A 56,046-nucleotide genomic window follows, 5' to 3' on the forward strand; every position below is an offset into this window, starting at 1 on the left:
GCGCACCCGGGCGTGTTCCCGTCGTCACCCTCATTCCTGGAGTCCCGCGATGGCCACTCCCCTGTCCGACACCCCTCTGTCCCCGCTGCGGACCATAGCCGTCGTCGGCCTCGGCACGATGGGCACCGGCATCGCCGAAGTGCTCGCCAGGGCCGGCCGCGACGTCGTCGGCATCGACGTCAGTGAGGCGCAGGCCGCGACGGCCGTCGCCGCGCTGGAGTCCTCCACCGCCCGTGCCGTCGAGCGCGGACGCCTCACCGCCCAGGAACGCGCCGACGCCCTGGCCCGCGTCCGCACCTCCACCGACCTGGGCGCGGCGGCCGACGCCGACCTGGTGATCGAGGTGGCCCCGGAGTCGTACGAGATCAAGCAGCAGATCTTCCGGGAGCTGGACGGGATCGTGCGCCCCGAGACCATCCTGGCGACCGGCACCAACGCGCTGTCCGTGACCCGGCTGGCCGCCGACTCGGCCCGCCCGGAGCGGGTCCTCGGCCTGCATTTCTTCAACCCGGCGCCGGCGATGAGGCTCGTGGAGGTCGTCTCCTCGGTGCTGACCGCGCCGGGCGCCGTCACCGCGGTCACCAATCTCGCCCTCGACCTCGGCAAGGAGCCCGTCGCGGTCGGTGACCGGCCCGGGTTCGTCGCCGACGGGCTGCTGTTCGGGTACCTCAACCAGGCGGCGGCCATGTACGAGGCGAACTACGCCTCCCGCGAGGACATCGACGCCGCGATGCGGCTCGGCTGCGGGCTGCCGATGGGCCCGCTGGCGCTGCTGGACCTGATCGGCGTGGACACCGCGCGCACCGTCCTGGAGGCCATGTACGCCGCCTCGCACGACCGGCTGCACGCGCCCGCACCGATCCTGCGGCAGCTCAGCGAGGCGGGCCTGACGGGCCGCAAGGCGGGGCGCGGCTTCTACACGTACGAGGCGCCGGGCAGCGCGGTCGTGGTGCCGGACGCCCTGACGCCGGGCACGGGCGGCACGGAGGTCCCCGGCCGTCCGGTGCGCGCCGTGGGCGTCGCCGGGTCGGGCACCATGGCGTCCGGCATCGCCGAGGTGTTCGCCAAGGTCGGCTACGAGGTGGTTCTCGCCGCCCGCAGCGCGGAGAAGGCGCAGACGGCCAAGGCCCGCATCGGGAAGTCCCTGGCCCGCAGCGTGGACAAGGGCCGGCTGACGGCCGAGGTCGCCGCGCGGACGCTGGAGCGGATCACGCCGACGGGCAGCTACGACGACTTCGCGGACGTGGACCTGGCCGTGGAGGCGGTCGCCGAGGACCTGGAGGTCAAGCGGCAGCTGTTCGCGACGCTGGACAAGGTCTGCAAGCCCGGCGCGGTGCTGGCCACCACCACCTCCTCGCTGCCCGTCGTCGCCTGCGCCCGCGCCACCTCGCGCCCGCAGGACGTGATCGGCATGCACTTCTTCAACCCGGCCCCGGCCATGAAGCTGGTCGAGGTGGTCCGCACGGTGCTGACGGCGGACGATGTCCACGCCACCGTCCGGGAGGTCTGCGTCAAGATCCGCAAGCACGCCGTGGACTGCGGCGACCGGGCCGGGTTCATCGTGAACGCGCTGCTGTTCCCGTACCTCAACAACGCCGTGAAGATGGTCCAGGAGCACTACGCGACGCTCGACGACATCGACGCGGCCATGAAGCTCGGCGGCGGCTATCCGATGGGCCCCTTCGAGCTGCTCGACGTGGTCGGTCTCGACGTCTCGCTCGCCATCGAGAAGGTGCTGCACCGCGAGTTCCGCGACCCGGGACTGGCCCCGGCGCCGCTGCTGGAGCACCTGGTGGCCGCGGGCTGCCTCGGCCGCAAGACGGGCCGCGGCTTCCGCGAGTATGCCCGCCGCTGAGCAAGTGGGCGACTGGTTCCGTACCGAGGAGGACTGGGGCGGGCTGCTCGATCCGGCCGGGTTCCCGCCACCCACGGCCGGGTCCGCCCCGCCCTCCCCTGCCGGGTCTCCCCCGCCCCCCGAGGGCGGGGGAATCCCCGGTCACGCGCATGATTGCGGGCGCATGCAGTACGTTCATGGCATGTCCCAGCCCGCCAAGTCCTCACGTACACCAGCCACGCCCGACGCGCCGGAGAGCGCGGCCGGCAGCCGAGCCGCCGCCCAGCGGCTCAAAATGCGCCGGGAACTGGCGGCGGCGGCGATGGAGCTGTTCGCGACCAAGGGGTACGAGGCGACCACCGTCGACGAGATCGCGGCCCAGGCAGGGGTCGCACGCCGTACCTTCTTCCGGCACTTCCGCTCCAAGGAAGAAGCGATCTTCCCGGACCACGACGACACCCTGGTCCGTGCGGAGGCCGTGCTCAACGCCGCGCCCGCGCACGAGCACCCGCTCGACACGGTGTGCCGCGGCATCAAGGAAGTCATGAAGATGTACGCGGCCCGGCCGGAGATCTCGGTCGCCCGCTACAAGCTGACCCGCGAGGTGCCGACCCTGCGCGAGGCGGAGATCGCGTCGGTGGCCCGCTACGAGCGTCTGTTCACCCGCTATCTCCTCGGACACTTCGACGAGCACGCGCACGACGACGACGCCAACGACGACCCGCTGCTGGCCGAGGTCGCCGCCTCGGCCGTGGTCACCGCGCACAACCACGTGCTGCGGCGCTGGCTCAGGGCGGGCGGGCAGGGGGACGTGGAGGCGCAGCTGGACCACGCCTTCGCGATCGTGCGCCGGACGTTCGGCACCGGCATCGGCGCCGGGCGCTCCACGGCCGCCGGCGCGCGGTCGGCCGCCTCCTCGGCCTCCGTGCGGGGCGAGGTGCTGGTGACGGTCGCGCGCACCGACGCACCGCTGCACGAGGTCATGCGGACCATCGAGCAGGCCCTCAAGGAGCGCTGAGCCTCCCCTCCACCTCTGTGACGACGGCCACCCACCGGGTGGCCGTTTTTGCATGTCAACGCCCCTTTCCCACCCCTCGTCGGCCTTCGTTCGATCGATCATCGCTCATCTGTAGCGTAAAGATTTCATCTGAGTGGAAGTTCTGGCACTCAGTGCCTTGCGGGGTGACACGCGGTGTCATACGTTGAAGGTGTCCGGGCTGTCCCCGCACTCATCCCCTGCGCGCCCGAACGCCTGCGTCACAGGCACTTTCACACCGAATCCCAGCAGCACCGACGTAACCCTCAGCGCCCCTCCCTCAGGGCGCTCATCGCCGGAGGCAACACCGTGACCGTGAAGGACATCCTGGACGCGATCCAGTCGCCCGAATCCACGCCGGCCGACATCGCCGCACTGCCGATCCCCGAGTCGTACCGCGCGATCACCGTGCACAAGGACGAGACGGAGATGTTCGCGGGCCTGGAGACCCGCGACAAGGACCCGCGCAAGTCGATCCACCTCGACGAGGTGCCGGTGCCCGAGCTGGGCCCGGGCGAGGCCCTGGTGGCCGTCATGGCCTCCTCGGTCAACTACAACTCCGTGTGGACCTCGATCTTCGAGCCGCTGTCCACCTTCGGGTTCCTGGAGCGCTACGGCCGCACCAACGAGCTGGCCAAGCGCCACGACCTGCCGTACCACATCATCGGCTCCGACCTCGCGGGCGTCGTCCTGCGCACCGGCCCGGGCGTCAACGCCTGGCAGCCCGGTGACGAGGTCGTCGCGCACTGCCTCTCCGTCGAGCTGGAGTCCTCCGACGGGCACAACGACACGATGCTCGACCCCGAGCAGCGCATCTGGGGCTTCGAGACCAACTTCGGCGGCCTCGCCGAGATCGCCCTCGTCAAGTCCAACCAGCTGATGCCGAAGCCGGACCACCTCAGCTGGGAGGAGGCCGCCGCCCCGGGCCTGGTCAACTCCACCGCGTACCGCCAGCTGGTCTCCCGCAACGGCGCCGGCATGAAGCAGGGCGACAACGTGCTCATCTGGGGTGCGAGCGGCGGACTCGGCTCGTACGCCACCCAGTTCGCGCTGGCCGGCGGCGCCAACCCGATCTGCGTCGTCTCCAGCGAGCAGAAGGCGGACATCTGCCGGTCCATGGGCGCCGAGGCGATCATCGACCGCAGCGCCGAGGGCTACAGGTTCTGGAAGGACGAGCAGACCCAGGACCCGAAGGAGTGGAAGCGCTTCGGCAAGCGCATCCGCGAGTTCACGGGCGGCGAGGACATCGACATCGTCTTCGAGCACCCCGGTCGCGAGACCTTCGGCGCCTCCGTCTTCGTCACCCGCAAGGGCGGCACCATCACCACCTGCGCCTCGACCTCGGGCTACATGCACGAGTACGACAACCGCTACCTGTGGATGTCCCTGAAGCGCATCATCGGCTCCCACTTCGCCAACTACCGCGAGGCCTGGGAGGCCAACCGCCTCATCGCCAAGGGCAAGATCCACCCCACCCTCTCCAAGGTGTACTCCCTGGAGGACACCGGCCAGGCCGCCCACGACGTCCACCGCAACGCCCACCAGGGCAAGGTCGGCGTGCTGTGCCTGGCGCCCGAGGAGGGCCTGGGTGTGCGCGACCAGGAGAAGCGCGCCCGGCACCTCGACGCCATCAACCGCTTCCGGAACATCTGAGGACGGCGGAGGCCACACATGACTGAGCGTCAGAAGGACCGGCCGTGGCTCATGCGCACGTACGCCGGTCACTCCACGGCCGAGGCGTCCAACGAGCTGTACCGGCGCAACCTCGCCAAGGGGCAGACGGGCCTGTCGGTCGCCTTCGACCTGCCGACCCAGACCGGCTACGACTCCGACCACGTCCTCGCCCGCGGCGAGGTGGGCCGGGTCGGCGTGCCGATCGCGCACCTCGGTGACATGCGCCGGCTGTTCCAGGACATCCCCCTGGAGCAGATGAACACCTCGATGACCATCAACGCCACGGCCATGTGGCTGCTGGCGCTCTACCAGGTCGTCGCCGAGGAGCAGGGTGCGGACATCACCAAGCTCAGCGGCACGACACAGAACGACATCGTCAAGGAGTACCTGTCCCGCGGGACGCACGTCTTCCCGCCGGGGCCCTCGCTCCGTCTGACGACCGACATGATCGCGTACACGGTCTCCCACATCCCGAAGTGGAACCCGATCAACATCTGCAGCTACCACCTGCAGGAGGCGGGCGCCACGCCGGTTCAGGAGATCGCGTACGCGATGTCCACCGCGATCGCCGTGCTCGACGCCGTGCGCGACGGCGGCCAGGTGCCGCAGGAGCGCATGGGCGACGTGGTCGGCCGCATCTCCTTCTTCGTGAACGCGGGCGTCCGCTTCGTCGAGGAGATGTGCAAGATGCGGGCCTTCGGCCGGATCTGGGACCGCGTCACGCGCGAGCGGTACGGCATCGAGAACCCCAAGCACCGCCGCTTCCGCTACGGCGTCCAGGTCAACTCCCTCGGTCTGACCGAGGCGCAGCCGGAGAACAACGTCCAGCGGATCGTCCTGGAGATGCTGGCGGTCACCCTCTCCAAGGACGCACGCGCGCGTGCCGTGCAGCTGCCGGCCTGGAACGAGGCGCTGGGCCTGCCGAGGCCCTGGGACCAGCAGTGGTCGCTGCGCATCCAGCAGGTGCTGGCGTACGAGAGCGACCTGCTGGAGTACGGCGACCTCTTCGAGGGCTCGAAGGTGGTCGAGGCGAAGGTGGACGAGCTGGTGGAGGAGGCGTTCGCGGAGATCGAGCGCATCCAGGAGATGGGCGGCGCGATGGCCGCCGTCGAGTCCGGCTACCTCAAGTCGCAGCTGGTCGCCTCGCACGCCGAGCGCCGGGCCCGGATCGAGTCCGGCGTGGAGAAGATCATCGGTGTCAACGCCTTCGAGGGCACCGAGCCCAACCCGCTGACCGCCGACCTGGACACCGCCATCCAGACGGTCGACCCGGCGGTGGAGGCCCGTGTCGTCGCCTCGCTCCAGAACTGGCGGGACACGCGATACCAGCCGCCCTTCAACCACCCCCGGCCCTGCAAGGCGCTGGAGAAGCTGAAGGAGGCCGCCAAGGGCACCGACAACCTCATGGAGGCCACCGTGGAGTGCGCCCGCGCCGGCGTCACGACCGGCGAGTGGGCCGGGGCGCTGCGCGAGGTGTTCGGCGAGTTCCGCGCGCCGACCGGGGTGTCGTCGGCGCCGGTGACGGTCGCCGCCGAGGAGGGTTCGGCCCTGTCCGAGGTGCGCCGCAAGGTGGACCTGACGGCGAAGGACCTCGGCGTGGGCAAGCTGCGCTTCCTGGTCGGCAAGCCCGGCCTGGACGGGCACTCCAACGGTGCCGAGCAGATCGCCGTGCGGGCCCGCGACGCCGGGTTCGAGGTGGTCTACCAGGGCATCCGGCTCACCCCGGAGCAGATCGTGGACGCCGCCCTCGCCGAGGACGTGCACGCGGTGGGCCTGTCCATCCTCTCCGGCTCGCACGCCCAGCTCGTCCCCGACGTGCTGGAAAGGCTCCGTGTGGCCGGTGCCACAGATATACCGGTGATCGCCGGTGGCATCATCCCGAACGGTGACGCCGAAGAACTGCGGGCCGCGGGAGTGGCCGCGGTCTTCACCCCGAAGGACTTCGACATCACCGGCATCATCGGCCGGATCGTCGACGAGATCCGGAACGCGAACAAGCTCGACCCCCTGGAGGTCCCCGCATGACGACAGTCGACCGCCTTCGCCCCCGCCGCTCCTGCCTGGCGGTCCCGGGAAGCAACCCGCGCTTCCTGGAGAAGGCCCAGGGCCTCCCCGCGGACCAGGTCTTCCTGGACCTGGAGGACGCCTGCGCGCCGCTCGCCAAGCCGGAGGCGCGGCACACGATCGTCAAGTTTCTCAACGAGGGCGACTGGACCGGCAAGACCCGCGTCGTGCGCGTCAACGACTGGACGACCGAGTGGACGTACCGCGACGTCGTGACCGTCGTCGAGGGCGCCGGCCCGAACCTCGACTGCATCATGCTGCCGAAGGTCCAGGACGCCCAGCAGATCGTCGCCCTCGACCTCCTGCTCACCCAGATCGAGAAGACGATGGGCTTCGAGGTCGGCCGGATCGGCATCGAGGCGCAGATCGAGAACGCGCGGGGCCTGAACAACGTCAACGAGATCGCACAGGCGAGCCCGCGCATCGAGACCATCATCTTCGGCCCGGCCGACTTCATGGCGTCCATCAACATGAAGTCCCTGGTCGTGGGCGAGCAGCCGCCCGGCTACCCGGCGGACGCCTACCACTACATCCTGATGAAGATCCTGATGGCCGCCCGCGCCAACGACCTCCAGGCGATCGACGGCCCCTACCTCCAGATCCGCAACGTGGACGGCTTCCGCGAGGTCGCCGGCCGTGCCGCCGCCCTCGGCTTCGACGGCAAGTGGGTGCTGCACCCGGGCCAGGTCGACGCCGCCAACGAGGTCTTCTCGCCCTCGCAGGAGGACTACGACCACGCCGAGCTGATCCTGGACGCCTACGAGTACTGCACGTCCGAGGCGGGCGGCAAGAAGGGCTCCGCCATGCTCGGCGACGAGATGATCGACGAGGCCAGCCGCAAGATGGCCCTGGTCATCGCGGGCAAGGGGCGGGCGGCGGGCATGCGGCGCACGTCGAAGTTCGAGATCCCGGAGGGCTGAGGGCCATGCAGTTCGGACGCACCTACGAGGAGTTCGAGGTCGGGGCGACGTACAAGCACTGGCCCGGGAAGACGGTCACGGAGTACGACGACCACCTGTTCTGTCTCCTCACCATGAACCACCACCCCCTCCACATGGACACGAACTACGCCGAGAAGACGACGGACTTCGGCAAGAACGTGGTGGTCGGCAACTACGTCTACTCGCTCCTGCTCGGCATGTCGGTCCCCGACATCTCCGGCAAGGCGATCGCCAACCTGGAGATCGAGTCGCTCAAGCACGTGGCGCCGACCTTCCACGGCGACACCGTCTACGGCCAGACGACGGTGCTCGACAAGTGGCCGTCGAAGTCGAAGAACGACCGCGGCATCGTCCACGTCGAGACCAAGGGCTACAAGCAGGACGGCACGCTGGTCTGCGTCTTCCGCCGCAAGGTGATGGTGCCCACCGAGACGTACATCAAGGAGCGCGGCGGCGAGCAGCCCGGCCGGCCCGAGCTGAAGGAACAGGGGAAGTAGATGAGCCGCCTCGGCCAGACCCACGGCCTCACGGACGTCCAGCGGGAGATCCTCTCCACCGTCCACGACTTCGTGGACAAGGAGATCATCCCGGTCGCGACCGAGCTGGAGCACCGGGACGAGTACCCGCAGGACATCGTGGACGGGCTCAAGGAGCTGGGCCTGTTCGGCCTGATGATTCCCGAGGAGTACGGGGGCCTGGGCGAGTCGCTCCTGACGTACGCCCTGTGCGTGGAGGAGATCGCCCGCGGCTGGATGTCGGTCTCCGGCATCATCAACACGCACTTCATCGTGGCGTACATGCTCAAGCAGCACGGCACGCGGGAGCAGAAGGACCACTTCCTGCCCCGCATGGCCGCCGGCGACATCCGGGGCGCCTTCTCCATGTCGGAGCCGGCGCTGGGCTCGGACGTGTCGGCGATCTCCTCGAAGGCGGTGAAGGACGGCGACGAGTACGTCCTGAACGGCCAGAAGATGTGGCTGACGAACGGCGGTACGTCGTCGCTGGTGGCCGTACTGGTGAAGAGTGACGAGGGTCACCCCGAGGGCACGGCCCCGCACAAGTCGATGACGACCTTCCTGGTGGAGAAGGAGCCCGGGTTCGGCGAGGTCCGCCCCGGACTCACCATCCCCGGCAAGATCGACAAGATGGGCTACAAGGGCGTCGACACCACCGAGCTCGTCATGGACGGCCTGCGCGTTCCGGCCGACCGGGTGCTCGGCGGGGTCACCGGCCGAGGTTTTTACCAAATGATGGACGGCGTCGAGGTGGGCCGCGTCAATGTGGCGGCGCGTGGCTGCGGCGTCGCTCAGCGTGCCTTCGAGCTCGGTGTCCAGTACGCCCAGCAGCGTCACACTTTCGGCAAGCAGATCGCCCAGCACCAGGCCATTCAGTTCAAGCTCGCGGAGATGGCTACCAAGGTCGAGGCGGCGCATGCGATGATGGTGAACGCTGCACGCAAAAAGGACTCGGGCGAACGAAACGACCTGGAAGCGGGGATGGCCAAGTACCTCGCATCCGAGTATTGCAAGGAGGTCGTGGAGGACGCCTTCCGGATCCACGGCGGGTACGGCTTCTCCAAGGAGTACGAGATCGAGCGCCTCTACCGCGAGGCCCCGATGCTCCTGATCGGTGAAGGCACCGCCGAGATCCAGAAAATGATCATCGGCCGCCGACTGCTCGAAGAGTATCGATTCCAGGGTTAGATGTCCGGATACGGGGTGTTTTCTTGGAGAACAAGGTCACACCCCGTAGGCAGTGTTCGGCCGCCGACTCGGCTTCCTGGCTTACCCAGTTGCGGCGGAGAGCCGCTACGATCGCCGGAAAGCCGCCGTCCCCCGTCAGTGCGCGGCATCATCCGCTACGAAGGTCATCCATGCCCCACAGCCAAACCTCTGCATCTCGCGACAGCCTGGCCGGCGTACGCCTCGCGCGCGGAGCATCGCCGTGGCTTCTGCCGACCGTCGCCACCGCAGCCGTCAGCCTGGTCCGTGCCCGTCGCTCGGGCGTGGCCAAGGCCGTCGCCGTCCCCGCCACCGCGCTCGCGGCGGGGATGCTGTGGTTCTTCCGCGACCCCGAGCGCGAGATCACCCGGGGCCGGGTCGTCTCGCCCGCCGACGGAGTGGTGCAGAGCATCATGCCGTGGAAGGACGGCCGCACCCGCGTCGCGATCTTCATGAGCCCGCTGAACGTCCACGTGAACCGCGCTCCGCTGTCGGGCACGGTGACGTCGGTCGAGCACGTTCCCGGTGGCTTCGTTCCCGCCTTCAACAAGGAGAGCGAGAACAACGAGCGGGTCGTGTGGCACTTCGACACCGAGCTGGGCGACATCGAGATGATCCAGATCGCCGGCGCGGTGGCCCGCCGCATCGTCCCCTACGTGCCGCAGGGCACCAAGGTCGAGCAGGGCGAGCGGGTCGGTCTGATCCGCTTCGGTTCGCGCGTCGACCTGTACCTGCCGGAGGGTGTCGAGGTGGATGTCGAGGTGGGCCAGAAGACGGTGGCTGGGGTGACTCGAATTGACCGTGATTGATCCGCAGACCCAGGCCGGCTGGGTGCCCGAGGCCGACGAGGTGGACGAAGAGGAGGAGATGCCTCTCTCGCTCCGCCTGTCGATAGCGGACACCCTCACCCTCGGCAACGCCACGTGCGGGTTCATGGCGGTGTACTTCACCACCACCGGCATCCTCATCCCGCACCTCATGGGCAGCGAAGAGTCCGGCATGGCCCGCCACAGCGCGGCCACGGCGGTCATCCTGATGCTGTGCGCGGCGATCTTCGACCTGTTCGACGGCCTGGTCGCCCGCAAGCTGCGCAGCTCTCCGATGGGCGCGGAGCTGGACAACCTCTCCGACCTGATCAGCTTCGGGCTGGCGCCGGCGTACTTCGTCCTCGTCTACGGCATGGTCGCGGACGACGCCTACCAGCGGGTGGCGGCGGTGGGGGCGATCGTGGTGCTGCTGGCGGTGGTGCTGCGGCTTGCCCGGTTCTCCTGCGTCACCGTCAAGGACGGCACCTTCCAGGGCATGCCGTCGCCCTTCGGGGCGCTGACGGTGGTGTCGATCGTGCTGCTGGAGCTGCCCTTCGTGGCGACGCTGCTGGCGATCATCGGCACCGCCTGGCTGATGGTGAGCCGGGTCGAGTACCCGAAGCCGCGGGGGCGCCTCGCGGTGGCGATGCTGTCGTGGATCGTCCTGTCGATGGGGCTGCTGGCGGCGTGGGCGTTCGACGCGCCGAGCGGGCAGCTGCTGCTGCAAACGGGCTGTGCGCTGCAGCTGGTGATGGGGGCGGTGATTCCGCTGTTCGCCACGGCTCGCAAGGTGAACAACTTCCGTGACAATCGGCGGGAGGCGCGGGCGGCGCAATTGCCGTGACGGCGTCTTGAGGGCCCCGAACCTGGTTGGGTTCGGGGCCCTCCGCTTTTCGGGCGCCCGGCGCCGGTGCGGGCGTCCCTGGGGGCTCCGCCCCCAGACCCCCGGCCTATGCCCACCCACCACCCGACTCGGTGGGGACATCAGTGGCCGTGGCCAGCCCACTCCAGCCCGTCCGGCGATTGAGGACGAGGCCCGTTCAGGGCCGAAGCGGGGGTCCGGGGGCGGCAGCCCCCCGGGGTCGGGAACGGGAAGGGGCGGCGGGGGCGAAACTTCCCTAGGCCAGGAAGTCCCGCGCGATCCGCTCCGCCACCCGCTCCAGGATCGGCCCTGCATCGGCGATGCACTTCGCCACGTCCGGCTCCACATCCGTCAGCGGATACGCCCGCCTGATCCCGGCCCGCCCCAGCACCTCCGGCGCCAGCGCCAGCCGCCCGCACACCGCGACGACGTCCTTGCCCGCCGCCCGCGCCGCCGCGGCCACGCCCGCCGGCGCCTTCCCGTGCAGGGTCTGCTCGTCCAGCGAGCCCTCCCCCGTGATCACGAGGTCCGCCCGCTCCAGCGCCGGCGCGAAGCCCAGCACGTCCAGCATCACCTCGATGCCGGGCCGGAACCGCGCCCCCAGCAGCATCGCGCCGAACCCGATGCCGCCCGCCGCACCGGCCCCCGGAGAGGCGGCGTACTCGGCGGCCCGCGCACCCACGGTCTCCGTGCCCTCCAGGACCTTCGCGAAGTGCGCGAGGGCCGCGTCCAGCGCCTCCACGTCCTGCGGCGAGGCACCCTTCTGCGGGCCGTACACGGCGGGCGCGCCCTTCGGCCCGGTCAGCGGATTGTCGACGTCGCTCGCGAGCACCAGCTCGACGTCGGAAAGCCTCGGGTCCAGGCCCGTCAGGTCGGCCGAGGCCACGTCGGCGAGACCGCCCCCGCCCGGCGCGACCGGCTCCCCGTTCCCGTCCAGGAACCGCGCGCCCAGCGCGGACAGCATCCCGGCGCCGCCGTCGGTGGTCGCGCTGCCGCCGACCCCGAACACGATCGTCCGCGCCCCCGCGTCCAGCGCGGCCCGCAGCAGCTCGCCGGAGCCGTACGTGGACGCCGTCAGCGGCGCGAGGACACCCTCCGGGAGCCGCTGGAGGCCACTGGCCTCGGCCATCTCCACCACCGCGGTGCCGTCGCGCAGCGCGTACGCCGCCGTCACCTCGTCACCGAGGGGCCCGGCGACCCGCACCTGGCGGCGCTCGAAACCGGCCGCGACCGCCGCGGCCACCGTGCCGTCACCGCCGTCGGCGACGGGCAGCGCCTCCACGGCGAGGTCCGGCACGACCCGGCGCAGACCGGCCGTCACCCGCTCGGCGACCTCGACGGCCGTCAGCGAACCCTTGAACTTGTCCGCGGCGACGAGCACCCGGCGGGCCCCGTCCACTGCAGCGTCAGCCACCTTGATCTCCCCTTGCTCTCCGAGCCTTGCGCACGTCAAGGCAGTCGCGCCGCTGCGACCTTAACCGGAGGACACCCGTGCCGTCATGCCCCGCCCACCACATGGAACGGCTCGCTACCCTGCACTGGTGACCACTCCTGACTACGCCACCTACATCGCCGGCCTCCCCCGCGTCCTCGCCGGGGCCGCCGCCGTCTGCCGGGACGCCGAGGGCCGGGTGCTGCTCGTCGAGCCGAACTACCGCGAGGGGTGGACGCTGCCCGGCGGGACGATCGAGTCGGAGGACGGGGAGACGCCGCGGCAGGGCGCGCGGCGCGAGACCGCCGAGGAGATCGGGCTGGACGTCCGGCTCGGACGGCTGCTCGTGGTGGACTGGTCGCACGGCCCGGACCGGCCGCCGATCGTGGCGTACCTGTACGACGGCGGCGTCCTGACCGAGGACGACCTCAAGGCGATCCGGTTGCAGGAGGAGGAGCTGCTGTCCTGGCGGCTGGTGCCGCGCGAGGAGCTGGGCGACCACCTGCTCGGTTCCCTGCACGGCCGGGTCCTCGCCGCTCTGGACGTGCTGGCGGAGGGGGCGGGCACCGCCGAGCTGGAGAACGGCCGCCGGGTCGACGTGTGACGGCGCGTACCGTGCCGGAACAATCCGTTCGCCGACCGGACCCGCGCGCCCTACCCTCGACCGCATGACCGGCAAGCCCCTCGTCGCCATCCTCAGCGGTGCCGGCGTCTCCACCGACTCCGGCATCCCCGACTACCGCGGACCCAAGGGGCTGTGGCGCGGCGACCCGGAGGCCGAGAAGCTCGTCACGTACGAGTACTACATGGGCGATCCGGAGATCCGGCGCCGCTCCTGGCGGATGCGGCGGGAGACCGGGGCGCTGCGGGCCGAGCCGAACGCCGCGCACCGCGCGGTGGCCGAGCTGGAGCGGTCCGGGGTGCCGGTGCGGGTGATCACGCAGAACGTGGACGGGCTGCACCAGCTCGCCGGTCTCCCCGCCCGCAAGGTGCTGGAACTGCACGGCACCGCGCTCAGCTGCGTGTGCACCGGCTGCCACGTGCGGGGGCCGATGGAGGACGCGCTGGCCCGCCTCGACGCGGGCGAGGACGATCCGCCGTGCCTGGAGTGCGGCGGCATCCTGAAGCCGGCGACCGTGATGTTCGGCGAGCGTCTCGACCCGGTGGTCCTCGGTGAGGCGGTCGCCATCACCAAGGCCTGCCAGGTGTTCGTCGCCGTCGGCACCAGCCTCCAGGTCCAGCCCGCCGCCGGACTGGCCGGCGTGGCCGCCGACCACGGTGCGCGGCTGGTCGTCGTCAACGCCGAGCCGACGCCGTACGACGACCTCGCGGACGAGGTCGTCCGGGAGCCCATCGGCACCGCCCTGCCCGCGCTGCTGCGGGGGCTGGTCGCGGGAAAGGACGGGACGGAAGAACGGGACGGGACGGGTGACTGAGCACGTGGACGAGGAGGCGATCCCGATCCTGCGCGTGGCCGACGCCGCCGCGGCCGTGCGCTGGTACGCGCGGCTGGGCTTCGCCGCGCAGTGGGAGCACCGCTTCGAGCCGGGTCTGCCGGCCTTCGTGGAGGTGGCACGCGGGCGGGTGCGGCTGTTCCTGTCGGAGCACGCCGGGGACGCCCGGCCGGACACGCTGGTGTATCTGCGGGTCACCGACGTCGACGCCGTCGCCGCCGAGTTCGGCGTGCGGGTCGAGGAGGCACCCTGGGCGCGCGAGGTCGAGTTGCGCGACCCGGACGGCAACCGCCTCCGCGTCGGCACACCGAGCGGATGAGGTGACCGGCCGTGCCGTCGGAGCTCTCGCCCCGTCTCGCGGCGATCGTGGACGCGCTGCCGCTGACGCCGGCAGCGAGGCTGCTGGAGATCGGGTGCGGGCCGGGGGCCGCCGCGCGGGCCGTCGCCGCGCGGCTGGTGTCGGGGCACATCGTGGCCGTCGACCGTTCGGCGCGGACGGTCTCGCAGGCGGAGGCCGGCTCGGCCCGCGAGATCGCCTCGGGCCGGATGAGCGTGCGGTGCGTCGCGGCGGAGAGCTTCGTACCCGAGCCCGGTGAGGGACCGTTCGACCTGGTGTTCGCCGTCCGCGTCGGGGCGCTCGACGGCCGTCACCCGGAGGCCGGACGGCAGGTCCTGGAGCGGGTCGCCGCCGCGCTGGCGCCGGGCGGCCGGCTGTTCGTCGACGGAGGGGACCCGCTGCGGGAGATCTCAGTCCCGCCCGGTCCGCCCGCCGAGCCGGGTGGCTAGGGCCTGTCCGGCGGATCAGGTCGCAGGAAAGGTGCGGTGCCTCGTCGGCGCAGGTGAGCGGGGGCTGGTGCGTCCAGCTGCAAGGCGGAGGAGGGCGTCGACGCGGAGCGTCGGCAACCGACGACAACGCCGCAGATGGGCGTACCAGCCCCCGCGTCTGCGGCATGATCCGCCGGACAGGCCCTAGTGATCTGAGTCGGAGATTCGTCGGCAGTATGCGGCGACTTTGTCGAGGGTCTCGTCGGCAGTCTTCGTCCAGACGAACGGTCTGGGGTGGTCGTTCCAGTCCGCGAGCCAGCTGCGGATGTCACGTTCGAGGGCCTGCACGGAGCGGTGGACACCGCGTTTGAGCTTCTTCTGGGTGAGCTCGGCGAACCACCGTTCCACCAGGTTCAGCCAGGACGAACTCGTCGGGGTGAAGTGCAGGTGGAAGCGGGGGTGTGCCAGCAGCCACTTCTTGATGGCGGGTGTCTTGTGGGTGACGTAGTTGTCGAGTGCACCGCCTTGCGCCAGTGCCCCGGCACCAGCTTGTCGTCGACCTCCCGCGGCAGCAGCGGCTTCTCGCCCACCTTCCGCCGCGACAGCGCCGGCAGCCTCTGCACCCCGGCCAGGATGCGGGCTCCGCCGGTCGCGGCCCCCAGCGCCTTCGACTCGCCCAGCAGCGACAGGAACGGCTTGACGGTGTTGTAGCGCAGCGCCAGCGCCCCGCGCAGCGCACTCTCGGCTGTACCGTCGTCCTCCGGAACCAGGCTCACCACCACGGTGGCCGCGCTGGACAGGGCCGCACGATCGGTATGGCGGGGATCGGGATCGCGGTGGCGCTCGCGCTGGTGCGGCCGTGGGGGGGGGGGGCGCATACCGGGAGCGCCGTTGGCTTTCTGCGCTTGGGTGGGGACGGGCTTCCTCGTCCCGGTGTTGCCGTATGCCGTTCTCAGTTCGCTGCTGGGCTCGGAGGGTGGCAATTCGGAGAGCGGGGGTGACGCGGGCCCGTCGATGCCGGTCTGGGAGGCCGGGCTGGTTCAGATCGGGTTTGTGGGCATGGGGCTGGGTCTGGCCATCGCGCTGCCTGCGTACTTGCGGCGGCGCTGGCCGGACGCGTTCGCGGGGCGGCTCGGGGACCGTGGGGAGGGCTCGCCAAGGGTGCCGCCATGGACGGCCGTGGTCGGTGCGGCGGTCGGTCTCCTGTGGCTGTACTGGGCGGTGGGCGGCACCGCGGGTGTCGCCCACCGCGGCGAGCGGGACTGCGCTTGGCATGTGCTGTCCGGCGTCTTCGGGCTCTGGGCGTTCGTGGCGTCCGCCGCTACCTGGGCTGCCGTGCGAGGCCGGCCCGCACGAGTCCCCCGATGGGCCCGATGGTGCTCGGCTGGCTCGGCTCGGGCTCGTTGTTCGCCTGGAGCGGCTGGAAGCTTCCGTTCACCCTGTACCTGGCGGGCGCACAGCCGGCCGACGCGGCCCTGCCGGATGACCTCGCGCTCGCGACGGTCCTGCACCTTGCAGCGGTGGGGGCGGGCGCCGCGATGCTGCGAGCGCTCGTTCGTGCGCGGCTGGTGTCATTCGACTTGTAGCCGGCCCTCTCCCGCGTGCGTCGCTCGAGGCCTGGCCTTGGGAGAGGCCGTGCTGGTGGTGGTCCAGGGCGCGGATCCCACGTCGCTGGACGCAGCTTCCTGAGTCCGTTTCCTGAGTCCGTCGTCGAGTGTGGCCGAGAAGCTCGACGACGGTACCCAACACCTCATCGATGAAGCGGCGGAGCGTCACCCCAGTGGCCGCGGCGAGCGTGGAAGAGGTCCCGGGCGAGCTCCTGGGAGCGCTCCTCGTGGCGGAGGTGGACGACCTCGCGGTTGTCCACCTCCCGCACCCGGCGGTTGCGGTCGGCCTTCACCACACCGAAGTCCGGCTTCCACCGATCCGGCCGGACATCCAGGCATCCCTTGTGCGGTACGAGGGCCGAGGACTCGCGTCCCAGGAAAGGTCCCAGGAAAGGGGGCGCACTCGTTCCGTATGGCGTCGACGAGCGGTGTGGGTCAGTCGGCGGCGAATGCGGCTTCCGCGATGCTGCGCCAGATCTCCGCCGCCAGGTCCAGCGAGGACTCCGCCTGTGCCTCGGCGGCGAGTTCCTTCAGGCGGGGCAGGGCCCGCTTGTCGCCGGAGCGCAGGGCGAGCAGGTCCTTCAGGGCCTTGAAGCGGAGCCGGTCCCGGTGCGACAGCAGCTCGCCGTCGTTCTCGATGAGGGACGAGAGGGTCGTGGCCGTTTCCAGGTCGCCCTGATGGAAGGCCAGTTTGGCGCGAAGGTAGAGCACCTCCTCGGCCTGTCGTGGGCTCCCGACGAGGTGGAGCACCGGTTCGACGCTGTCCAGGAAGGATTGCGCCTCGGAGTGCTTCCCCGCTTCGATGGACCGGACGACGGCGATGATACGAAGGCGGATCCAGAGCTGGAGGTTGTCACGGCTGTCCACCGCGTCGAGTGCCTTGAGCAGCAGGTCGAAGGCGTGGGAGTGGTTGCCCTGGCGGGCGGCCACCGATGAGGCGGTCCAGTAGGCCTCGGCCCTCAGCGAACCGTTCTTGTCCTGCAGCATCGCGCACGCTTCCGCGCTCAGCTCGGCGGCCCGGCCCAGCTCGCCCAGCTCGGCCTCCGCCGAGGCGAGCACCAGCTTGCCGCGCAGCACGTCGTTGGCACAGGCGCGCAGGTCCTTGCCGATGCGCAGGGCCTGTTCGGCGGCCTCCCGGGCCTCCTTCATCGCGCCGAGGCCGCGCAGGCTGCGTGCCAGCTTGACCCGGGTGCTCACCTGCAGAACGGGGCGGCCCAGCTCGTCGCTCAAGGTCACCAGGTCCTGGAGGACCAGGCTCTCCTCGGTGAACTCGCCCAGGGCCTGGTGGTTGCGAGCCAGTTGCGCGAGGCCGTGCCAGCGCGTCATGGGGTCGATCTCGTCGGCCGAGGCCAAGGCGTCGTGGAGCCGCTGGTTGCGTTCGCGGGTGAGGTCGCCGGGCGAGAGGACCTCCATGTCCACGATCACGTCGGCGACGTTGTCATCGGCCTGTTCGGAAAAGGTGTCGACGGGTACGCCGAGCCGCTCCGCGAGATAGGCGACCGCACGGTCGGTGGGCCGGCGGGCACCCGATTCCAGGCGCGACAGATAGGTGGCCGACATACCGGGGCCGGTCAGGTCGGACTGGGTCTTGTTCTGCTGTTGTCTCAACTGACGCAGGCGTCGGCCGAAAGCTGGCTGGTCGAGCACGTCCGCTCCCGTCGGGGGACAGGGAAATCGTTACTACCGGGATCTGGGATCGCCAGACCGCCCGGGGAGCACAAGTAAACCCTAGTCGGCAACGAATTGCCAACCAGGGTTACTTGATTGCCTACCCTGTCATGAGTTGCAGGGTTCTCACGGTCATTCGATGTCGGTGGTGCCGGTCGTCGTGGCCGTCGCCGCTCTGGTCGCCTCGTCGGCGGCCAGAGCCTGCGACGCGACCCCGACGGAGATCAGGGCGGCGACGGCGACGGCGAGTACGGCCTTGACACACTTGAACATACTGCTCCCCCTCGGGCACGCGGATGCCTCGGCACCTGCGTTTCATGCGGCACCGCTGTGTGGGCCAGCCTTCCCTGGCCCCGGTGGGCACATGAGAAACATAGAGTCTCGCCAGGCGCTTGGCAAGTATTGCCAAGCGAGCGTGGCAATCGTGGCAAGGCATGTCCGGGCTCGCCCCGCCCGCCCCTCGCCCCTCGCCCCTCGGCCCGCGCCCCCGGCCCGGCGCTCCCGGGCCTCCTCAGCCCCGGGTCCTGATCCGTATCGCCTCGCAGACCTGTCCGCACCGGGCGAGCGCGGCGTCCGGGTCGGCACCCACCGCGATGACCTGACCGGGCCGGTCGAAGCTGGAGCCGACCGTGGAGATCACGTCCCCGGGCTCGACCGCGAGGTCGACGACCAGGACCCCTTCTGCCGTACGGGCCTCCTCGGCCCCTTCGACGGCGGTCACCACTCCCGGCCCGGCCTGGAGGAACAGCGTGGCCGCCCCCTGCCGAGGGGAGGGCCGGGCATCGAGTGCCGGCAGCGCGCCACTGGTGCCCGCGACCGAGTAGAGCTCGAAGTCGAAGCCGTACACGGCCTCCACCAGATCCCTGATACGGTCACCGCCCGGGCGGTTGTGGGACTCGATCACCCGCGGACCGCGCGAGGAGAGCCGCAGCTCGGTGTGGCTCGGACCCTCCTTCACCCCGACGGCGTCGAGGAACTCCACCACGGCCGCCTCGACGGTCCGTTCGGCGGACTCGTCGAGGCGGGCGGGAATCAGGTGTCCACGCTCGACGAAGTTCGCGTCGGTCAGCTTTTCCGTGATGGCGACGACGACATGACGTCCTGCGAAGGTGAACGCCTCCACGCTGTACTCGGGGCCGTCGATGTACTCCTCCATCAGGAACTTCCCGATGGGAAAGAGCTTCGCGTACTGGTGATCACGGCCGCGGGTGCGCTCGATGGCCTCCCAGGCGGCATCGACGTCCGCCTCGTTCTCGACCAGCCGTACCGCGAGCGACCCGATGCCGTCGACGGGCTTGGCGATGAACGGATAGCCGTGGCGTGCGCCGAAGGCGGCCAGGCCGGCGCGGTCGGTCACCTCGGCCGCGGCCACGGTGGGCGCGCCCGCCGCTGCGAGATGCTCGCGCATGCTCAGCTTGTCGCGCAGCCGGCGCGCGACGGTGTGCGAGACGCCGTCGAGGCCGAGCAGATCGTTGATTCGCCCGGTCACCTCGACCGAGGCCTCGACCGTGGTGACGGCGCTGGTGAACCCGTAGACCTTGTGCGCCGTGAGCACCAGCGGCTCGAGCGCGTCCCAGTCGGCCGGGTCCACCAGGAGGGCGGCGTCGACATGGGCGGCGTGCTCGGACGTGAAGCGCTCGGGGTGCTGGACGTGGACGACGCCGAGACCGCAGGCCTTCGCCTTGCGCAGGTTCTCCGGACGGCCGCCGATGATCAGGACGGTCTGCTGTGACATCTTGCTCCTTGCTCGGGTGGGTGGTCGGGTACGGGAGGCGGCGGCCGAGGGCCGGGCGGCCGGGGCGGGCAGTGCCGGCCAGGGCCCGTCCGACCATGCGCGTCGTCGCCCGAAGGGCGGCCGCGCGGCGTCAGGTGCGTGCTCCGGGGGTCCCCCCGGCCGGAGGCCGGGGGAGTGTGGGCCCCGAACTCGCGTACTGGCCGTACTCGGGTCCGGGGCCGGTGCGGCGAGTGGGGGTACCTCCCACGCCCTTCAGGCAGTGGGGGAGCGTGCATGGCGTCGCGCGGCAGACGGGAACGGTCGGACAGGCCCTGGGGCGGGCGACGAGATGCGCCGCCCCCCGGCGCGCCGGCCGCGCTCAGGCCGGGGCGAGCAGAGCAGCCGCCGACGCGTCGGCCGGCTCGGCGATATCGGTGCGGGCGCCGCGCCGCAACTCGTCCGTCAGCGCGCGCAGTTCCTGCGGCTCGGCGCAGTCGAGCACGGCGTAGGCGAGCCGGTCCCCGGAGCTCTCCGCCGGCCGGACCCGCGCACCGGGCGCGAGACGGGCCGCGTAGTGGGCGACGCCGCTGCGCGTGCCCCAGTCGTCGAGGTCGAGCGAGAGCAGCGTGCCGGTGCGCTCGGCGCTCAGGAACAGGCTGCCGGCCGAGCGAACCGGCGTGTCCCCGGTGGGCAGCTCGGGGATCTCTCCGAGCGCCAGCCGCACACAGGCCTCGTACAGGTCGCAGCCGTGGGCCCGCGAGACGATCTCCATGATGTGGTCGCCGGGTGTGCGCACCGCGACCTCCATGATGACCAGATCGTTGTCGGCGCGGGCCCGGAACTCCAGGTGCACGATGCCCGTCGACACGCGCATCGCGGTCACGACGCCCTCGCACAGCTCGCGCACGGCGCGGCGCAGCAGGGGCCGCCCCGCACCGAACCCGGCCTCGTGCAGCAGCTCCACGAAGAAGGGCGCTCCGGTGGTGTCCTTGCGCGTGAGATTGCAGAACAGGATCTGCCCGTCACGCACCAGCGCCTCGACGCTGTACTCCTGCCCCTCGATGTACTCCTCGACCAGCAGCGGACCCTCGGAGTCGCGGCGCAGCACGGCGCCGTGCCAGTCGTCGGGCGTGTCGATGCGCTCCACACCCCGACTGCCCTGCAGCGCGACCGGCTTGACCACCACGGGCAGCCGGGACAGCGCCCATTGCGAGGCGGTGGTCAGCCGGTCGGTGTGCCGGTGCTCGGGCTGGCGCAGGCCGGCGCGGGCGAACTCCCCGCGCTGGAAGGCCTTGTTGCGGGAGATCACGGAGGTGTCGAGCCCGGGCCCGGCGACTTTGAAGCGGTGCTGCAGGATCGAGGTGGCCAGGACATGCGGCTCCGCGAATCCCCAGACGCCGTGCGGGCGCAGCCGGCCTGCCAGCGTCATGGCCGGTGCGAGCCAGGCCTCATCGCGCTCTACGGCGATGGCATCCACCGGCTCGAAGTCCGCGATGTCCGGGTACTTCGCGCGCAGCGCGGCGTAGCGCTCGGTGGTCTCCACGACGCCGACGCGCACCCCCAGGGTCTGCGCCGCCCGGAGATAGCCCTCGGCCATGACGCCGGCGCCGACCAGGACCAGGCGCTTGTTCGTATGCGTTTGTGCCATGCCTGTGGTGACTCCTTGGGTGGGTACGGGTGGGAGAACAGTCATTTCGGTACGGGAAGCCGCCGCCGCACGGCACCGGGCCGTACGACGCGGGAGAGCCGGCCGGCCGGAACGTCGGCCCGTGCCGCGGCGCACAGCAGCCGTTCGAAGGCGGCAGTCCACCGCTCGGCCCACTGCCGCGAGTGCCGTGCCGTGTCCACCTGCAGGACGAGGCGCAGACCGCCGGCTGACGCGTCGATACTGAGACAGCGCGTGGCCCGCCAGACGTACTCGCCGTCGGTCCAGGCCGTCTCCCGGTCGGCCGCCGCCCGCCGCAGCTCGTCCCCGGTCACCGCGCGCAGCGGCAGCGGGTCGGCCCGCGGACGGTAGTTGAGCGTCACGGAGGTGTCGAGGCGTACGCCTCTGTCCCGCTCGGCCGCGGCCCGGGCGCGGTCGAGTCCGGCGGGCGGGAAGGACCCGAAGCGGAACGCGCCGAGCGTGGCCGCCGCCGTCCTGCGGACGAGGTCGTGGAACGACGCGTCCGTGACGTCCACACAGCAGGGCACGGGCTGGGAACAGGGCTGAACCGCCCGCGCCAGCTCGGGCCTCGTGCGGTTCGCCGCGATCAACTGCACGTAACCGGTGGTGCTTCCGGCCATCAGCGCGTCCACCGTGAGCATCGCCGCGGTGAGCACAGTGGCCACGCTCTCTTTGCTGCGCAGCGCCACCGCGCCCGTCGCCAGGTCGAGCGCGGCAGACCGGTGGGACAGGAAGCGGAACGAGCCCGCAGGGGCGCCACGCGGATCGTCCGGCGGTGCGGGCGGCATCGCCGCGCACACCCGGGCCGCCCGCCGCAGCGCCCGCGCCGCGTCGGCGGACCGCTCCAGGGCCGCCTGCTCCAGCAGGCCCCGCCCGGGGTGATCCGAGCGCGTCGGAGGATAGGCCACGGGATCGGCCACCGCGCACGCCGCCACCAGATGCTCGGTGACCGGGCGCAGGGCGAACGCGTCGACCGCGAGATGGCTGAACGCCAGGGCCAGCAGCCGTGGTCCACCGCCGGCACATACCAGCGCGGCCCGCACCGGCCACTCCCGCGCCAGGTCGAACACAGGCGCGGCAAGCTCCTGAAGGAGCTGTGACGCGGCTGACCGGAGGACTCCTTCGGGCACATCCCGTACGAGCAGGTCCAGCCGGCCGTCGGGATGGACCCGCTGGCGCGCGTCCTCGGGGTCGGCGGCGGGGACGACGGTGCTGCGCAGAGCCTCGTGGCGTTCGAGCAGCGTGGCCAGGGCCGCGGTCACGTCCTGCTCGGTCGTTCCCGGGCGCAGTTCGTACAGTCGCCTGAGCGCCAGACTGCGGCCCAGCGGACGCGCCGCCTCGACCTCCGCCAGGTAGTACTGCTGGCTCCAGGTCAGCGGGCCGTGCGCGGCCGAACCCGTGGCGAAGCGCACCGGGACCACTGCGTCCCCCGGGCGGCGGGGGCTCGCGGGAAAGGCCACGGCGGACGGTGCCGGTGACGTCATGTCACCGCACCCCGGCCGGGTCGGCGGCGGACCAGGTGAAGGTCAGCCGTGTCCCGGCGGCACGGGCGCGGCCGAGCGCCTCGTCGCGGTCGGCTCCCTCGGCGATGATCCACGCCGACCTGTCGCGGTTGGACCCGTTGGCCTCGTAGACGAGGCCGGGCTGGACCCCGGGGCGCAGATGCGCCTCGTGGACACCCTCCATCGCCTCGGCCTCGGCGATCCCGTCGATCGCGTCGAGGCGGCCGCTGGGCTCCAGCATCAGGAAGTGCACGGCCGCCGTCTGCTCGCAGGCGAGCGTCAGGTCGGGCGCTCCTCCGAGCAGCGCCGTCATGTGCAGCCTGGTGATCTCCACGCCGCTCGCGATCCGTACGAGCTCGGGGATACGGTCCCCCGCGATACGCCCGTTGACCTCGATCACCCGGGCGTCGGAGCCGTCGCCGGTCAGCTTGAGCTCCACGTGTGCGGGCCCCCAGGTCACCCCGATGGCCTTGACCGCCTGCTCGGCCTTGGTCACGAGCAGCCGCTCCAGATCGCCACCGACCGGCGCGGGGAAGACATGGCCCATCTCCAGGAACAGCGGCGGGGCGCTGCAGATCTTCTCGGTCAGGCCGAGGACCTTGCCGTGCATGACCTCGGCCGAGTACTCGGCGCCGACGACACACTCCTCCACCACGACCTCGGGCTCCACCGCGTGCCCCAGGTACTCGCCCAGCTCCATGACCTGCCGGGTGATCTCGGCGACCTGCTCGGCGGTGTCGCACCGGCGGACGAACAGGCTGCCGGTGAGGTCGACGGGCTTGACCACCACGGGATAGCCCACCTCGGCGGCCGCCTCGACCGCCGCCTCGATACTCGCGCAGACCACGAAGTCCGGGTTGAGCCCGGGCACCTGGGCCATCGCCCGACGCATCGCCGCCTTCGAACGGCAGACGGCCACGGCGGCCGGATCGGGACCGGCCAGACCGAGCCGGGCGGCGACTTCCGCACCCATGTCGCAGTAGTACTCGTACACCGAGGTCACCCCGACCAGCTCGCCCTGCGCGGCGAGTTCACGGCAGACGGCCACGATCGCGTCGGCCGAGTCCGTGTCGCAGCGGCGTATCTCCACGCCGAGGCCGGTGAAGTCGTGGAGCAGCGAAGCGGGCATGGCCTGAGGACGCGAAGCGAGCACGATCGGGGTGACGCCCCGCTCCAGCAGGAAGCGGGCACAGTCCTGGCCCGCGCCGGTGAACGGTGCCTCGACGAAGACGGCATAGCGCGGGGCTGGGCGGACGGAAGCACTGGTGGTCATGGGATGACTCCTCGGAAGACTCGGGAACCTCGCGGAACGAGGGGGAAGAAGACGGAAGCCGGCGGCGCACGGCCGCTACGTCGCGGCGGGGGACAGCTCCTCGGCAGGGCCTGCGGGCGCTTCCTGACCCGCAGGCCGCGGCAGGTCGCGCATCCGCACGACGGAAGAGCACAGCAGCCACACGACACCGCTCGTCATGCCGAGCGAGGCGACGAGCAGACCGCCGCGCAGCCCGACCCACTCGCCCAGCACACCGCCGGCGAAGGAGCCGAACGGCAGCACGCCCCAGACGATGAACCGCACGCTGGCGTTCATCCGGCCGAGCAGCTCCGGCGGGCACAGCGCCTGGCGGATGCTGACCTGGCCCACGTTGAAGACGACGATGCCGAAGCCGGAGGCGAACCAGGGCACCGCGAACAGCGCGACACCCCAGCCCTCCTGGGCGAACGGGATCAGGAGCGTGGTCGGCATGGTCACCAAGTAGGCCAGCCACATCGCGCGGACCTGGCCGCACCAGGCGGCGATCCGCACGGCGCACGCCGCACCGAGCACCCCACCGACGCCGCCCGCGGCCATGAGCAGACCGACCGTGGCGCCGGACAGGGCGAGCTCGTCCACGAGCAGCAGCATCACCAGCGGCTGGGTCAGGGCGAAGAAGAAATTGAACGTGGCGGCGGAGCCGATCAGCGCACGGAAGACCGGATGGCCGAGGACGAAACGCAGCCCTGTCCCGACCTCGGCCATGAGCCGGTGCTCGCCGCTGTGCTCCGGGTCGGGTTCGACGACCCGCAGCCGGCTCAGGAGCCAGGCCGACACGGCGTGCGCGGCGGCCTGCCCGGCCACGGTCGAGGCGGCACCGGCCAACTGCACCATCGAGCCGCCCAGGGTGGGACCGGCCGTCCGCGCGGTCGCCGATGTGCCCTCCAGCCGTGCGTTGGCCTCCACCAGTCGCTCCGGTGCGACCACGCTCGGGACGTACGACTGGTAGGCGATCTCGAAGAAGACGGTGGCGAGCCCGATGGCGAAGGTCACGGCGATCAGCGCGGGGAAGTTCATCCGGTCGAGGAGGAGACCCAGCACGATGAGGCCCATCAGCGCCGCACGCAGCACGTCGCAGGCGATCAGGACCGGCCGCCGACGCGTCCGGTCCACGAGGGCGCCGGCGGGCAGGCCGACGAGCAGGAAGGCGACGGTCTGGGCGGCCTGCAGCAGCCCCATCTCCAGCGGCCCGGCCGCGAGCGTCGTGGCGGCCAGCAGCGGGATCGCCACACGGCTCATGTTGCCGCCGAGCATGGAGGCCGTCTGGGCGGCCCAGAAGACGCGGAACTCCCGGTTCTTGAGCAGGGACACGGTCACCGCCCGACCGTGAGGCGCGACGTCCAGACCCCGGGCGTGGCGACGAACGAGTGGTGGCTCCGGTTCACCCGCACCCGGCCGTCGTGGCCGTCGACGTGGCGGAGCAGGTCGAAGACATTGCCGGCCAGGGTGAGGCTGCCCGCGTTGCGCTGACCGCCGTCCGCCGCGACGAGGACGGCGTTGGCGCCGATGGAGAAGTCGCCGGTGATGGCGTTCGAAATGTGGGCGCCGTTGGCCTGCACCACCTTGAGCAGCGTACGGCCCTCGGCCGGCCGGTCGCCGAGCTCGGGGCCGGGCCGCAGCCGCAGACAGCCCGGCTGGACCGTCGCCATCTCGCCCATGGGGCCGCGCCGGCCCGAGCCGCTGCTGCGGCCGCCCACCTCGGCGGCGGTACGCCGTGAGCTGAGGAAGCCGCGCAGGACGCCGTCGTCGATCAGGACCGTACGGCCGCACGGCGCGCCCTCGTCGTCCCACGGCTCGTACAACGGGCTGTCGGGATCAGTCGGGTCGTCCGTGAGGGACACACCCGCCGCCGCGATGCGCTCCGCCACCCGGCCGGCGAGTGGGGAACGTCCTTCGAGCACCGAGTCGAGCAGGAACGCGGGAACGGCCAGCATCAGAAGTCTGGCCAGGACCCGGCCGTCGACCAGCACATCGTCGTACGCGGGGTCGGGCACCGGCTCGGTGGCGAGCACCCGGGCCAGCTGGACGAGTTCGGGCAGTTCGCGCGCCTCGGCCGCGGCGAGGGTGTCCTCGGCGTCGCGGCCGAACACGTGGTGCCCGATGTGGCCCACGCGCTCGCCCTTGGCGGTGAGCCGCGCCTGCAGCTGGAAGGTGTCCGTGCCACGGCGCAGGGGAGCGGTGCCGCCGCGCTGCAGCAGGACGCAGCCGTGGTCGGCGCGGGCCCGCAGCTCGATGCCGACATCGGCCGGGCCGTCGCTGAGTCGGCGCAGCCGCTCCAGCGTGGCCTCGTCGATCCGTGCCTCGGGGGCGTTGGACACCTGGACGGCGGACGGCCCGTCGGCGACCGGTGGCGCGTCGGCCGCGGGCAGTGCCCGCCCCATAGCGAGCGCCGTGTCGACCAGGTCCGGATCGTGCCGGCCGGCCGGGCTGTGCACCACATAGCCCTCGTGGCCGTCCTTGCGGACGGTCAGCGCGGCCACCGATGTGGTCACCGTGCTGTGCCGCTCCACCACACCGCGCACCAGGACTGCCTCGGCCACCTCCTGCCGCGCGGCCCACACCTCCGAGGCGGCGCCACGGGCCGCCGCCTCCTCGTTCAGGCGGGCGGCGGCGCCGGCCAGTTCCGCGTACGCACCGCACTCCCCGTACGGCCTGACGGGCGTCCCGCTCGTACTCGTCGTGGTGCTCATGCCTGCGTACCTCCTACCAGGAGAGAGCCGACCCGCAGGGTGGGGCCGACCACGCCGACGGGCACCCACTGGCCGAACTTGCCGCACTTGGCGGCGCCGACCACCACGTCGTCGGCGATCGCGTCGATGTCCCTGAGCACTTGCGTTCCTGTTCCCGTGATGGTGGTCTCCTCGATCGGGTCGGTGACCTTGCCGTTCTCGACGAGGTAGCCGTTGGTGACGCGGAAGGTGAACTCACCCGTGGACTCGATGACCTCACCGCCGCCGACGTGCTGGGCGTAGATCCCGAACTCCGTGCCCTCGATCAGGTCGTCGACGCTGGAGGTCCCCGCGCCCAGACAGGTGTTGGTCATCCGGGCCTGCGGCGGCTGGAGCACCGTCGTGCAGCGGCCGTTGCCGCTGGACGGGCGGCCGAGCCTGGAGGCCGACTCCTGGTCGGTGAGGAAGCCCTTGAGCACACCGTTCTCGATGAGCGTCGTGGGGCTGCCCGGCGTGCCCTCGTCGTCGTGGGCGAAGGAACCCACCGCTCCCGTGACGGTCGGATCGTCGGTGAGCGTGACGAGGCCGGAGGCGACCTGCTCGCCGACGCGGTCGGCGTAGACCGACCCGCGCAGCACCTCGTCGCCCTCCAGCGGGTGGCAGCAGGCTTCATGCAGCAGCACCATGCCGCGGCCGCCCGCGACCACCACGGGCAGGTGCCCCACCGGCGCGGGCCGGGCGACCAGGCCCTCGACCGCGCGGCGCGCGACCTCCACACCGGCGGCCCGGGTGTCGATGTCCGACAGGGGGCCGCCGGTACCGGGGGTGTAGAAGCCCGTGGCCGTCCGCCCGTCACGGCGGGCGATCACCCGTACGGTGAGATAGCTGAGCAGCCGGTGCTCGTCGACCGGATGTCCGTCGTGGATCAGGCACATGTCCTGGTCGTCGAATTCGAAGTCGACCACCACGTGCGCGATGGACGGGTCGAAGTCGCGGGCGGCCGCCTCCAGTTCGCCGAGCGCGTCCAGGACGGCGGGCAGCGCCATCCACTCCGGTGCGCCACGCACCGCGTCGGTGCGGCCGGGGACCGCGCCGAGCGCGGCGTCGAGACGGGCCACGCGGGGATCGAGGCCCGTCGTGGCCCGGTGGCGCAGCCCGTCGGGCAGGACGTAGCGGGCCGACGTGCCCTGGCCCTGCTGGATGCTGACGTCGCTGACCCTGCCCTCCGCGAAGCGGCCGCTGGTGCGGTGCCATGTCTGGACGGCGGCCGAGGTGGTCACGCAGTTCGCGGGCCGGTGCCGGCGCATCTCGGCGGCCAGGTCGTGTCCGACCGCCCGCAGCAGACCGGATTCTTGCATCTGACTCTCCGTTGTTCGGGCGTGCGCGCCCCGCCCGTGCCCGGCCCCAGCGGGCCCGGCCGGGCGGATGGCGGGGGCGGTCACGGCTGCAGCCGCTGGTGGGTCCAGGGGGCCGTGAGACCGGCGCGCACGTAGCGCAGCCGGCGGTGCAGCCGGTCCGGGCTGCCGTACCAGAACTCCACCGACTGTGGCGCCAGCCGGTAGCCGGTCCACTCGGCGGGACGGGCGACCTCGGCGCCGGCGGCGGCCAGCGCGCCCGCCCGGCCTCGCAGTTCCGCCTCGTCGGCCAGCGGGCGGCTCTGCCGGGACACGGCGGTGGTCGCCTGCGCGGCCCGTGGGCGGCGGGCGAACAGTTCGTCCGACTCCTGGTCGGTGAGCGTCTCGACCTGGCCCTCCACGGTGATCTGCTGCAGGGACTCACGCCAGTAGAAGGTCAGGGACGCCCAGGGGTTGGCGGCGAGCTGCTGCCCCTTGCGGCTGCCGCGGAAGCTGGTGAAGACGAACCCCCGCTCGTCCACGTCCTTGACCAGCAGCACCCGGCTCGACGGCCGGCCCGTCGCGTCGGCCGTGGCGAGTACCGCGGCGAACGGCTCGCGCACGCCGCGCGTCACGGCGGAGTCGAGCCAGGCCCGCACCAGGCCTTCGGGTGCGGCGGGCGGCTCGTCGAATTCAGGCAGCATCAGGCTGGAGTCCCCGCTCAGTGTCTGTGCTTGCGCGGCTTGTGCCATGGGTCGCTTCCTCCTCGTGGGATCAGGGCGGCGTGTGGGTGGTCGGCGCCGCCCGGGTGCATGGGAGCTGAGAATCCGGCACCCGCCCGCGGCGAGACGGCGATGAGGCGGCCGTGATACGGCGGCCGGACCGGCGCAACGGGTGCCGGATCGCAGGATCAGGGCCAGGAGCCCAGCTCGGGCAGGGAGTCGTGCGCGCCGTACGCCTTGGGCTCGCGCGCCGCCGGACGGCCGCTGATCCAGGCCGCGAGACCCTGCCGCGTGCCGTGCACGGTGGTGGGCGCCCCCGCGCCGTGTTCCCAGCGGTCACCGTCCGAGTACAGCACCGTGGTGCGGTCTGCGGGCAGCCGCGGCAGCAGGTAACCGACGACGTGCCGGGCGAGCGCGTCGCTCCACTCCTCCGCGCGGTAGCCGAGGTCCAGATCCGTGAAGTGCAGATGCACCTCACGCCACCAGCACAGCTGGGTGGCCTCGAGCGTGGCCCCGCGGTACCCGCACGGCCGGTCCCAGTCGCCCGGGCCGAGCAGCGCCCAGGCCTGTTCGAGCTGTGTCAGCCCGTCCTCCAGGGAGGCGAGCTGCAGCTCCACCGAGCGAGGTGCGCCGCGCTCGATGGCCGCGTCGCGGGCCGGCCGCCCGCCGTCGTAGACATCGACCACCCGGCCGTCCAGGGCGCACAGCGCCTGGCGGGCGAACGCGCGGGCGAGGTCGCCGAGGTGGGTCAGAACATGCGCCCGGCTCCACCCCGGCAGCGTGCTCGGCGCACGCACCCCGGCCTCGCCGAGCAGGGTGGCCTGGGCGCGCAGCCGCTTGTGCGTCGCCTCGATCTCGGCGAGGCGTTCCGCCGGCTTTGGGGTGCCGTCCGTCACGGTCATCGCCCCGCCCCGACGAGCGCGCCGGCCTGGGCGGACTCGGTTCTGTCAGAGGCCTTCCCGGTGTCGGCCTGGGCCCAGAACTCCCGTATCCAGCAGAGAATGTCCTGCATCACGTGATGATTCTGGTTCGGGCGCAGAGCACCCAGCTGGAAGAACATCACGCCCTCGCTGGGCGGGCCGAGCAGGGTCAGCCGACGGTCCACCAGACCGTCCGCGCGCACCGGGTGGAAGTCAGCGGTCAGGTCGAGGCCGCCCGGCTCGAAATCGGGCTCGTCGATGCCGGGGTTGCGCCACTTGCGGACCAGGCCGCGGCGCAGCAGGTTCGGGTAGATCGGCAGCACGTCGTTCTCCGCGTCGAAGGGATGCACGCGCGAGTCGACCAGGATGTCGACCGGGATCTGTGCACCGGTGAGCGCACCGCGCACCACGAAGGAGCCGCGCTCCTCGTCCATGGCGACCTCGGCGTCCGGGCCCGCCGAGATGTCGACGAGCCCGTGCTCGACCAGTGCCCGGATCTTCTCCATGACCTCCAGGGCGGCGCCGTTGCACAGCCGGTTGTGGTGCCGCATGAACACGTTCAGGAAGTCACGGTGCGAGGCGGCGTGCAGCCCGCCGAAGTCGACGGCGTGCGCCAAGGTGTCGCGCAGATCGCGCCAGACACCGTCGGCGGCGGCCTTCGCCGGGTTCATCAGGTTGTTCTGTGCGGCCCAGCGGTGGTCCACGTCGAGGAAGTCGAGGAAGCGCTCGCGGTACTCCTCGGGGGTGGCGAAGGACTCCCGGTCGATCGGCCGGATCGACCGCTCCCACGCGAAGCGGTTCCCGGCGACCGTCTTCCCGTGCCGCCAGGGCGACTCGGCTTTCGCGACGGCCGCCGCGAAACCGGCCGCGTCGTCCAGGTGGGCGGCCAGCTTCTCCGCCTGCTCGGGGCCGAACACCACCTGCAGATAGCGGGTGAGCGCGGTCTCCACGTTCCAGGCGCGGTCCTTCGCCACGGCGAACGACAGCGTGCCCGCGAGCACCGCGTCGAGGGTCCGCTCGGCGTCGTCGACGAGACGCTCGACCGGGACGAGCAGCCGGCGCACGGACTCCTCGCAGGCCGCGCCCCGGCCGCCGTCGGCGAGGAACGCCTCGTACTCCTCGTGCGCGGCGGCGTTCAGCTCGGCAGCGAACTCCGGGCCGAACAGCGTCGCGTAGTAGAGGTAGGCCATCTCCAGGACGACGACGGGGAACACATGCGCGCGGAAGTCGAGCTGGCGCCGCTCGCGTCCGTCGATGAGCACCGGTGTGCCGGCCGCGGTCCGCACCCGGTCCACGGCCTCCTCGGTGAGGAAGACGCCGCGGTGCTCCAGCTCCTGCGGATTCTGCTCCTTGGCGTTGTACGGCCGCGCGAACGTGAACAGTCCGGAGCGGCTGAACAGCACGACGGAGTCCGGCTCCCGGCCCGAGGGGCGGTAGGCGAGAGTACCGTCGCCACGCTCCTCGAACACACCGCCACGGCCCTCGGTCAGCAGCAGGATGACGTCGATGCCGGTCAGGCCCATGCCCACGCAGCCCACGGTGGAGCCGGGCCCGGCCTGCCCCTGTTCGAAGGCGTGCTCCAGCGGGTACGCCGAGGGCACGAACGTGGCCGTGGTGCGCTCGGCGAACCGCGCCCACGCGGCCTGGCGCGGGTAGCGCATCGGGTCGTTGGAGGAGTGCCCGGTGAGCATCAGGACGTTGTCGGCGTCCACCAGGTGCTCGCCGTCGCGTCCGTACACCGCGAGCCGACCGCCGTCGAGCTCTTCGAGGTCGGCCACCTCGGCGCCGCGCAGATGGACCCGGACACCGGGGAGGGCGCGCAGGATTGCGACGAAGCGCTCGAACTGGTCGCGCAGGGCCAGTCCGTGGACGTAGCGCTTGGGCCAGTCCTCGGCCGCGACGTCGAAGATCTCGTCGCCGGTGGCCTCGTACCTGGCGCGGCACCACTCGAGGAGCGTGGGCCGGTCCTCGGCGGGCAGCAGCGGGCCGGCGTCGACGACGGACTCGTCCGCCGCGAAGGAGACCTGGCCGACGATGCGGTTGAGGAAGCTGGTGACCGGCTGGTCGGGGCTGTGCACCTGGCCGGCGCCGAACTTGCCCGAGCGGTCGAAGATGTGGATGTCGAGCGAGAGAGGACCGGTGGCGGCGCGCGCGGTCGCCGCGAGACGGTCGAGCACATAGGTGCAGCTGGGGCCGGCGCCGACGATGGCGAGGCTGGTCGAGGACATGGTGGATCGCTCCTTGTCGGACGGTGGCGTGGCGTCGGCGTCAGGCCTGTGCGTCGCCGAGCTCGGCGACGACGCGGTCGAATGCGGCGAGGAAGCCGTCGATGGCGGCCGGCGAGAGCTGGCCCATGTTGGCCACGCGGAAGACTCCGGCCAGCTGCTCCTGGGTGGAGTAGACGACATAGCCCTCGGCCTTGAGACCGTCGTGCAGCTGCTCGTACGTCATGCCGTCCGGCACGTAGACGTTGGTGACCGAGTTGGCGCGCTGGTCCGCGGGGAGCAGGAAGCGCACACCGCGCTCGGCGAGGCCCGCGCGGATCCGCTCGGCCAGCGCGGTGTAGCGCTCGCCGCGGACCTTGACCCCTTCGGCGAGGGAGCGGTCGAGTGCCTCCTCGAGGGCGGTCATGACCTGCAGGGCCGGGGTGAACAGCGGGGCGTTCTTGCGGTCCTGGGAGATGTAGTGGCCGTACAGGTCCAGGTAGAAGGTGTTCGGCGCCACCGATTCCAGGGCGTCGAGCCGGGCGCGGGAGGCGGTCACGAACGAGACGCCGGGCAGGCCTTCGAGGCACTTGTTGGCCGTGCCGACGCACCAGTCGATGTGGTCGGCGACCAGGTCCAGCTCCTCGGAGCCCAGGCTGCTGATCGCGTCCACGGCCAGCTGCCGCCCGTGCCGGGCGACCACCTCGCCGATCTCGCGCAGCGGGTTGAGCCGGCCGGTGCTCGTCTCGTGGTGGACCAGACCGACATGGGTGATCGACGGGTCGTCGGCGAGCGCCTTGTCGACGGCGGCCACGTCGATCGGATCGCACCAGCCGAACTCCATGCGCACGTGCGGGATGCCGTGGACGTCCACGATGCGCCACAGACGCTCGCCGTAGTTGCCGTTGTCCAGGATCAGGATGCGGCCGTCGGCGGGCACGATCGACGAGAACGCCGCTTCCAGGGCGGCGGTGCCGGAGCCGGCAAGCAGCACCGAGGTGTGCCGCTCGTCGCCGCCGGCGATCCGTGTGGCCTTCTCGCGCACACGGCGGATCAGGGCCGCGGCCTCGGGCTCGCGGTGGCACTGGTCGGGGGAGGCCATGGCGGCGCGTACGTCGTCGTGGACGTTGACCGGGCCGGGGTTGAGCAGCACCAGACGGTCGGACGGCTGGGCGGGGGCGGGCGAAGGCATACCGGAATCTCCTACGTGGCGAAGCGGAACAGGGGAAGCGGAACAGGGGAAGAGGGAAGGGGGCGAAGCGGGCACCGGGGCGAGTGGGTGTCAGGCACGCAGAGCCACGGCCGGCGGCCGGGCGATGAGCGTGTGCGCCAGATCGCCGGGCCAGGCGGACATCGGCCAGAACAGATGCCGCAGTCCGGCCGCCTGCCGGTCGCCGCGCATGATGACGCACTCGGCGCCGCGCCGGGCGTGTGCGACGAGGGAGTCGACCTTGCCGCGCATGGCGTCGCTGGTGTCCCAGGGCGCGGTCTCCCACAGCAGGTCGTGGGCGGGGGCGGGGTCGTCGGGGTCGATCCGCGCAAGCACCGGGCCGTCCCTGTCGTCGCCGGTGAGGATGCCTGGTACGTCGGTGAGCGTCACGATGCGGACCGGGCCGAGCGCGTCGTCCACGAACAGACCGGGCACCTGGTCGCTGCCGAAGATCCGCAGCCGTCCGTGCTGCGTGAGGATGCAGTCGCCGGAGAGCACCGGCAGCACACCCGCGGCGAGCATCCGCCGCACCACGGTCAGGTCGGCCACCGGGTGCGGAGCCGTGTCCGTGCACACCGCCGCGACCTGCAGCGGCATCGCCCTCACGCCGAGCGAGCGGAAGGCGCCCACCCAGGCCCACTTCACGGCGAACGTGGCGTGGGTCAGCCCCAGCGTCGCGAAGCCGTCGACGTCGGCGAGGTCCCGTACGGCACCGTGCCCGAGCGCCCCGCCGCCGGAGACGAAGACCACCCGTCCCGGAAAGGTGTCCACCAGGTCGGCGACGAGCCGGGCGAAGTCCCGTACGGCGGCGTGGTCGAGGTGGTCATCGGTGCGCTTGTCGGAGACGAGGCTGCCGCCGACCTTGACCACGAGGGTCCGCGGTTCACCGGACGCGAGCTCGGGCGCCGGACGGTCGTACGGGCTCATCGGGCGTCCGCCGCGAGAGACGAGACGCCGGAGACGACCCGGTCCACGACCGTGTCGAGCGGCTGGCCGGCGTCGAGGACCTGCCAGCCGTAGCGCTGGGCCCAGCCGTCGAGCACGGCCTGAATGTGCTTCTGGTGGAGCAGAAAGCTCTCCCGGGAGCAGGAGTCGTCCATTCCGCACTCGTACGGGACCACGTCACGCCCGGCCTTGCGCTCCCAGGCCTCGGCGGGCTCGACGCGCAGATAGAGGGTCTCGCCGAGCGGCAGCCGCGAGACGACGGTCTCGGCCCACTGGCGGTCGAGACCGTAGACGATCTCGCTGGCCGCGTGCTTCATCCAGTACCCGTCGAGCAGCGTGATGTCCTCGGCGGGCGCGGGGCCGGCCGAGCGGCCCAGAAGCGCGTGCGAGATGGACCACATCAGAAACAGGAACCGGGTGGTGGGCGGCATTTCGGCGACGCAGTGCCGGGTGTCGGGCACATCCGGCTTCATGAACCGCGTGGCCGGATAGGCGGGGTTGTCGACGATGTCCCAGCGGTCCACCCGCGCGATGCTGAGCCCCTGGTCGGTGAGACGCCGGGTGGCCCGCTGCGAGACGGTGGACTTGCCCGCTCCGTCGGTGCCCACGAGAGAGACGATCATGCCGGTGTGCCCGCTTCCGCCCGCGGGCCCGCCGGCAGCAGCCCGGCCACCAGGGACCAGAGCACGGCGGGCGTGGCGAAGGTCTGCTGGCTGAGCCGGTCGTCCGGGATCTCGATGCCGTAGGTCTCCTCCAGACAGACCACGAGCTCCACGACGGCGATGGAGTCGAGGCCGAGGGCGAACAGGTCGTCGTCGGGGAGCATGCTGCGGCCGAAGTCCACGTGGCGGGCCACGAGGGCCTCGAACCGGCTGTCCCAAGGTGTGCTCATGAGTCGTTTCCGATCTCGAAAGTGGATGCTCGAAGGAAGGGGGACACGGGGCGGAGCGCCGAGGGCGTCACTCGTGCGGCACGTTCGAGCGGCCGCTGCCCGCCTTGCGGCCGGTGTCGAAGAGCCGCTCGAGGAAGCCGAGCGCCCAGGTGCCGACCTGGCCGTCGAGGGTGCCGTACTGGTCGAGGTAGCCGGTGTCCCGCGGGCGCAGTGCGTCGAGGACGTCCGTCGGCACCGCTTCGGGGTACAGACGTGCCGTGAAGTGCAGAGAGTAATAGGCGATGGAGCCCGCTCCGTACTCGCCGACGCGGGCGCGGAAGGCTTCCCACTGCGCGGGGCGGAACCCCGCGGCGACCAGGGCGATGTCGAGGAACTTGCTGATCTGCAGATCGACGCTGTCCTCGATGAACCGCAGGCTCGTGGCCTCCTTGTGCAGATGGGAGCACAGGTCGAGGAGCCGGTCCAGCGGGTCGGGCACCCAGGTGGACGCGCCGCACAGGCGGACCGGGTCGGCGCGGACGAGGAGATCGGCGGCCGGGGCCGTGACACCGGACTTCTTCTGGAAGATGTCGTGGCACAGATCGACGTTGAACTCGGGCAGGTCGGGGCGGTGGCCGGCCTTGACGTAGGGCAGCTGGTTGCTGAGGTTCACCTTCCAGAAGATCTGCGTCTTGCGGCTGAACGGCTTCACCTGCTCGCTGTCCTCGGCCAGTTGGCCCTGGGTGTAGCCGAGCCGCTCGAGGACCTCGTGGGCCCGGGGCGCGTCGTCCCGGGCGACCAGCAGATCGAGGTCGTTGATCTTGCGGACGGCCGGGTCCCCGTACGCCGTCTCGGCCAGCGAGAAGCCCTTGCGTACCGCATGCCGGATGCCCGCCTGCGACAGTTCACCGAAGAGCCGGCCGAACTCGTCGGCGAGCGCGAGGTTGCGGTGGCGGTTTCCGACGTACGCGGTGGTGAACACCCAGCCGTACGGGAAGCCCTTCTGCCCGTCCGCGGCGCGGTCGATGCGGTACGTGAACACGTGCCGGCCCACCAGCGGCAGCAGCTTGTGCCGTGCCGCGGCGTCCAGGAACGCGCCCCAGTCGAGGTGCTCGTCCGCGGCGAGCGCCCGCACCTGTGCGAGCCGGGCGGGGTCGAGTTCCAGACGGGCCAGTTGCAGCAGCAGCCGGGCGTGCGGGGGCAGTCCGGTCGCCTCTGTTGCCGCGTCGGTGCGGACCGGCTGCTCCGGAGCGATGGTCATGATGTTCCTTCCTGGTCGACGGCCGCCCGCAGCGCGCGGTGGTCGACCTTTCCGTTGGGGGTCAGCGGCAGGTCCTCCCACTGCCGCCAGCGGCGCGGGACCATGGCGGCGGGCACGGACGCGCGCAGGGTCTCCTGCAGCTCCTCGCTGCCGGCCGGCGAGCGCAGGGCGTAGTGGGCGACCAGCTCGCTGCGTTCGCCGGTCCCGGCCACCGTGACGGCGCAGGCCCGGACCGCGGGGAGGCGGCTGAGCACGGCCTCGATCTCGTCGAGTTCCATGCGGACGCCGGCGACCTTGACCTGGCGGTCGCTGCGGCCCAGGTAGTGCACGAGCCCGTTCTCGAACCGGGCGAGGTCCCCGGTGCGGTAGAGCCGTCCGGTCGCCGATTCCGGGTCGAAGGGGTCGGCGAAGAAGGCCCGGTCGGTGGTCTCCTGGTCGTTGAGGTAGCCGAGGCCCACGCCGGTGCCGCCGACGAACAGCTCGCCGGTCTCGCCGGGTTCGGCGGCGCGCCAGCCCGCGTCGCCCTCGTCCACCAGGAGGTAGAGCGAGGTGTTCGCGATGGGGGCGCCGACCGGCAGCCGAGGCCGCGAGGTGTCCTCGCGGGTCACCGTGTGATGGGTGACGTCGTCCGAGCACTCGGTGGGGCCGTAGGCGTTGACGAGGACGGTGCGCGGCAGGGCGTCCAGGGTGCGGGCCGCCACCGCCGGACGCAGCTCCTCGCCGGTGGAGATCAGGCAGCGCAAGTCCGAGAAGGCCTCGCCGCCGCGGCGCAGCGTCTCGTCGACGATCCAGCCCACGACGGTCGGCACCAGTTCGACGACCGTCGCCCCGGCGGACCGGAGGGCGTTGACGAGGCGGCGCGGGAAGCGCAGCGTCTCGTCGCGTACGACGACCAGACGGCCGCCGGCCATCAGCGGGCAGAGCATCTGCCAGACCGAGATGTCGAAGACGAGCGGCGCCGTGAAGGCGACCACGTCGTCGGCCGTGATCGAGAGGTCCTCGATCTTGGCGCGGAGGTGGTTGACCATGCCCTGGTGCTCGACCGTGGCGCCCTTGGGGCGTCCGGTCGTGCCCGAGGTGAAGATCGTGTAGCGGGCCTCCAGGGACCGGTCCGCCATGGTGCGCGGCGGCGGAGTGCCGCTGCCCGTCGAGGCCGGCAGTTCGAGGAGCTTGACCTGCTCGGCCAGGGCCGCGCGCACGGCGTCCTCGCCACCCGGCTCCCGCGCGTCGTACAGGAACCGAACGGCACGGCTGCGGCCGAGCACATCGCGCACCCGGTCGTGCGGCCACCGCGGATCGACGGGCAGATACGAGGCGCCCAGGCTCTCGAGCGCCAGGAACGCGGCAGGGATGTCAGCGCTGCGCGGTCCGCACACGGCCACGGTGTCCCCGGCACCGACGCCCTGCGCGGCCAGGGCCTCGCGGAGCTCGCCGATGCGGCACAGCAGTGCGCGGTACGTCAGCTGTGTCTCACCGTCGACCACGGCCACCCGGTCGGGTGCGCTCTCCGCGTGCCCTACGACGTGGTCGAGGACGCCGGTGGTCAGGTCGGCCTCGGCGGTCCTGCGCAGGGCGCGGGCCGGTGCCCGTTCCACCGTGCCCGCCACGAGCGGCAGCCGGGCCCGGCTCATCGGTCACCGTCCGCGGGGGCACGATGGCGTTCGACGTCGTGGAAGAAGCCGTCCACGACGGTGACGTCGCCCGCCGAGCGCGCCAGCGCCGCCACGTGCTCGCCGACCGAGAGGTCGAGGACGCCGAGGCCGAATGGGGAGAAGACCACGGTCCGGTCGGTCGGCACCTTCACCTCGCCGTTCAGTACGTCGGCCAGGGTGCCGGCGATGAACTCCCGGCCTCCGGTGGCCTGCTCGGCCAGATGCACCGAGGTGTCGGCCTTCAGGACGTGCTCGACGTCGTCGACGACGTTGAAGCTGTCGAGGATCACCTCGGTGCCCAGGTCGCGCAGCGAGACGTGCAGAACGAGCGGCCGGTGGGCGAACACGTCGGGGTCGGCCAGGTGCGGGGTGGCCGCGGTGGTGGCGAGCACGACCACGTCACAGGCGCGGATCAGATCCTCCGCCGAGTCGTGGACCCGTACGGAGGTGCCCTGCGAGGTCTGCCGCAGATGACCGGCGAAGGCGTCGGCGTACGCGGCGGACAGGTCGAAGACCCCGTACTCCTCGGGCCGCCAGTCGAGCGCCGAGAGGTACTCGTGCAGGTACCGCGCGACGAGACCCGTGCCGATGAAGCCGATCCGGCGCGGGGCGGGGCGGTCGGCGCCGAGGGTGCGCGCGGCCAGAGCGGCCGAGGCCGCGGTGCGCACCGCGCTGATGATCGAGCTCTCCAGGCACGCGTACGGGTAGCCCGTCTGCGGGTCGTTGAGGATCAGGACCGCCGAGGCGCGCGGGATGCCGCGCTCCAGGTTCGTCGGGAAGCTCGCGATCCACTTGATGCCGTCCACCGGGCGCTCGCCGCCGACGGAGGCGGGCAGCGCGATGATGCGGGACGTGGGGCGGTCGGGGAAACGCAGGAAGTACGACGGCGGATTGACGGTCTGCCGGGTGCCGTGGAGCAGATAACTCTGCTCCACGAGGTCGATCACGTCCCGCTGCCTGCCGCGCAGCGCGCGGTGGACCGCCGCTCCCGTGACGACCGAGAAGTCCGGTATCGCTGCCTCAGTGCTCACAGTTGCTCCAAGAGTTCGAGCGGGGCACGGCCGTAGTGCTCGGCCACCCACGCGTCGTGGTAGATCGAGTCGATGTAGCGCTCGCCGAGGTCGGGGGCGATCGCGACGGCGATGTGCGAGGGACCCAGACCACGCCCGCCGAGCCACCGGGCCGCAGCGCTCACGACGGTTCCCGTGGACCCGCCGAACAGCAAGCCCTTGGACGCGAGCCGCCGGCACATCCCCACGGCCTCCGTCTCGGGGACCCGGACGACCTCGTCGAGGAGCGCCTCGTCGATCAGCGGCATGAGTGTGCTCGCGCCGAGTCCGGGGATGTGGCGCGGACCCGGGGTGCCGGAGAAGTTGACGGAGCCCTCGGTGTCGACACCGATGATGCGTACGGCGGGCCGGTGCTCGCGGAAGTAGCGCGCACAGCCCATCAGGGTGCCGCCGGTTCCCGTACCGATGAAGAGCGTGTCCAGGGCGGGGAACCGCTTGGCGATGTGGGCGGCGGTGTTCTCGTAGTGCGAGATCCAGTTGGCCGGGTTCTCGTATTGGTTCAGCCAGACGTACGAGGGGTCCTCGGCGCACTTTCTGCGCACGTACTCCTTGCGGGCGGCCAGATAGCTGCCCTCCGCGTCGGGTTCGTCCACGGTGATCACCTCGGCGCCGAGCGCCCTGATCAGCCGGGCCGTCGAAGGATTGCACTTGGGGTCGGTGACACAGACGAACCTGAGCCCCTTGGCCGCGGCCACGACCGCGAGCGCGACGCCGAGATTGCCGGAGGACGACTCGATCAGCGTGGAGCCGGCGTGGAGGACGCCGTCCCGCTGTGCGGCGGCCACCATCCATACGGCGGGCCGCATCTTGACCGAGCCCGCGAAGTTGAAGCCCTCGCACTTGAGGTACAGGGGGGTGCCGAGCAGATCGCGCAGATCCACGTACACCTCGGTGTCGAGGAGCTCATGAGCCCCGGATATGACGGTCATGGGCGCTGGTCACCTCCTCCCGGTACGCGCGTGACCAGGGCTCACGCGGCGTCGAGCTTCTGCCAGTCGGTCATGCGCTGCAGGTCGAAGATGTCGCGCACGGAGGCGATCCGCGGCTCCAGGGAGGTGGTGTCGCCGTCGGCGTAGATCGTGCGGTAGGACTCCCGCAGCGCGGTCAGGGCGGCGCGCATGCCCTGGTTCGCGTAGATGACCGCCGAGACGCCCGCCTTCCGGATGTCGTCGACGTGCCAGTCCGGGTAGGTGGTCGGCACGATCACCACCGGGGCGCGGTTGTCCCAGCGGTCGAGGAACTCGACCACCTGGTCCTTGGTGGACTTCTTCGAGTGGATGAGGACGGCGTCCGCGCCGGCCAGGGCGTATGCCTTGCAGCGGGCGATCGCCTGGTCGACGTCCTGGCCGCTGATCAGAGCCTCGGTACGGGCGATGACGAAGAACTCGTCGCTGCTCTGGGCGTTCTTGGCGACCTCGATCTTGCGGGTGAAGGCGAGGGTGTCGAGGAGGGTCTGGTCGCCTGCCGCGAAGCTGTTCATCTTCGGGAAGAGCTTGTCCTCCATGCAGACGGCGGTGATTCCGGCGCCCTCGAACTCGTGGACCATGTGCGCCACGTTGTAGTTGCCGCCGTAGCCGGTGTCGCAGTCGGCGACCACCGGGATGTCGAGCGCCTTCTGGATGTTGGCGGCCGCCTCCAGGTACTCCGTCATGCTCAGGATGCTCGCGTCGGGCAGGCAGCGGGACGCGGACACCTCGAAGCTGGAGGACCACACCGCCTGGAACCCCGCCTCCTGGGCGAGTACGCCGCTGAGCGCGTGATGCGCGCCGGCGACACGGACCAGGCCGTGCTCCTCGAGGGTGGACCGGAACGACGGGTAGCTGCGCTGAAGCATGTCAGCCTCTCTGGGGATGATTGACAAGGGTGGCATGTAGATGCCCGAGTAGCGGCAATCCTTCTCGACCGCATCTCCTGCGAGACACCATCGACATCTGCGTGAACGCCTTGTGCGTTAGGGGTTTGCCGCGCCGTTGTGCGCAGAAGCGAGCGTAGATCAGCTTTGGCAATCGAGTCAAACAGTCTGGCAATCTCTTGCCAAGGCGAGTCAATCAATGCAAGATCGTGGTCGTCTCATCGCGCAAGCGGCCCCCAGCAGAACGGACAGCGAGCAATGACAGACCGAGCACGCATCGTCGTACTCGATCCGGTTGACCCGGGCGCCCTGGCCGCCCTCGCCGAACACCACGAGGTCGTGGAAAGGATCCATCCGGACCCGGCCGAACTGCAGGCCCTGGCCGCGGACGCCGATGCCCTCGTCGTGCGCAGCGGCGTGCGTATCACCGGCGATGTCATACGGGCCGGACGGAACCTGAGGGTCATCGCGCGAGCGGGTTCCGGGATCGACAACATCGACGTGACCGCCGCCCGTACGGCGGGAGTCCAGGTGTTCAACGTCCCCGGAGCGTCCGCCGGAGCGGTCGCCGAACTCGCCGTCGGGCTGATGCTCGCCGTCACGCGCAACATCGCACTGGCCGACCGGCAGATCCGCGACGGCGTCTGGGACAAGCCGAACCTCAAGGGCCCCGGTCTCGAAGGCCGTGTCCTCGGCGTGGTCGGACAGGGGCCCATCGGCTCCCGGATCGCCGCACTCGGCCAGGGCTTCGGCATGCGGGTGCTCGCCGCCCTCGCCCGGCCCTCGGCCGAGCGCGACCGTGAGCTGCGCGAACGCGGCGTCGAACGCGTCGGACTCGAAGACCTGCTGCGCACCTGTGACATGGTCTGCCTGGCCGTACCGCTCACCGAGCAGACCCGCGGTCTGGTCGGCGCAGAGCAACTGGCGCTGCTCGGCCCGGACTCCTACCTGGTCGACGTCTCCCGTGGCGGCGTCGTCGACGAGGCCGCCCTGGTGCGCGCGCTGCGCGAGCGGACCATCGCCGGGGCAGGGCTCGACGTGCACGGCCAGGAGAGCGGACGGCCCGAACTCGCCGGCCTCGACAACGTCGTGCTCACGCCGCACATCGGCGCCACCACCACAGACGCGCAGGTCAAGGTCGGCCGGCTCCTCGTCGACGAGCTCACCGCCGCCCTGGCCGGCGGGTCGGCAAGCACGCGGGTGTGCTGAACATGAGCGAGACGACGAACGCCGTGTTCGCCGCGGTGCCGGACGATGTGATGCCGGCCCAGGGGGCGCCGGTCGAGGGCACCCAGGTCGACGCGGGACAAGCCGACGCCGTGCGGTCCGACGCGGGGGCCGACGACGCCCCGGGGCCAAGCGCCGCAACCCCGCGCAGCATGCGCGCCGCCGTCCTCACCGGAGTCGAGACCATCGACCACCGGCGGATCGCCGCCCCCGTGCCGGGCCCCGGCGACCTGCTCGTCCGCGTCCGGGCGACCGGCATCTGCGGTTCCGACCTCGCGGCCTGGCGCGGCACCCACCCGTACAAGACGGCACCCGCCGTCCTCGGCCACGAGTTCTCCGGGGTCGTCGAACACGTCGGCGCGCAGGTCAGCGGCTTCGAGCCCGGCGACCTGGTGTGCTCGGCGGCCTTCTCGCACTGTGACGCGTGCCCCGACTGCCTGCGCGGTGCGGGCCATCTGTGCGCGCACAAGGAGAACCTCAGCCACCTGGACTGGACCGGTTCCTTCGCCGAACTCGTCGTCCTGCGCCCGAACATGACGCACCGGCTGCCCGCCGGGCTCGACCCGGTGGCGGGCGCGCTCGTGGAACCGCTGTCCATCGCTCGGCACGCCATGCGCCGCACCGGTCACGGCGAGGGCCGCAGCGTCCTCGTGCTCGGCTCCGGCACGATCGGTCTGGGCTGTCTGATCGCCGCGAAGCGTCTCGGTTACGGGACGGTGGCCTGCGTCGACCTCGGCCCGGCGAAGGGCGGGGCGGCCCGCCGCGCGGGCGCCGACAGCTATGTGGACGCCGCCGCCACGGACCCGGCCGAGGCCGCTCTGCAGGCCCTGGGCGGACCGGCCGACGTCGTGGTGATCGCGGCCGGGTACCCGGGCGTCACCGACCAGGCGCTCAAGACGGTACGGCCCGGCGGTGACGTCGTGGTGGTCAGCTACTTCGCGGACCGCCACCCCGTCGACCTCAACACCCTGGTCGGCCGTGAGGTGACCGTGCACGGCTCGGCGCTGTCGACGGCCCAGGACTTCGCCGACGTCATCGCCTGGCTCGCGGCCGGCGAGATCGACCCGCTGCCGCTGGCCACCGACCACTTCCCGCTGTCCCGCACGGACGCGGCTCTGCGCCGCATGGCCGACCCGTCCACGCCCACCGGAAAGATCGTGCTCCACCCGGACCCGGCACACCTCGAGAACGGAGCGAAGAACCGATGAGCACCCCCACGAGCGCCCCTGCGGGGGCGGCCACCCCGGGCGCCGGTCTGCGGACGGCGATCATCGGTGGCACCGGATACGCCGGCGGAGAGCTCAGCCGGCTGCTGCTCGACCACCCCGCGGTGGCCGACATCGTCCCCACCGCTCGCGGCGGCGAGGACTTCGAACGCGTCCACCCCAACCTCCTCGGCAGCGGCCTGGCGTTCACCGGCGTCGACACGGTGCTCGACAAGGCGGGCGAGTTCGACGTCGTGTTCCTGTGCACCCCGTCCGGTGAGGCCATGCGCCTCGCGCCCCGACTGCTGGCGGCCGGCACACGCGTGATCGACCTCAGCGCCGACTTCCGCTTCGCCGACCCGAAGGCGTACGAGACGGCTTACGGTGCGCCGCACACCGCACCGGACCTGCTGCCCGAAGCGGTCTACGGTGTCACCGAGTTCCACCGTGAACGGATCGCCCGCGCCCGCCTGGTGGCCAACCCCGGCTGCTATGTCATCACCGCGCTGCTCGGCCTCGACCCGCTGCTGCGCTCCGGTCTCGCCGAGCCGTCCGCACCGCTGCACATCGCCGCGACCAACGGCACTACGGGCGCGGGCGTCAAGCCGCGCACCGAGATCCTGCACGCGGAGGTCTTCGGATCGATGCTGCCGTACAGCCTCCAGGGCCACCGGCACGCGCCCGAGTTGGAGACCCATCTGGCGGACGCGGCCGGCGGGCCGGTCACCGTGGACCTGAGCACGGCCCACGGCAACTTCGCCCGGGGGATCTACATCCAGGCGAGCGTGCGCATCAGGCACGAGTCGCGCGAGCGCGTATCGCGTGCGCTGCTGCTCGACCGGTACCGCGAGCGGTACGGGGCCGGCAAGGACGGCGAGTTCTTCGTCCGGATCAACGACCAGGGCGCGGAAGGCGGTCCGACCGACAAGGACTACCGCCGCTACCCGAGCCTCGCCGGCGTCACCGGCTCCAACTTCTGCCACATCGGCGTCGACCACGACCCCCGCCGCGGCGTCGCCAAGGTCGTCGCCGTCACCGACAACCTCGTCAAGGGCGCGGCCGGTTCGGCGATTCAGAACATGAACGTGATGCTCGGCCTCGACGAGACCACCGGACTGCGCACCCATGGCCTGTGACACTCTGTCCGCGGCCGACCCGTCCGCGGCCGACCCGTCCGCGGCCGACCCGTTCGCGGACGTCCCGCGCCTGAGCCGGCGCGCCGTGGCCCCGGGGGAGCGCTGGATCTACTCGGCGGGCTTCAACGTGGACCCCGAGCTCAAAAGTACGGGCCGTATCGACACCGAAGTGCCCGAACTGGCCCGGCTCCGCGCCGCGGGCGCCCGTGTCGCGGTCCTGTCCCATCAGGGCAGCCACCGCGACCAAAGCGCCGGCTCTCTCGCGCACGTCGCGGCGTATCTCGGCCGTCAGCTGGGCGGTCCGGTGGGCTACTGCCCGGACAACGCCGGCGACGAGGCCGCCGAGACGGCGGCCCGGATGCGGCCGGGCGGCATCGTGGTGTTCGGCAACACCCGCCGGCACCCGGGTGAGGAGCAGGGCGCTCCCGCTCTGGCCCGCCGATTCGCCGGGCTCGGCGAACGGGTCGCGGTGGGCGGGTTCTCCAAGGCGCACCGCGCGCACGCCTCCAACACCGGACTCATCGGCCTGCTTCCGGGATACGCGACGGACAGCCTGATGTCCGAGGCCGCGTTCCTCGGCCCATGGGCCCGCACCGCGCCCGGCCGCCGCTCGGCCGCGCTGCTCGGCGGCCGCAAGCCGGAGAAGACCCTGGTCGGCCTCGCCCACGCGGTGGACGGCCACGACCTGGTCATCCCGGGCGGCGTCGTCCTCAACACCCTTCTGCGCGCGCTCGGTCACGACATCGGCGACTCGGAACTCGGCAGCAGACCCGACGCCTGCCTCACGGCCGCTCGCCGCGCACTGGACCGTACGGACGCGGCCGGGCTGCACATCCCCGAGACCGTGTGGGTGGCGCCGGCCGGTGCGGGCGTCGGCGCGCCGGCCCGGCCCGTCGCCCCGGCCGACGGAGTGCCACCGGGGTACGCCATCGTCGACTTCACGGTGCGTCCCTGGGCTCTGGACCGGCTCGCTGCCTCGGACAGCGCCGTACTCGCCGGCACGCCTTGCCGCTACCTGGACGGCCACCGGCGCGCGGCCGACGCCCTGCTCGCCGCGCTGCCCGACGGCGGTCGCTCGCTGCTGCTCGGCGGGGACACAGTCGCCGAACTCCCGTGGAGCGGACCGACGTCCACGGGCGGCGGCTCCGCCCTGGAACTGCTGGCCACCGGGACGTGCGCCGTGTTCGAAGCACTCCGGGCGCAGGCCATGGGCGCGGCAGCCGGTCCGTAGGCGGTGTCCGCAGACCGTCCGAACAGCCCACTTCCCTTCCCTGTTCCTTGCCCACGACCTTTGAGGAATCGACGATGAAGCTGGACCCGGCTCTGCCCACCCGCGTGGAGTTCGGCCGCGGTGGCCTCGACCGCATCGGCCCCCTGGCCCGCGACCACGGCAGTCACGCCCTGGTGGTCACCGGCCGGACCGCGGCGCGCACCCACGGCTTTCTGGCCCGTGCGCTCGACTCCCTGCACGCCGCGGGACTGCGGGCCACACTCTACGAAGCGGTGTCGGCCAATCCGCGCTCCGACGAGGTCGACGAGGGCGCGGCGCTGGCCCGGCACACCGGCTGTGACGTCGTCGTGGCGATCGGCGGCGGCAGCGCGCTCGACGCCGCCAAGTGCATGGCCGTGACGGCCCGCTCGGGCGGCAGCGTGCGCGACCTCGTCGGGGTGACCCTCGACAGCGGCACCCCAGTGCTTCCGCTCCTCGCGGTGCCCACGACGGCGGGAAGCGGCTCGGAGGTCACCAAGGGCGCGATCATCACCGACACCGTGCGGGGCTTCCGCTCCGGTGTGCGAGGCGAGGCCCTGTTCCCGAAGGTGGCCGTGGTGGACCCGGACCTGGTGGCCACCCTGCCGCGCGGGGTGCTCGCCGAGACCGCGTTCGACGCGTTCGCGCACGCCGTGGAGGGCTGTGTGTCACGGCAGGCCACAGCGGCCAGCCGGGACCGCGCCCACCAGGCGGTCGAGCTGATCACGGAGAGCCTGCCGCCCCTGCTCAAGGGCGAGGACTCGCCCGCGGCACGGGAAGCGCTGTCCCGCGCGGCCGTGCTCGGCGGTCTCAACGTGGCCACCGCCAGCACCTGTCTGCCGCACCGGCTGCAGCAGGCGATGGGCTCGCTGCGGGGCCTCGGCATCTCGCACGGCCGGGGGCTCGCGGTGATTTACCCGAGCTGGCTGCGGCACACCGAACCGCTGGCCGCCGAGGAGTTCGCCGCCGTCGCCGAACGGCTCGGCGGCGGCACGATCCACGAGGCGACCCAGCGGCTGCTCGAATCGGCGGGGCTCGGCTCGAGGCTGCGCGACTGGGGTGTGGACAAGCAGGACCTCGACGCGCTCGTCCAGGGGGTCAGCGGCAATCTCGCCAACGACCCGGCACCGGACATCGATGCGGCGTATCTGCATGCCCTGTACGCCGAGTCGTTCTGACCGGACGCCAGGGCTCCCCGGGCGCTTCGGGGGCCGGTCCGGGCGCCTCAGCCCGTGAGTGCCACAGCGGCCGGCACTTCCGGCACCGCCGGCGGCTGCCAGTCGCGCCACTGCTCCCACCAGCAGTTCCCCCGCTCGACGAGGGACACGACCTCGTCGGCGGTGGCGCGCACGGCCTCGGCCTCACCGGGCGCGAAGCCGCTCTGGCGGACCCGCTCTTCGAAGTGGTCCACGTCCTTCCAGGTGTAGCCGGAACCGTCGGCCGCGATCACCAGGTCGAGCTCCTGGTCGAGGGTGTCGAAGCCGAGCTCCGTACGCCGCATCGGGTGCTGGAAGTTCACGTACCAGTCCGCGAGCCTTCCGTCCCGCCAACGGGCCCAGACAGCATAACCGTCCCCCGCACGCTGCAATTGGAGTACGCCTTCGGACTGCCAGAAGTGGTCGAAACGCACCCAGGGGTGCAGCCCCCATGTGAAGGAGCCGCCGCCGAAGGTCAGCGGGGTGCCTTGCGCGAGATACGCGGCCAGCGTGACGCCGTCGTCAGCGACCACTCGCAGGGGATACGACAACCACTCACGTCCGTCCAGGATTTCGCGCCGGACGATGACCTGACCTGGGGCAAAGCGAGGCTCCATAGCCACCCACCCTAGCCGTCGGCCGAACACGGCCCGGCACCGCCCACCGCACAGCCACCAACAGAAAGCACTAACGAAGGGACCCGAAATGCCCAAGGAGATCGAGCGCAAGTTCCTCGTCGCCGCCAATCGCGTGCCGAGCAGCGGAGGAACACGCATTCTGCAGGGATATCTGGCCGTCGCGCCCGACGGCGGAGAGGTGCGCCTGCGCCAGTACGGCACCGCCTGCACCCTGACCACCAAGTTGGGCTCCGGCCTCGTCCGCGAGGAGTGGGAGATCGAGCTGTCCACCGAGGACTTCCGTGCCATGTGGCCCGAGACGGAGGGCGCCCGGGTCGTCAAGACACGCCATCCCGTACGGCTGGACGGTCAGGGAGTCCACGAGGCCGTACTGGACGTCTACGAGGGCGCGCTGGACGGACTGCGGGTCCTGGAAGTCGAGTTCACCAGCGCTGAGCAGGCGCTGCGGTTCGAGCCACCCGCCTGGTTCGGCATGGAGGTCACCGGGCGGAGCCAGTACGCCAACCGCAACCTGGCCCGCACGACGGCCGAGGAAGCTCTGCTCCTGATCCCGTCGGCGCCTGAGCTGCGCTTCGCGCCGCTCAGTTGAGGAGGCCTTGGTCCATGGCGATCGACAGCTGGCGAGATGCGGCCGCCTGGCTCTTGCCGAGAGCCGAGGCTTGCGGGCGTCGGCGCGGCGACGGTACGGGTGCGGACACGGAGCCTCGTACGGAAGCACGCGCTGAAGCCACCCCCGATGCTGCCGAAAGGGCCGTCGCACCGGTGAGATCGGCCGGCGCGTGGTCTCGGAGGCGGCGACAGGGAGCGCAAGGAGGCTGAGGGCCCGCAGGTGGCCACCGGCAGGGACAGTCCGGCGGGCCCCGGTGCCGTCGGCTGTCCGGTGGTTGTGCGAGCGGACCGCGCCCGAGTATGTCGCGGGGCCGTCGGGGCCGTCGTAAGCAGGGCGAGTACGAAGGAAGATCACTCCTCTGGCACGGCGAAGGCCGACGGCGCATCCCCGCTCCAGGGGGCGGGGCTCGCCGGTGACACAGGGGTCCCGCGGCCGGTGCCCAGAGTGGCGACGGCGGAACGGAAGACGGGCACGTTCTCGCTGGTCATCTCGTAGGCGATGATCTTGTGCCAGCTGGGGTCCCTCGCAGCCGAGGCTGAGCCGCGTTGGTCGGCACCCGAAGCCCCCGCGTTCGTCGGCGTCGACATGCACGGCAACGTCACCGGAGGCATGGTCCCCGACTCCGTCACCCGGGCCGTGAAGCGCATCAGCGCTCGCGCCGGGGTCCCGCTTGCCTGGACCGGCCACTCCCTCCGCATCGGCCTCGCCACGACCGCCCGCCGCAGGGGCAAGGACGCCGTGGCCATCGCCGACCAGGGCGGATGGGCCCGGCACTCCCGCTCCATGAACGGCTACTTCCAGCGGGTCGACGGCTGGGAGGACAACGCCACCGCCGGGCTCACCTGACCACCGGACGGCGACCAGGAGGCCGTCCGTGGCACGACCAGGGTCACGCCCCGCCGGCCCGGGAACCGTGAGGGTGACGGACCGCGGCGGAGAGGCCGCGGCGAAGCATCCAACAGGTGGTGGTCGTTGTGACGGCCCTGTGGCCGAGGGATGATTTCGGTCGCAGCCTGGTCGGCGGCCGTGCCTTGGTGATGTGGCCGAGTGCGTACAGTCCTCCCACGTGCCGTGGTGGTCCGTGGTCGAGTACCTGCAAGCGCAACTCGGCGTCGAGGACGCCGACAGCCACCATGGCGAAGCGGAGAGCCGCGTTGCGCTGGTCGAGCCGGACCAGTGCGGTGGCTGGCCCGACACGGTCCACGTCGTGGAAGGGTCCATCACCCGGCCGCTGGAGTGTGTCCGAGCTTTCGACGGTGTCGAGGCCGTGTTCCTCGCCGGTGCTCATCCGTCGACGGTCCAGGACGCCCTCACTCTGGCGCGAAACGCCCCCGCCCGTAGAGTCGTTCTGTTGTCGTCTCACGGGCCGGAGCACGAAGAGGCGAATCCGCCGGAGACCTGGTTCTGGCTGGCGATCGAGAAGGCGGTGGAGCACTCGGGCATCGCCTGGACGCACATCCGGCCGTCGGCTGTGATGGGTGCCGTCGTCGAGGGCACCTACCCGGCGACAGGGTCGGACTGGCCTGACACCATCCGCGCCGACGGGGTGGTCCGGGAGGCTTTCCTCGACCAGGGCCACTACCCCTTCATCCACGAGCAGGACCTCGCCGCCGTCGTGGCCGCGGCACTGATCAGCGACGATTACACCGGGACGCTCGTCGAGGCTGTGGGCCCGCCGCTGAGTACGCGTTCACGGATACAGAGCATCGCCACCGCTCTCGGCCGCGATATCGGCATGGTCGATCTGGCGGCGGACGAGAGCCGGGCGATGTGGCGCCGTCGTGGCTGGCCGGACGGCGCGATCGACGCGCCGCCAGCGGCCGTCCGTGCAGGACATCATCGGCCGCCCACTGCGCACTTACCCCTCCACTGTTCAAGGTCGTTGACACATGACGTCGCCCCGAACCGGAAATCTCAGTAGCAACTGGACCCGTCATGCCGCCGGTGATCACCTAAGGTCACCATCCGGCTGGTCTCCCCGGCAGGCCGATCACAGTTGAGCAGGCGCTCTCACTGAGACGCGCAGCAGTCAGGGCGACTCTCGGTCCGGCCGCGGATAGCCGATTTCGGATATGTCCTGGGCCAGGTCCGCCAGGGTGACCTCTGCGTTCAGCGACGAAACGAGTTCCTGGTCCAGCGGCCGCAGGGCATACACATTGTTCACTGCGGCCAGGTCCACAGGGACCTCGTAGTGGTCCTCGGCGAAGCACTGGATCGCTTCCGGAGAACGGTCGATCAGGAGATCGAACAGTCCAGTCGTCCCGTCAGGATCGGCGCGGCCCGCGGGAAAGTCGATCCTCCCGTGGCACCACTGATCGTCGGTCGCCCTCCGCCACAAACAGGCTGTTCCGACGGGCACGCCGTCCTCGTCGGTGAACGCCGGCTCCTCCACGAAGGGCCTGAAGACCTCAGGGACTTGGTCAATCACTCCTGGCCAAGGCTCGCCGTCGTTGCCATATGGGCTCATCGGCGACTCGTGGCTGAAGCTGCGGACATAGACCCCGGCTGCCGAGAACACTATGGAGTACTCGTCCCCTGCCCCGTTACGCATCGAGGCCATCTCCTCGCCTTCAGCCCAAGTAGTACCTGCTTTCCCAGTCCGGGCTCAGGATCGCGTCGAGCATCGCAAGCGATCGGCACAGGTCCCGAAGGTCAGCGATGGCGGGAAACTGGCGGGCTACGTCATGGACAGTCACGGGCTCATCCAACCGGATCCTCTGACATCAGCTCCGTCCCCGGTCGGACGTCCCGGTCAGTATCCGTTCCAGAGCCGGAGGGGCCCACCCCGCCGGGTCGCCGGAGCGAGGCCCGCGTAGGAGGCCAGGTGGGCGACGGTGGGGAAGCTGCTGCCGTCGCCGATGGTGGCCTCAAGACGGCAGTCGCGGAGGTGTGTCGGTGTTGTGTGGCAGCATCCACGGCATGACAAGTACAGGGACAGACCGCGGACTGGATTTGTTTCGAAAGGGCGACTTCCCCATATACACGCTGACCTTCGTGCGGGGTCTGCCCCCTGCGGAGCTGCTCACCCGCATGGGGGTGGATCCGGAGACCCTTGCGCTTCGCGACGCCGTAGACCTGGCAGACGACTTGGGTGACGAGCTTCTCGACGACGAGGAGCCCGTCGTCACCAGTGGCATCGACGGCTCGTGGACGTGGGCATGGGAGCAGGGCGGCGTGCATGGACTCGATGAGAGGATTTTGGGTCGCGTCTCCGTAGGCACGGAAGCCGTGGTGCTCCACTACAACGAGAAGCCGATGCACTGGTTGAAGTACGCGGTGGGCGGCGAGATCATCGTCGACTTCCACACCCTCCAGGCGATCGAACCGACCGGGCAGGACCCGGCAAGACTTGATGACGTCATGAGGCCCCTCGGGCTCATCCCTGGCCAGGTCGCGCCCCTGCACAGCGTCCTCGCACTGGTGGAGAACGCTTTTGACATCCGCCTGCGGCAACCCGACGACGTAGACGACGAGCGTTCGAGCGGCAGGTTGCTTCCCCTGCCGAGCTGAAAGCCTCAAGCGGCGGCCTTCAGCGCACCGGCGCTTGGGCGAGGTCATCGACGTTGGTGCAGGCGGCATCGAGCTGTCTGAGCAAGGCGATGGCCTGACGGCCCATGGCCTGCTCGACCTGCGGGGACTGGCGCGTCTGCGGGGCGCGCAGTGCGTCTCGGAGCCGCTCCGCTTCCGTCTCGATGCCGCGCTGGCGGCTGGCCTTCTTCAGCAGCGAACGCAGCTGGGTGCGGGTGAGCTTGGCCGCCTTCCGGCATTGTCGCTGCCGGCCGCACCGCCAAAGGCGAGCTGTACGTCCTGAAGGCGAGCTGTACGTCTTCGAGGAAAAGTCCGGACGACACAGCGCCAACAGTTGGGGCATGGAAGCCTGCCAGCTCGCCATCGACCTGGGCGCCGACGGCCTGGTCGCCGAACCAACTCCGGTGGCGGCACGACCTGCCAGGCCCTCATCCAGGCCAGCTGTATGAGCAGACCGGGTGCGCTGTCGAAGCCCTCGCCCTCCACGACGTAGGCCTCGTTCCACCACCGGATCGGCGCCGAGTAGACGGACACGTCCTTCACGTACAGGGCGACCCACCCGATGGCTTCCGGCGCTTTCTGGGGCCTGAACAGGGCATCAGGCACGCAGGGCACACGAGGGAAGTCCCTTCACGGCCCGGTGTCCCGCACTGGGTGACCGCTTCGTCAGTGGTGCGGGGTGCGCAGTAGGGAGTCGGGCAGGTAGGCGGACCGGATGCCCAGCTGCCATCCGTGCGCGAGGGAGGCGAGCGCGGCCACTGCGGCGGCCCCGACCGGCAGCAGGGTGCGGGGCGCCGGGCCGGGACCCACGCCCGCGCGGTGCTCCAGGAGCCTTTCGGCCAGGGCCTGCTCGAAGACGGGCTGGTCGTCGTCGAGCAGGACGCGCAGCAGCCGCTGGTCCGCGTCCAGGACGCCGGCCTCATCGAGCCGTTCGGCGGCGCGGGCCCGCGCTTCGGTGTCGGGCTTGGCCACCGGGACGTGGCCGGGAAAGGCGCCGGGATAACGCCCGTGCACGATGGTCAGGTATTCGCACAGCGCGTCCATCTCGGCGAGGTCGGCCCGGGTGGAGACCGACTCCCTCATCGAGTAGGGCACTCCGTCGCGGATGGCGGGAGCGTAGTCCTCGTGCAGCAGCGGGCCGATGACCCGGCTGCGCTCCCACACGAGGCCGCTGATCAGGCACAGGTTGAAGGCCTCGACCCAGGTCTGGGCGGTGGTGGCCGGGGACGTCGGTTCCCAGGTCTCTTCGTTGCGCATTTCTTCGCTGGTGAGCGTCTCGTCGAGGAGGGGGAGAGGAATCTTCCAGTCGCCGTCGGGGAAGCAGCCCAGGTCCAGCTCTCCAAGGGCGCACTCTGCCGCGGTGAGCAGAACCTCACGCGATCCAGTCGTGTCCAGCGCGGGATCTTCCAGGGTGCGTGCGGCGGCGAGGTCGAGGAGGTCGCCGCCCATTTCCCGCAGCCCCTGGCGCAGTGGACGGCCGTTGTGGCGCATGTCGGACCAGTGGTCGATGGCCCGGCGCATCCCGCGCTGGAGGGTGTCGTCCATCTGCTCTTCGGCGACGTCGTGGCGTGCCACGTCCTTGATCGTCATGCCCGCATCCTGTCAGCAGGCACTGACAGAGCAGGCACTTTCGTCAGCTCGTCACGGTCCTGGCCGGTCCTGGTGACGACGGCGATGCGCGGTGGACGGCTTCCGTGAAGTGGTGCTCCCGTCGGTGGTTCGCTTCTTTGAGGGCCCGAGAGCAGAACGGGCGTTCCTGAGGGCAGTCACCCGCTACGGCTTGCAGCGGTTCACGTCTTCCCTGACCTGGCCTGTTCTCTCCTTCCTTGATCACCTCGGATACTGATGTGCTGACGCATTGTCAGTGGCTCCTGCCAGCATGGGTGGTTGTGCGGGGGAGTGGCTATGAGGGGGAGGCTTGTATGCCTTTGGTGCGGTCGTACGTGCGCTCTGACGGGACACCGGTACGCAGTCATTGGCGGTGGGCTCCGGGCGCCAAACGGGAGACGATGATCTTCGGTGTGGTGGCGTTAGCCGTGGTGGGGCTGGGCAACGGCAACGTCTCGGCTGGGAGTGGGGAGACTCCGCGGCCGAAGACCACGGTCCAGTACCCGATCCGGTTCGACGACGTCCCCACCGCGCGGGCGCCACAGCCTCGGCCCACGGTGTCGTACCCGATCCGGTGGGAACGGTGACCCGGCGGCGGCGGCCGCCGGCGAGGCGGCGTACGAGGCGGCCCGGCCGGAGGCAGCAGCAGCGGGACGCGCAACTGGTCGTCTTCGCCGTGGCGGCGGCGGCCGGTATCGGGCTGGTGGTGATGGTGGTCAACTGGCTGCTGGCGCACTGGTGGGTGCTCGTCGTGGTCCTGGCGCTTGCTGTGCTGGCGGGCGCCGGCTGGTTCTACGACCGGCGGCAGCGGGCCCGGTGGGAGGCGGTGCGGGCGCAGGGCCTGCGGTACGGGCTGCCGCAGCTGGACGGGCTGCACCACACACGGTTCGAGGACGCGATACGGGACCTGATGCGGCGGGACGGCTGCCGGGACGCCCAGCGGGTCGGCGGACGTGGCGACCTGGGCGCGGACGTGAAGGCCACGGACCCGTTCGGGCGGCGCTGGGTGATCCAGTGCAAGCACCGCCGCAACGGTGCCCAGGGCTCGGCGGTGGGCACGCCGGACCTGCAGGTGCTCAACGGGACGGCCCGCCAGGTGCACGGCGCGGACGTCGCGGTGATCGTGACGAACGGCCGGGTGACCGGACCGGCGGTGACGTTCGCCAAGCAGCAGCGGCTGCACGTCGTCGACCGCCAGACGCTGGCCGTGTGGGCGTCCGGTTCACGTCCGCTGTGGGAGCTGCTGCGGGCGGTGCCACCTCCGCGCCGCCCGACGTCTTTGAGCTGAGGGCGCGGCTTGTTCGGCCTGTGGTGGGCTGGTGGCTTGACGGAAGTCATGGCTGGTCCTGACGACGCTCGTTGAAAGCGACCACTCCCTGCTCGAGGGTGCCCCCGGACCTGCTCGATGGGTCTGCCCACCCATGCGGCACCTGTCCTGTGTCCGGGCGGGCCTCTGTCCTGTGTCCGAGCGGGCCTCGTGGTTGTCGCCGGGCACTGTTGGACAAGCCGGACTGTCGGTCAGTCGAGGTCGGACATGTCGAGTACGAAGCGGTAGCGGACGTCGTTGCGCTCCAGGCGTTCGAGAGCCCTGTTCACCTGGGACGACGGCAGCAGTTCGATGTCGGCGGTGATGCCGTGTTCAGCGCAGAAGCGCAGCATGGCGGCGGTGGACGGGCGGCCGCCACTGCCGGCGGAGCTGAGCTTCTTGCGGCCGATGAGCAGGTCCATGGTTTCCACGGTGACCGGTCCGAGGTGGCCGAGGTGGCTGAGGGTGCCGTCCATGGCGACCACACGCAAGTAAGGAACCAGGTCGTGAGGGGCGGAGATGGTGTCGATGACCACATCGAACTGGTCGCGGACCGCTTCCATCTGCCTGGGGTCGGTGGACACGACGAACCCCTGCGCCCCCAGGCGGCGCGCTTCGTCAGCCTTGTCCAGGGCCCGGCTGATGACGGAGGTCGTGGCGCCGAGCGCGGTCGCCATCTTGACCGCGAGGTGCCCCAGGCCGCCCAGTCCGGCCACGGCGACGGTACTGCCTGGGCCCACTCCGAGCGCCTGCAGCGGCTCCCATACGGTGACGCCGGCGCAGAGCAGGGGGGCTGTGGCGGCCGCGTCGAGGCCCGCAGGGAGGTGGTAGGCGAACTGATTGCTCACGACGTACTCGCGTGAGTACCCGCCCAGCGTGGTCGACCCGTCCTGTCGGTCGGCTCCGCCGTAGGTCAGTGTCGGGAACTCACGGCAGAAGTTCTCCTGGCCGGCCTGGCACGTGCGGCACGTGCCGCACGAGTCGACGATGTTGCCGACGGCCACGGGATCGCCCGGGAAGAAGTCGGAAACCGCGCTGCCGACCTCGGTCACCACGCCTGTGAACTCATGCCCGGGTACCAGCACGCCGTTCGCGTCGCTCGTGTGCCCCTGCAGAGCGTGGAGGTCTGTGTGGCAGACGCCGCAGTACTCGACGCATACCGCGATGTCGTCCGGGCGCAGGTCCCGGCGCTCCAGCACCGCGCGGCGCAGAGTTCGCGTAGCGCTGTCCGCCTGCCATCCGGTCGTTGAACGCATCACCATCTCCTCAGACAGACTGTTCGGTCTGCCTAACGGTAGACACAGACGAGCCGAGAAACAAACAGACAAGTCTGTCTGTTAGAGTGTGGAGTATGCCTGACCAGCCATCCAGCAGCCGCGGAGCCGCGACGTATCAGCGCATCGTCGACGCCGCCACCCGGGAATTCGCCGAGTACGGCATCGCCGGCGCACGCATCGAGCGGATCATCGCCGCCGCACGCACCAACAAGGCGCAGCTCTACGGCTACTTCGGCAACAAGGAACAGCTCTTCGACGCGATCTTCTTCGCCTCACTGGAGCGGATCACCAATGTCGT

52 protein-coding genes and 4 pseudogenes (1 of these 56 only partly in view) are annotated in these 56,046 nt (G+C 71.1%); 25 read left to right on the top strand and 31 right to left on the bottom strand.

Annotated elements, in window-relative coordinates:
- Positions 1-49: 49 nt before the first annotated feature.
- From KUM03_RS31825 to pssA, 9 genes are all read left to right on the top strand, one after another.
- Positions 50-1,855, top strand: a complete 1,806-nt coding sequence (locus KUM03_RS31825) for a 3-hydroxyacyl-CoA dehydrogenase family protein (protein ID WP_217254018.1) — start codon at positions 50-52, stop codon at positions 1,853-1,855.
- A 181-nt stretch (positions 1,856-2,036) separates the two neighbouring features.
- Entirely contained in the window at positions 2,037-2,852 is an 816-nt protein-coding gene (locus KUM03_RS31830; RefSeq protein WP_217254019.1) for a TetR family transcriptional regulator, read from the top strand.
- Positions 2,853-3,179: 327 nt separating this feature from the next.
- Complete coding sequence (gene ccrA, locus KUM03_RS31835; protein ID WP_217254020.1) at positions 3,180-4,523, top strand: crotonyl-CoA carboxylase/reductase; 1,344 nt, start codon at positions 3,180-3,182, stop codon at positions 4,521-4,523.
- Positions 4,524-4,541: 18 nt separating this feature from the next.
- A complete protein-coding gene (locus KUM03_RS31840; RefSeq protein ID WP_217254021.1) occupies positions 4,542-6,569 on the top strand; it encodes a protein meaA in 2,028 nt (675 codons plus the stop codon).
- Positions 6,566-7,528 (top strand): CoA ester lyase, encoded by a 963-nt coding sequence (locus KUM03_RS31845; protein WP_217254022.1) that lies wholly within the window; start codon positions 6,566-6,568, stop codon positions 7,526-7,528. The genes KUM03_RS31840 and KUM03_RS31845 overlap by 4 nt, the downstream gene beginning before the upstream one ends.
- Positions 7,529-7,533: 5 nt before the next feature.
- Complete coding sequence (locus KUM03_RS31850; RefSeq protein WP_043377938.1) at positions 7,534-8,046, top strand: MaoC family dehydratase; 513 nt, start codon at positions 7,534-7,536, stop codon at positions 8,044-8,046.
- Entirely contained in the window at positions 8,047-9,252 is a 1,206-nt protein-coding gene (locus tag KUM03_RS31855; RefSeq protein WP_217254023.1) for an acyl-CoA dehydrogenase family protein, read from the top strand.
- A gap of 170 nt (positions 9,253-9,422) precedes the next feature.
- On the top strand, positions 9,423-10,079 hold the full coding sequence (locus KUM03_RS31860) for a phosphatidylserine decarboxylase (protein WP_073730557.1): 657 nt from the start codon (positions 9,423-9,425) through the stop codon (positions 10,077-10,079).
- Positions 10,080-10,101: 22 nt separating this feature from the next.
- Complete coding sequence (gene pssA / locus KUM03_RS31865) at positions 10,102-10,920, top strand: CDP-diacylglycerol--serine O-phosphatidyltransferase (RefSeq protein ID WP_217254088.1); 819 nt, start codon at positions 10,102-10,104, stop codon at positions 10,918-10,920.
- 274 nt (positions 10,921-11,194) lie between these two features.
- Here the strand turns inward: pssA and KUM03_RS31870 are convergent, their stop codons facing one another.
- Entirely contained in the window at positions 11,195-12,337 is a 1,143-nt protein-coding gene (locus KUM03_RS31870; protein ID WP_217254089.1) for a glycerate kinase, read from the bottom strand.
- 142 nt (positions 12,338-12,479) lie between these two features.
- On the opposite strand from KUM03_RS31870, the gene KUM03_RS31875 reads away from it, so the two are divergent.
- The 4 genes from KUM03_RS31875 to KUM03_RS31890 all read left to right on the top strand — a co-directional run bounded on the left by KUM03_RS31875 (position 12,480) and on the right by KUM03_RS31890 (position 14,610).
- Positions 12,480-12,974 (top strand): NUDIX hydrolase, encoded by a 495-nt coding sequence (locus KUM03_RS31875; RefSeq protein WP_308406460.1) that lies wholly within the window; start codon positions 12,480-12,482, stop codon positions 12,972-12,974.
- Between the two features lie 64 nt (positions 12,975-13,038).
- Positions 13,039-13,806, top strand: coding sequence for a Sir2 family NAD-dependent protein deacetylase (locus KUM03_RS31880; RefSeq protein WP_217254025.1), 768 nt, complete (start codon positions 13,039-13,041; stop codon positions 13,804-13,806).
- A 4-nt stretch (positions 13,807-13,810) separates the two neighbouring features.
- Positions 13,811-14,143 carry a glyoxalase superfamily protein gene (locus KUM03_RS31885; RefSeq protein ID WP_217254090.1) on the top strand — a complete coding sequence of 111 codons (333 nt, stop codon included), beginning with the start codon at positions 13,811-13,813 and terminating at the stop codon, positions 14,141-14,143.
- A gap of 11 nt (positions 14,144-14,154) precedes the next feature.
- Positions 14,155-14,610, top strand: coding sequence for a cyclopropane-fatty-acyl-phospholipid synthase family protein (locus KUM03_RS31890; RefSeq protein ID WP_217254026.1), 456 nt, complete (start codon positions 14,155-14,157; stop codon positions 14,608-14,610).
- A 183-nt stretch (positions 14,611-14,793) separates the two neighbouring features.
- Here the strand turns inward: KUM03_RS31890 and KUM03_RS31895 are convergent.
- Together KUM03_RS31895 and KUM03_RS31900 are read right to left on the bottom strand one after the other, a co-directional pair.
- Positions 14,794-15,105 (bottom strand): annotated as a pseudogene (locus tag KUM03_RS31895) (transposase); the annotation flags it as partial.
- A pseudogene (locus KUM03_RS31900) lies at positions 15,087-15,395 on the bottom strand (hypothetical protein); the annotation flags it as partial. The pseudogenes KUM03_RS31900 and KUM03_RS31895, both read right to left, overlap by 19 nt.
- A 558-nt stretch (positions 15,396-15,953) precedes the next feature.
- On the opposite strand from KUM03_RS31900, the gene KUM03_RS39100 reads away from it, so the two are divergent.
- A complete protein-coding gene (locus tag KUM03_RS39100; RefSeq protein WP_308406461.1) occupies positions 15,954-16,175 on the top strand; it encodes a hypothetical protein in 222 nt (73 codons plus the stop codon).
- A gap of 164 nt (positions 16,176-16,339) precedes the next feature.
- Here KUM03_RS39100 and KUM03_RS31910 read toward each other — a convergent pair whose 3' ends face one another.
- The 22 genes from KUM03_RS31910 to KUM03_RS32010 all read right to left on the bottom strand — a co-directional run bounded on the left by KUM03_RS31910 (position 16,340) and on the right by KUM03_RS32010 (position 40,750).
- Entirely contained in the window at positions 16,340-16,492 is a 153-nt protein-coding gene (locus KUM03_RS31910; protein WP_217254027.1) for a hypothetical protein, read from the bottom strand.
- 139 nt (positions 16,493-16,631) lie between these two features.
- Positions 16,632-17,843 (bottom strand): helix-turn-helix domain-containing protein, encoded by a 1,212-nt coding sequence (locus tag KUM03_RS31915; RefSeq protein WP_217254028.1) that lies wholly within the window; start codon positions 17,841-17,843, stop codon positions 16,632-16,634.
- A 153-nt stretch (positions 17,844-17,996) separates the two neighbouring features.
- A complete protein-coding gene (locus tag KUM03_RS31920; protein ID WP_217254029.1) occupies positions 17,997-18,137 on the bottom strand; it encodes a hypothetical protein in 141 nt (46 codons plus the stop codon).
- 238 nt (positions 18,138-18,375) lie between these two features.
- Positions 18,376-19,599 carry an ATP-grasp domain-containing protein gene (locus tag KUM03_RS31925; RefSeq protein ID WP_217254030.1) on the bottom strand — a complete coding sequence of 408 codons (1,224 nt, stop codon included), beginning with the start codon at positions 19,597-19,599 and terminating at the stop codon, positions 18,376-18,378.
- 358 nt (positions 19,600-19,957) lie between these two features.
- Positions 19,958-21,226: an ATP-grasp domain-containing protein gene (locus tag KUM03_RS31930; protein WP_217254031.1), complete on the bottom strand. Its 1,269-nt coding sequence runs from the start codon at positions 21,224-21,226 to the stop codon at positions 19,958-19,960.
- Between the two features lie 41 nt (positions 21,227-21,267).
- A complete protein-coding gene (locus tag KUM03_RS31935; RefSeq protein WP_217254032.1) occupies positions 21,268-22,728 on the bottom strand; it encodes a condensation domain-containing protein in 1,461 nt (486 codons plus the stop codon).
- A gap of 1 nt (position 22,729) precedes the next feature.
- Positions 22,730-24,019 carry an ATP-grasp domain-containing protein gene (locus tag KUM03_RS38940; protein ID WP_217254033.1) on the bottom strand — a complete coding sequence of 430 codons (1,290 nt, stop codon included), beginning with the start codon at positions 24,017-24,019 and terminating at the stop codon, positions 22,730-22,732.
- A gap of 75 nt (positions 24,020-24,094) precedes the next feature.
- A complete protein-coding gene (locus tag KUM03_RS31945) occupies positions 24,095-25,375 on the bottom strand; it encodes an MFS transporter (protein ID WP_217254034.1) in 1,281 nt (426 codons plus the stop codon).
- Positions 25,372-26,748, bottom strand: a complete 1,377-nt coding sequence (locus KUM03_RS31950; protein ID WP_217254035.1) for a metallopeptidase TldD-related protein — start codon at positions 26,746-26,748, stop codon at positions 25,372-25,374. Before KUM03_RS31950 ends, KUM03_RS31945 begins: the two co-directional genes overlap by 4 nt.
- Complete coding sequence (locus tag KUM03_RS31955) at positions 26,745-28,085, bottom strand: TldD/PmbA family protein (protein WP_217254036.1); 1,341 nt, start codon at positions 28,083-28,085, stop codon at positions 26,745-26,747. Before KUM03_RS31955 ends, KUM03_RS31950 begins: the two co-directional genes overlap by 4 nt.
- An 80-nt stretch (positions 28,086-28,165) precedes the next feature.
- Positions 28,166-28,813, bottom strand: coding sequence for a phenazine biosynthesis FMN-dependent oxidase PhzG (gene phzG / locus KUM03_RS31960; RefSeq protein ID WP_217254037.1), 648 nt, complete (start codon positions 28,811-28,813; stop codon positions 28,166-28,168).
- A 158-nt stretch (positions 28,814-28,971) separates the two neighbouring features.
- Positions 28,972-29,685, bottom strand: coding sequence for a maleylpyruvate isomerase family mycothiol-dependent enzyme (locus KUM03_RS31965; RefSeq protein ID WP_217254038.1), 714 nt, complete (start codon positions 29,683-29,685; stop codon positions 28,972-28,974).
- A complete protein-coding gene (locus tag KUM03_RS31970) occupies positions 29,682-31,931 on the bottom strand; it encodes an FAD/NAD(P)-binding protein (protein WP_217254039.1) in 2,250 nt (749 codons plus the stop codon). Before KUM03_RS31970 ends, KUM03_RS31965 begins: the two co-directional genes overlap by 4 nt.
- A gap of 40 nt (positions 31,932-31,971) precedes the next feature.
- Entirely contained in the window at positions 31,972-33,099 is a 1,128-nt protein-coding gene (locus tag KUM03_RS31975; RefSeq protein ID WP_217254040.1) for an alanine--glyoxylate aminotransferase family protein, read from the bottom strand.
- Between the two features lie 90 nt (positions 33,100-33,189).
- Entirely contained in the window at positions 33,190-34,044 is an 855-nt protein-coding gene (locus tag KUM03_RS31980) for a hypothetical protein (protein ID WP_217254041.1), read from the bottom strand.
- Positions 34,041-34,685 carry a thymidylate kinase gene (locus KUM03_RS31985; RefSeq protein WP_217254042.1) on the bottom strand — a complete coding sequence of 215 codons (645 nt, stop codon included), beginning with the start codon at positions 34,683-34,685 and terminating at the stop codon, positions 34,041-34,043. The genes KUM03_RS31980 and KUM03_RS31985 overlap by 4 nt, the downstream gene beginning before the upstream one ends.
- Positions 34,682-34,954 carry a phosphopantetheine-binding protein gene (locus KUM03_RS31990; protein WP_217254043.1) on the bottom strand — a complete coding sequence of 91 codons (273 nt, stop codon included), beginning with the start codon at positions 34,952-34,954 and terminating at the stop codon, positions 34,682-34,684. Before KUM03_RS31990 ends, KUM03_RS31985 begins: the two co-directional genes overlap by 4 nt.
- Before the next feature lie 67 nt (positions 34,955-35,021).
- Complete coding sequence (locus tag KUM03_RS31995; RefSeq protein WP_217254044.1) at positions 35,022-36,194, bottom strand: nucleotidyltransferase family protein; 1,173 nt, start codon at positions 36,192-36,194, stop codon at positions 35,022-35,024.
- Positions 36,191-37,825 (bottom strand): amino acid adenylation domain-containing protein, encoded by a 1,635-nt coding sequence (locus tag KUM03_RS32000; protein WP_217254045.1) that lies wholly within the window; start codon positions 37,823-37,825, stop codon positions 36,191-36,193. Before KUM03_RS32000 ends, KUM03_RS31995 begins: the two co-directional genes overlap by 4 nt.
- Positions 37,822-38,877, bottom strand: coding sequence for a 2,3-diaminopropionate biosynthesis protein SbnB (gene sbnB / locus KUM03_RS38700; protein ID WP_308406462.1), 1,056 nt, complete (start codon positions 38,875-38,877; stop codon positions 37,822-37,824). Before sbnB ends, KUM03_RS32000 begins: the two co-directional genes overlap by 4 nt.
- Positions 38,874-39,845 (bottom strand): 2,3-diaminopropionate biosynthesis protein SbnA, encoded by a 972-nt coding sequence (gene sbnA, locus KUM03_RS38705; protein WP_254400112.1) that lies wholly within the window; start codon positions 39,843-39,845, stop codon positions 38,874-38,876. The genes sbnB and sbnA overlap by 4 nt, the downstream gene beginning before the upstream one ends.
- 41 nt (positions 39,846-39,886) lie before the next feature.
- Positions 39,887-40,750: an isocitrate lyase/phosphoenolpyruvate mutase family protein gene (locus tag KUM03_RS32010; protein ID WP_217254046.1), complete on the bottom strand. Its 864-nt coding sequence runs from the start codon at positions 40,748-40,750 to the stop codon at positions 39,887-39,889.
- Between the two features lie 276 nt (positions 40,751-41,026).
- Here KUM03_RS32010 and KUM03_RS32015 point away from each other — a divergent pair, with 276 nt between their 5' ends.
- From KUM03_RS32015 to KUM03_RS32035, 5 genes are all read left to right on the top strand, one after another.
- Positions 41,027-41,977 carry an NAD(P)-dependent oxidoreductase gene (locus KUM03_RS32015; protein ID WP_217254047.1) on the top strand — a complete coding sequence of 317 codons (951 nt, stop codon included), beginning with the start codon at positions 41,027-41,029 and terminating at the stop codon, positions 41,975-41,977.
- A 2-nt stretch (positions 41,978-41,979) separates the two neighbouring features.
- Positions 41,980-43,203, top strand: coding sequence for a zinc-binding dehydrogenase (locus KUM03_RS32020; protein WP_254400113.1), 1,224 nt, complete (start codon positions 41,980-41,982; stop codon positions 43,201-43,203).
- Positions 43,200-44,336 carry an N-acetyl-gamma-glutamyl-phosphate reductase gene (gene argC / locus KUM03_RS32025; RefSeq protein ID WP_217254048.1) on the top strand — a complete coding sequence of 379 codons (1,137 nt, stop codon included), beginning with the start codon at positions 43,200-43,202 and terminating at the stop codon, positions 44,334-44,336. The genes KUM03_RS32020 and argC overlap by 4 nt, the downstream gene beginning before the upstream one ends.
- The gene (pgk, locus tag KUM03_RS32030) at positions 44,326-45,567 is read left to right on the top strand and encodes a phosphoglycerate kinase (RefSeq protein ID WP_217254049.1); all 1,242 of its coding nucleotides are present in this window, start codon (positions 44,326-44,328) and stop codon (positions 45,565-45,567) included. Before argC ends, pgk begins: the two co-directional genes overlap by 11 nt.
- 74 nt (positions 45,568-45,641) lie before the next feature.
- Positions 45,642-46,763 carry an iron-containing alcohol dehydrogenase gene (locus tag KUM03_RS32035; protein WP_217254050.1) on the top strand — a complete coding sequence of 374 codons (1,122 nt, stop codon included), beginning with the start codon at positions 45,642-45,644 and terminating at the stop codon, positions 46,761-46,763.
- A gap of 47 nt (positions 46,764-46,810) precedes the next feature.
- On the opposite strand, the gene KUM03_RS32040 is transcribed toward KUM03_RS32035, so the two are convergent.
- The gene (locus KUM03_RS32040; RefSeq protein WP_308406463.1) at positions 46,811-47,314 is read right to left on the bottom strand and encodes a DUF402 domain-containing protein; all 504 of its coding nucleotides are present in this window, start codon (positions 47,312-47,314) and stop codon (positions 46,811-46,813) included.
- 172 nt (positions 47,315-47,486) lie between these two features.
- On the opposite strand from KUM03_RS32040, the gene KUM03_RS32045 reads away from it, so the two are divergent.
- The 3 genes from KUM03_RS32045 (at position 47,487) to KUM03_RS32055 (ending at position 49,950) form a co-directional block, all read left to right on the top strand.
- A complete protein-coding gene (locus tag KUM03_RS32045; RefSeq protein ID WP_217254052.1) occupies positions 47,487-48,008 on the top strand; it encodes an adenylate cyclase in 522 nt (173 codons plus the stop codon).
- Positions 48,009-48,527: 519 nt separating this feature from the next.
- The gene (locus KUM03_RS32050; RefSeq protein WP_254400114.1) at positions 48,528-48,875 is read left to right on the top strand and encodes a hypothetical protein; all 348 of its coding nucleotides are present in this window, start codon (positions 48,528-48,530) and stop codon (positions 48,873-48,875) included.
- Positions 48,876-49,110: 235 nt separating this feature from the next.
- Complete coding sequence (locus KUM03_RS32055; RefSeq protein WP_308406464.1) at positions 49,111-49,950, top strand: NAD(P)H-binding protein; 840 nt, start codon at positions 49,111-49,113, stop codon at positions 49,948-49,950.
- A gap of 108 nt (positions 49,951-50,058) precedes the next feature.
- On the opposite strand, the pseudogene KUM03_RS32060 reads toward KUM03_RS32055, so the two are convergent.
- Both KUM03_RS32060 and KUM03_RS32065 read right to left on the bottom strand, forming a co-directional pair.
- A pseudogene (locus KUM03_RS32060) lies at positions 50,059-50,725 on the bottom strand (hypothetical protein).
- An 83-nt stretch (positions 50,726-50,808) separates the two neighbouring features.
- Positions 50,809-50,901, bottom strand: a pseudogene (locus KUM03_RS32065) (transposase); the annotation flags it as partial.
- A gap of 47 nt (positions 50,902-50,948) precedes the next feature.
- Between KUM03_RS32065 and KUM03_RS32070 the strand changes: the two are divergent.
- Positions 50,949-51,539 (top strand): DUF6461 domain-containing protein, encoded by a 591-nt coding sequence (locus KUM03_RS32070; protein ID WP_254400115.1) that lies wholly within the window; start codon positions 50,949-50,951, stop codon positions 51,537-51,539.
- A 19-nt stretch (positions 51,540-51,558) separates the two neighbouring features.
- On the opposite strand, the gene KUM03_RS39105 is transcribed toward KUM03_RS32070, so the two are convergent.
- Both KUM03_RS39105 and KUM03_RS32080 read right to left on the bottom strand, forming a co-directional pair.
- Positions 51,559-51,921, bottom strand: a complete 363-nt coding sequence (locus KUM03_RS39105; RefSeq protein ID WP_217254053.1) for a hypothetical protein — start codon at positions 51,919-51,921, stop codon at positions 51,559-51,561.
- A 302-nt stretch (positions 51,922-52,223) separates the two neighbouring features.
- Positions 52,224-53,147, bottom strand: a complete 924-nt coding sequence (locus tag KUM03_RS32080) for an Imm49 family immunity protein (RefSeq protein WP_217254054.1) — start codon at positions 53,145-53,147, stop codon at positions 52,224-52,226.
- 601 nt (positions 53,148-53,748) lie between these two features.
- Here KUM03_RS32080 and KUM03_RS32085 point away from each other — a divergent pair.
- Entirely contained in the window at positions 53,749-54,453 is a 705-nt protein-coding gene (locus tag KUM03_RS32085; RefSeq protein WP_217254055.1) for a restriction endonuclease, read from the top strand.
- A 230-nt stretch (positions 54,454-54,683) separates the two neighbouring features.
- On the opposite strand, the gene KUM03_RS32090 is transcribed toward KUM03_RS32085, so the two are convergent.
- Positions 54,684-55,727 carry an NAD(P)-dependent alcohol dehydrogenase gene (locus KUM03_RS32090; RefSeq protein ID WP_217254056.1) on the bottom strand — a complete coding sequence of 348 codons (1,044 nt, stop codon included), beginning with the start codon at positions 55,725-55,727 and terminating at the stop codon, positions 54,684-54,686.
- A 95-nt stretch (positions 55,728-55,822) separates the two neighbouring features.
- Between KUM03_RS32090 and KUM03_RS32095 the strand changes: the two genes are divergently transcribed.
- Positions 55,823-56,046: the start of a TetR/AcrR family transcriptional regulator gene (locus KUM03_RS32095; RefSeq protein WP_217254057.1), read on the top strand. It continues 373 nt past the right edge of the window; only the first 224 of its 597 coding nucleotides appear in the window; the start codon lies at positions 55,823-55,825; the stop codon falls past the right edge of the window.

The sequence above is a fragment of the Streptomyces sp. AC602_WCS936 genome (assembly GCF_019049125.1).
Classification (GTDB): Bacteria; Actinomycetota; Actinomycetes; order Streptomycetales; family Streptomycetaceae; genus Streptomyces.

What these genes read in the sequence shown, in the direction of transcription:
- KUM03_RS31950 (WP_217254035.1), bottom strand. Translation starts at nt 26,748, where the DNA reads ATGAGCACCACGACGAGTACGAGCGGGACGCCCGTCAGGCCGTACGGG.
- KUM03_RS31935 (WP_217254032.1), bottom strand. Translation starts at nt 22,728, where the DNA reads ATGACGTCACCGGCACCGTCCGCCGTGGCCTTTCCCGCGAGCCCCCGC.
- KUM03_RS31840 (WP_217254021.1), top strand. Translation starts at nt 4,542, where the DNA reads ATGACTGAGCGTCAGAAGGACCGGCCGTGGCTCATGCGCACGTACGCC.
- KUM03_RS32010 (WP_217254046.1), bottom strand. Translation starts at nt 40,750, where the DNA reads ATGCTTCAGCGCAGCTACCCGTCGTTCCGGTCCACCCTCGAGGAGCAC.
- KUM03_RS32000 (WP_217254045.1), bottom strand. Translation starts at nt 37,825, where the DNA reads ATGAGCCGGGCCCGGCTGCCGCTCGTGGCGGGCACGGTGGAACGGGCA.
- pgk (WP_217254049.1), top strand. Translation starts at nt 44,326, where the DNA reads ATGGCCTGTGACACTCTGTCCGCGGCCGACCCGTCCGCGGCCGACCCG.
- KUM03_RS32015 (WP_217254047.1), top strand. Translation starts at nt 41,027, where the DNA reads ATGACAGACCGAGCACGCATCGTCGTACTCGATCCGGTTGACCCGGGC.
- KUM03_RS39105 (WP_217254053.1), bottom strand. Translation starts at nt 51,921, where the DNA reads ATGGCGAGCTGGCAGGCTTCCATGCCCCAACTGTTGGCGCTGTGTCGT.
- KUM03_RS32070 (WP_254400115.1), top strand. Translation starts at nt 50,949, where the DNA reads ATGACAAGTACAGGGACAGACCGCGGACTGGATTTGTTTCGAAAGGGC.
- KUM03_RS39100 (WP_308406461.1), top strand. Translation starts at nt 15,954, where the DNA reads ATGGGCCCGATGGTGCTCGGCTGGCTCGGCTCGGGCTCGTTGTTCGCC.
- KUM03_RS31860 (WP_073730557.1), top strand. Translation starts at nt 9,423, where the DNA reads ATGCCCCACAGCCAAACCTCTGCATCTCGCGACAGCCTGGCCGGCGTA.
- KUM03_RS31850 (WP_043377938.1), top strand. Translation starts at nt 7,534, where the DNA reads ATGCAGTTCGGACGCACCTACGAGGAGTTCGAGGTCGGGGCGACGTAC.
- KUM03_RS31930 (WP_217254031.1), bottom strand. Translation starts at nt 21,226, where the DNA reads ATGGCACAAACGCATACGAACAAGCGCCTGGTCCTGGTCGGCGCCGGC.
- KUM03_RS31920 (WP_217254029.1), bottom strand. Translation starts at nt 18,137, where the DNA reads ATGTTCAAGTGTGTCAAGGCCGTACTCGCCGTCGCCGTCGCCGCCCTG.
- KUM03_RS31855 (WP_217254023.1), top strand. Translation starts at nt 8,047, where the DNA reads ATGAGCCGCCTCGGCCAGACCCACGGCCTCACGGACGTCCAGCGGGAG.
- KUM03_RS31985 (WP_217254042.1), bottom strand. Translation starts at nt 34,685, where the DNA reads ATGATCGTCTCTCTCGTGGGCACCGACGGAGCGGGCAAGTCCACCGTC.
- KUM03_RS31975 (WP_217254040.1), bottom strand. Translation starts at nt 33,099, where the DNA reads ATGCCTTCGCCCGCCCCCGCCCAGCCGTCCGACCGTCTGGTGCTGCTC.
- KUM03_RS31990 (WP_217254043.1), bottom strand. Translation starts at nt 34,954, where the DNA reads ATGAGCACACCTTGGGACAGCCGGTTCGAGGCCCTCGTGGCCCGCCAC.
- KUM03_RS32050 (WP_254400114.1), top strand. Translation starts at nt 48,528, where the DNA reads ATGATCTTGTGCCAGCTGGGGTCCCTCGCAGCCGAGGCTGAGCCGCGT.
- KUM03_RS31830 (WP_217254019.1), top strand. Translation starts at nt 2,037, where the DNA reads ATGTCCCAGCCCGCCAAGTCCTCACGTACACCAGCCACGCCCGACGCG.
- phzG (WP_217254037.1), bottom strand. Translation starts at nt 28,813, where the DNA reads ATGGCACAAGCCGCGCAAGCACAGACACTGAGCGGGGACTCCAGCCTG.
- argC (WP_217254048.1), top strand. Translation starts at nt 43,200, where the DNA reads ATGAGCACCCCCACGAGCGCCCCTGCGGGGGCGGCCACCCCGGGCGCC.
- KUM03_RS32090 (WP_217254056.1), bottom strand. Translation starts at nt 55,727, where the DNA reads ATGCGTTCAACGACCGGATGGCAGGCGGACAGCGCTACGCGAACTCTG.
- sbnA (WP_254400112.1), bottom strand. Translation starts at nt 39,845, where the DNA reads ATGACCGTCATATCCGGGGCTCATGAGCTCCTCGACACCGAGGTGTAC.
- KUM03_RS31955 (WP_217254036.1), bottom strand. Translation starts at nt 28,085, where the DNA reads ATGCAAGAATCCGGTCTGCTGCGGGCGGTCGGACACGACCTGGCCGCC.
- KUM03_RS32035 (WP_217254050.1), top strand. Translation starts at nt 45,642, where the DNA reads ATGAAGCTGGACCCGGCTCTGCCCACCCGCGTGGAGTTCGGCCGCGGT.
- KUM03_RS31880 (WP_217254025.1), top strand. Translation starts at nt 13,039, where the DNA reads ATGACCGGCAAGCCCCTCGTCGCCATCCTCAGCGGTGCCGGCGTCTCC.
- KUM03_RS31980 (WP_217254041.1), bottom strand. Translation starts at nt 34,044, where the DNA reads ATGAGCCCGTACGACCGTCCGGCGCCCGAGCTCGCGTCCGGTGAACCG.
- KUM03_RS32045 (WP_217254052.1), top strand. Translation starts at nt 47,487, where the DNA reads ATGCCCAAGGAGATCGAGCGCAAGTTCCTCGTCGCCGCCAATCGCGTG.
- KUM03_RS31845 (WP_217254022.1), top strand. Translation starts at nt 6,566, where the DNA reads ATGACGACAGTCGACCGCCTTCGCCCCCGCCGCTCCTGCCTGGCGGTC.
- KUM03_RS31925 (WP_217254030.1), bottom strand. Translation starts at nt 19,599, where the DNA reads ATGTCACAGCAGACCGTCCTGATCATCGGCGGCCGTCCGGAGAACCTG.
- KUM03_RS32080 (WP_217254054.1), bottom strand. Translation starts at nt 53,147, where the DNA reads ATGACGATCAAGGACGTGGCACGCCACGACGTCGCCGAAGAGCAGATG.
- KUM03_RS38940 (WP_217254033.1), bottom strand. Translation starts at nt 24,019, where the DNA reads ATGACCACCAGTGCTTCCGTCCGCCCAGCCCCGCGCTATGCCGTCTTC.
- KUM03_RS31825 (WP_217254018.1), top strand. Translation starts at nt 50, where the DNA reads ATGGCCACTCCCCTGTCCGACACCCCTCTGTCCCCGCTGCGGACCATA.
- KUM03_RS31995 (WP_217254044.1), bottom strand. Translation starts at nt 36,194, where the DNA reads ATGACCATCGCTCCGGAGCAGCCGGTCCGCACCGACGCGGCAACAGAG.
- KUM03_RS31970 (WP_217254039.1), bottom strand. Translation starts at nt 31,931, where the DNA reads ATGTCCTCGACCAGCCTCGCCATCGTCGGCGCCGGCCCCAGCTGCACC.
- KUM03_RS32020 (WP_254400113.1), top strand. Translation starts at nt 41,980, where the DNA reads ATGAGCGAGACGACGAACGCCGTGTTCGCCGCGGTGCCGGACGATGTG.
- KUM03_RS31965 (WP_217254038.1), bottom strand. Translation starts at nt 29,685, where the DNA reads ATGACCGTGACGGACGGCACCCCAAAGCCGGCGGAACGCCTCGCCGAG.